This window comes from Burkholderia sp. Tr-20390 (assembly GCF_017104595.1).
Taxonomy (GTDB): Bacteria; Pseudomonadota; Gammaproteobacteria; order Burkholderiales; family Burkholderiaceae; genus Burkholderia.
In genome coordinates this window covers 1-57,064 of the sequence record NZ_JAAGPC010000042.1, presented here as the reverse complement: position 1 = coordinate 57,064, position 57,064 = coordinate 1, and the positions used below count along the sequence as shown (strand labels likewise).

Below are 57,064 nucleotides of genomic sequence, written 5' to 3'. Positions count from 1 at the left end.
CCGCCGGTCGCGTCGTTCGCGAGGCAATGCAGGAACTGCACACCCGGCTGCAACTCGCGAGTCGGCAAGTCGGTATGCGGCGGCAGGTTCAGCGACGTATACGCATTGCTGTCCGGACGCGGCTTCGGTTCGACGTCGAACAGCACGCCGAAATTGCTTTCGCGGATCAGGCCGATACGGCGCGCGATCTCGTCGACACGGCCACGCTCGGCCGGCACGCCTTCGACGAGCGTCAGCCCCGTGCGTTGCAACGCGGCGAGCCACGCGAGCAATGCGCCGTCGTCCTCCATCACGTCGCGCCACGCGAACACGCCGATGGCCGTCGCATCGTCACCGGCCCATACGTGCCGCCCGTGCGCGGCCTGGCGCTCCGCGCGCGACGTGTCATCGTAGGCATGCGCACGCAACCAGCCCGGCGACCACGCGCTGCGATGTCCATCATTCCACTCGACATGCAGCGCGCCGTCGGTTTCGACGTGCACCGTGAGCGCGGAGAGATCCTCGCGCGCATCGGCGATCTCGAACACCTGTTCACGCGTGACGGCATGCACGCACGCGGAACACGCGCAGTTGTCGCGCAGCCAGTCGAAATGAAACGGCGATCGTCGCGTGTCGCTCCATTCGACGTCCACCGCGCCGTCGCCAATCGTCGCCGCCGCAATGGCCGCGTCGGCCGAAAACGTCCGCCAGTCCTCGATACGGTGTTGCGCTGCCTGCATCGTTGCCTCCCGGAAACGCCCGCTACGCGTGTGGTGCGAGCAGAAACCCGCCGACCGTCCGGTGCAGCCGCGCCGCCTGCGGGCTCGTTCCGAGCGCGCGCCAGCAGCCGTGCACCAGCCCCTCTCCCATCCAGTAATGCGCGGCCCCGCCGGCCGCGCGAATCCGTTCGACGTACACGCGCGCGTCGTCGCGCAGCGGATCGTGTTCCGCGCCGATCGCGAGCACGGGCGGCAGGCCGTCGAAACGCGAAGCCGCGAGCGGTACCGACGCGCGCAGCAGCGGGTCACCGTCTCCCAGCGCATCGACCAAGGCGCCTTCCCAGTACAGCGCGCGATAGCGATGGACGTCGTCGAGCGTCAGCATCGGCGCGTGCGCTTCCGTTTCGCGCGCGGGCGATTGCGGTTCGAATCCAAGCATCGGGTAGACGAGCGCGATGCCGTCGACACCGCCTTCGCCCGCATCGCGCAGCGCGGTCGCCACCGCCGCCGCGAGCATGCCGCCCGCGCTGTCGCCCGCGAGCGTCAGCGGATGCGCGCACGGCCCGAACGGCCAGCGTGCGTCGCGCGCGGCGCGCGTGACCTCCAGGCAATCTTCAAGTGCAGCCGGCGCGCGATGCTCGGGCGCGAGCCGGTAGTCGACCGCGATCACGTCGAGCCCCGTATCGGCCGCCAGTTGCGCGGTGATCAGCGCATGACTGTCGAGCGAGCCGACGACGAAACCGCCGCCATGAAAGAACAGCACCGTGCCGCGTGGCGTGCGGTGCGCGGACGTGTAACGCCGCAGCGCGATCGCACGGCCGTCGGATGCGTGCCAGACGGCGTCCTGCTGCACGATGCCGGCCGGCAGCGCGGCCGGCGTCCATTCGGCCGCGAAGCGGTCGTACAGGCGGCGCTGTTCGGCGGGCGAGCGCGCCGCCGCGTCGGCCGGATACCACGCGTCCACGGCGGCAACGAACGTCGCGATTTCCGGTTCGAGCATCGTGTGCGCTCCGAGGTCGAAGGTTCGCGCAGGTTATCGGCGCGGCGGCAGCCCGATCACGCGGCCCGCATACGCGGGCGCCGCGCACTCGCGCTGCAACGCATGCAGCTCGGCCACGCGTGCGGCCACGTCGTCGTCGAACGGCGCCGATTTCGCGCCGTCGCGTGTATCGACGTGCAGCAGCATCTGCTCGCTCGCCGACACCGCATCGTCGTGCCCGTCAGCAAACAGCTCGAGATACAGGTGCAGCCGCTTCGCGTCGTGTGCGAGCGCGCGCGCGTCGACGCGCACCGGCGTGCCCTCCTTGATCTCGTGCAGGTAGTTCACATGTGCTTCGAGCGTGTAGACCGAGCGCCCCCGCTCGCGACGCGCGGCGTCATCGAGGCCGATGCGATCCAGCAGCGCATCGGTCGCGAAGCTGAAGATCAGCAGGTAGAACGCATCGCGCAGGTGGCCGTTGTAGTCGACCCATTCGGGCCGCACCACGTCGCGGTAAATCGTCAGCGGGGTATCGCCGGTCATCGTCTGTCGTCCTCAGTCTTCGAATCGCATCCCGTGCCGCGCCTTCACCGCGGCGATCGACTTCAGCACCTCGGTGATGCACTCGTCGCGATAGCGCTCGAGTTCCTTGATGCTGCGCGTGCCCTGCTGTTCGGTCGTGCCTTCGACGACGCTGTCGATCAGCGCGTCGGTCAGCGTGGGCGCGACCAGCTTCGTCCACGGCAATTCGAGCGCGGGGCCGAACTGCTGCATGAAGTGTCGCATGCCCGCATCGCCGCCCGCGAGCGTGTAGGTCAGGAACGTGCCCATGAACGACCAGCGGATGCCCGCGCCAAAGCGAATCGCGTCGTCGATCTCGCCGGTCGTCGCGACGCCTTCGTTGACGAGGTGCAGCGCCTCGCGCCACAACGCTTCGAGCAGCCGGTCGGCGATGAAGCCCGGCACTTCCTTGCGCACGTGCAGCGGCCGCATGCCGAGCTTGCGATAGACCTCCATCGCGCCTTCGACCGCTTCCGGCGACGTGCGCGCGCCGCCGAGCACCTCGACGAGCGGCAGCAGGTAGACGGGATTGAACGGATGGCCGACCACGCAGCGCTCCGGATGCGTCGCCCGCGCGTAGAAATCCGTCGGCAGCAGCCCCGACGTCGACGACGCGATGATCGCGTCAGGCTTCGCCGCGCGGCTGATCTGCTCGTGCAGTTCGAGCTTCAGCGCCTCGCGCTCGGGCGCGCTTTCCTGGATGAAATCCGCGTCGGCGACGCAGGCCTCGATCGTCGAGACGAAACGCAGCCGCGCGGGGTCGGCGCCCGGCGCAAGGCCGACGCGTTCGAGCGCGGGCCACGCGTTCGCGACGTTCGCGCGCAGCCGCTCCTCCGCGCCCGGTGCCGGGTCCCATACGACCACGTCGAGACCGTGCGCGAGCGCGCGGGAAATCCATCCGCTGCCGATCACGCCGGTGCCGATGGCGGCGAACGTCTTGATGTCGGTCTTCACAGCCATGTCAACGCATCCTTCAAATCAGGGGAAATCGGTGGGCGGCCGCGCCTGTGCGTGCCGCCGCGTCATGTCAATCAGTCTGGCAAAAACTCACGCGAACTCGGCGATCGCACGGCGTTCGAGCGGACGCTCGCCGCGTGCGGGCAAGCCGAGCTTGCGGCGCCCTTCCGCCGGCGTCAGCACGCGGGCACCGAGCCGTTCGATGATCTCGCGCGCGCGCTCGACGAGCGTGCCGTTGGTCGCATGCACGCCGCGATCGAGCCAGATGTTGTCTTCGAGGCCGACCCGCACGTGGCCGCCGAGCAGCATCGCCTGCGCGACCATCGGCATCTGCATGCGGCCGATCCCGAAGCCGGCCCAGTGCGCGCCCGGCGGCAGGTTGTCGACCATCGCCTTCATCGTGCCCGTGTCGGCCGGCGCGCCCCACGGAATGCCGAGGCACAGCTGGAACAGCGGCGGATCGTCGAGCAGCCCTTCCTTCAGCAACTGCTTCGCGAACCACAGGTGGCCCGTGTCGAAAATTTCCAGTTCCGGCTTCACGCCGAGTTCCTGGATGCGCTTCGCGCCGGCGCGCAGCTGCGCGGGTGTCGACACGTAGATGTAGTCGCCGTCACCGAAATTCAGCGTGCCGCAGTCGAGCGTGCAGATCTCGGGCAACAAGTCCTCGACGTGCGCGAGCCGCGTGAGGCCGCCGACCAGGTCGGTGCCCTTGCCGAAACGCATCGGGTCCTCGCCGGGGCCGATCTCGAGATCGCCGCCCATGCCGGCCGTCAGGTTGATGATCACGTCGACGTCGGCCGAGCGGATGCGGTCGACCACTTCGCGGTACAGGTTCGGGTCGCGGCTGCCGCGCCCCGTCTGCGGATCGCGCACGTGGCAGTGCGCCACCGTTGCGCCGGCCTTCGCGGCCTCGATCGCGGCAGCCGCGATTTCCTTCGGCGTGACCGGAATCGCCGGATGCTTGCCGACCGTATCGCCCGCGCCGGTGACAGCGCAGGTGATGATGACTTCGTGGTTCATGCTGGTTGCCTCGCTTGAATCGGGTTGTGTCGCAATGCGAATGTTTCGTCGGCGCGCGCCGGGTGCGGCGCGCGGGTCATCCATCACAGGCCGAGATACGCCTTCACGGCCGGCAGGCCATCCTTGCCGTCGAACGTCTTGACGCCCGCGAGCCACGGATCGAGCACCTGCGGGTTCTTCTTCAGGTACGCCTTCGCGGCCTCGGCCGGCTTCGTCTTGTTCATCACCGACTGCATCAGCTGGTTCTCGAGCTGCGTCGAGAAGCGCAGGTTCGTGACGAGCTTGCCGGCGTTCGGGCAGCGGGAAATGAAGTCGGGGGCCGTGAGCGTGTACACGCGCGCCTCGCCGTAGTTCGGCCCGAACGACGCATCGCCGCCGGACAGATAGTTCATGCTGATCTGGATGTTCATCGGATGCGGTTCCCAGCCGAGGAAGACGACCCACTTCTTCTCGCGGATCGCGCGCTCGACCGTCACCAGCATCCCGGCCTCGCTCGATTCGACGAGCTTGAAGCCGCCGAGCCCGTACTGGTTCGTGTCGATCATCTTCTGGATCGTCGCGTTCGCGCTGCTGCCCGGCTCGATCCCGTAGATCTTGCCGTCGAGTTCCGCGCGGTGCTTCGCGATGTCCTCGAAGGTCTTCAGGCCCGCCTGGTATTCGTAGCTCGGCACCGCGAGCGTCGCCTTCGCGCCCGACAGGTTCGGCGGTTCGACGACGTTGATCGACTTGCTGTCGAGGAACGGCTGGAGCTGCTTCTGCTGCACGGGCCACCAGTAGCCGAGCGATATGTCGAGCTGCTTGCTCTTCAGGCCGGCGAACGAGATCGGCACCGACGCGATCGTCGTGGTCGGCTTGTAGCCGAGCGCCTCGAACACGGTCGACGCGAGCGCCGTGGTCGACGTGATGTCGGTCCAGCCGATATCCGCGAAACGCACGGTGCGGCAAGTCGCGGCATCCGTTTCGGCCTGCGCCGCGTGCGTGAACGCGCCGGTCGCCAGCACGGCCGCGACAAGCGCGGCGATCTTCGTCGACTTCATGGTTCGTTACCTCCCGGTTTGACTCGCGGCAGCCGGTGCGCGGGGTGTGCCCGGCCTGCATCGTGGGAGTAAAAGTAACGAGCCATATTGGCCGCGAGAAGACCGGCGGCGACCTGTTCTTGACTATTTGCGACTATGAGTGGAAACCACTAGGTTTCCTGGAAGGCTTGACAGGCGGGGTTTTCACGCGAATTTTCGATGGATCCGGTTTGTCCACATGCGGCGCGATGCTTTCGGTTCGGCCCGGACGAAACGGCAAGCCGGCGGGGCTGCGGTTCAGCGCCGCTCGCACCGCCCCGACGAACGGGTGTCACGGGCAAGTGTGAAGCTGGCCCGATCTCCAGCAGCCGAAAGAGCGTTTCGTATTGCGGAATCCACGCCGAATTCCCGCGCCGACGCCTTTTCGTCGCTTGAAAACTTGTTTTGCATTGCAAAAACTGAAACGTAACCCATTGAAAAACAAGTAAAAATAATGTCTTATGTCTTATATAAGACATCGCCAAAAGCTCGATGGGCGGCGTTACTATTTATCCCATGCAGTCCGCTTCGACAGACGTAGCGGGCACGCTCAACCCGTTACTCAAACGCGCTTTGCTCCCAGGAGATTGACATGGCCCAGTATCAAGACGACATCAAGGCAGTTGCCGGTTTGAAGGAAAACCACGGCAGCGCGTGGAATGCGATCAGCCCCGAGTACGCCGCCCGCATGCGTGCCCAGAACAAGTTCAAGACGGGCCTGGACATCGCCAAGTACACCGCGAAGATCATGCGCGCCGACATGGCCGCGTACGACGCCGACCCGGCCAAGTACACGCAGTCGCTGGGTTGCTGGCACGGCTTCATCGGCCAGCAGAAGATGATCTCCATCAAGAAGCACTTCAACAGCACCGAACGCCGCTACCTGTACCTGTCCGGCTGGATGGTCGCCGCGCTGCGCTCCGAGTTCGGCCCGCTGCCGGACCAGTCGATGCACGAGAAGACCTCGGTCAGCGCGCTGATCCGCGAGCTGTACACGTTCCTGCGCCAGGCCGACGCTCGTGAACTGGGCGGCCTGTTCCGCGAACTCGACGCCGCCAAGGACGCCACGGCGAAGGCCGCGATCCAGGAGAAGATCGACAACCACGTCACGCACGTCGTGCCGATCATCGCCGACATCGACGCCGGTTTCGGCAACGCGGAAGCCACGTACCTGCTGGCCAAGCAGTTCATCGAAGCAGGCGCATGCTGCATCCAGATCGAAAACCAGGTGTCCGACGAGAAGCAGTGCGGCCACCAGGACGGCAAGGTCACGGTGCCGCACGAGGACTTCCTCGCGAAGATCCGCGCGATCCGCTACGCGTTCCTGGAGCTGGGCGTGGACGACGGCATCATCGTCGCCCGCACCGACTCGCTGGGCGCCGGCCTGACCAAGCAGATCGCCGTGACCAACACGCCGGGCGACCTGGGCGACCAGTACAACGCTTTCCTCGACTGCGAAGAACTGTCGGCCGACCAGCTGGGCAACGGTGACGTCGTCATCAAGCGCGACGGCAAGCTGCTGCGTCCGAAGCGCCTGCCGAGCAACCTGTTCCAGTTCCGCGCCGGCACGGGCGAAGCGCGCTGCGTGCTCGACTGCATCACGTCGCTGCAGAACGGCGCCGACCTGCTGTGGATCGAAACCGAAAAACCGCACATCGCCCAGATCGGCGGCATGGTCAGCGAGATCCGCAAGGTCATCCCGAACGCGAAGCTGGTGTACAACAACAGCCCGTCGTTCAACTGGACGCTGAACTTCCGCCAGCAGGCGTACGACGCGCTGAAGGCCGAGGGCAAGGACGTGTCGGCCTACGACCGTGCACAGCTGATGAGCGTGGAATACGACGAGACGGAACTGGCCAAGCTGGCCGACGAAAAGATCCGCACGTTCCAGGCCGATGCATCGCGTGAAGCCGGCATCTTCCATCACCTGATCACGCTGCCGACGTACCACACCGCCGCGCTGTCGACCGACAACCTGGCCAAGGAATACTTCGGCGACCAGGGCATGCTCGGCTACGTGGCCGGCGTGCAGCGCAAGGAAATCCGCCAGGGTATCGCCTGCGTGAAGCACCAGAACATGTCCGGCTCGGACATCGGTGACGATCACAAGGAATACTTCAGCGGCGAAGCAGCGCTGAAGGCGGCCGGCAAGGACAACACGATGAACCAGTTCTGATACCGGTCATCGCCACGCGAAACGCCAACCCGTTACGTTACGGGTTGGCGTTTTTTTATTCGCCGATCACCCGCACGAACGCGTCCGCCAGCACCGTCGGCGCGACCGGCAACACCAGCGCGCACACCGACCTGGCGTCTTCATCCGAAATCGACACGAAGACGACGCCGTCGATCCCGAGACTCGCCATCCGTTCCGGCACGATCGCGACGCCGTGCCCGGCCGCGACGAGATTCAGCATCGACGTCTTCGGCGACACGATCCGGGCGATCGCCGGCACGAAGCCGCGCTTCAGGCAAAGATCGATCACGACGCGCGCGAGCCCGCCCCGCTCCCGATACACGGCCGATACGAACGGCTCGTGCCGCAGCCGCGCGATCGCCATGCGCTTGCGGCCCGCCAGTGGATGATCGGCCGGCACCGCCGCGCACAGACGTTCGGCCGCGAGCTCGACGAAGCGCACGCGCGGATCGCGGCGCAGCACCGGCAAACGGACGATCCCGATATCGGCGTTGCCGCTCGCGATCTCCAGCACCTGATCCTCGGACGACGCGCGGTCGAGATCGATCCGTGCGCCCGGACACGCGCGCATGAAGCGCTCGAGCACCGGCATCAGGCTGCCGACGGGAACGGTGCTCGAATGCAGGAGCCGCAAGACGCCCGCTTCGCCGCGCGACAATTGCGCGCCCTCGTCGGCCGCGGCGGTCAGGGTCGCCGGAATCGACGCCACGCGATCGCGATAGAGCGCGCCGGCCGGCGTCAGCCGTACCCCTCTCGGCTCCCGGTCGAACAGCGGAAACCCCAGCTCGTCTTCCAGTTGACCGATCTGCCGGCTGAGCGCCGACTGCGCGACGTGGAGCGCGCTCGCGGCCGGCGTGAAGCCGCCGAGATCGGCCACGGTCAGGAAATACTGGATTTGCCTCAGGGATGGCATGCCGAAAAGAGATGGATAAGCGCCCGATTTGATATTTGCGTTATACCGTCGCGCTTTCCAGAATGGAAGCCTGCCGTGCCGGAGCCGCCGTCACGGCCACTTCGCCGGAGCCTGCCTCGTCGTGACTACTCTCCTGTCCTATCTGCTGGTCGTTGCCGCCGGCGTCAGCGTGGCGTTGCAACAGGTGCTCAACGCCAATCTCCGTGCGCAGCTCGGCTCGCCGTGGTGGGCCGGGTCGGTCAGCTACCTCGTCGGCCTGGCCGCGATGCTCGCCGTTGCGCTGCTGACCCCGCATCCGCGCTTGAGCGGGGGCGCCACCGGCGCCGCGTCATGGTTCAGCTGGACCGGCGGGTTCTTCGGCGCGGTATTCGTCGGCATCGCGATCCTGATGGTGCCGCGCCTGGGCGCCGCGACGACGCTCGCGCTGATCGTCGTCGGGCAGATGACCGGTGCGCTCGCGTTCGACCACTTCGGCGTGCTCGGCATCCAGCAGCATGCGGCCAGCCCGATCCGCCTGGCCGGCGCGGCGTGCCTCATTCTCGGGGTGGTGCTGGTTCGCGCGTGACGACGTCTCGCGTCGCTGCCCCATGCGTGTGCGTTGCCGAACCGCCGGCAACGCATGCACCCGCCGCGACGCTCACGCGTAGTTCATCATCACCGACTTGCTTTCCGTGTACTGGTCGATCACCGCACGGCCGAGTTCGCGACCGAAACCCGACTGCTTCATCCCGCCGAACGGCATCGCGTTGTCGAGCAGCGAGTGGCAGTTGACCCACACCGTGCCGGCCGCGATGCGCGGGACCAGCTTGTGGATCGCGGAAAGATCGTTCGACCAGATGCTCGCGCCGAGGCCGTACGGTGTGTCGTTGGCGAGCTGCACGGCCGTGTCGACGTCGTCGAACGGCATCGCGACGAGCACCGGCCCGAAGATCTCCTCGCGCACGACGCGCATCGCCTGCGTCGTGTCGACCAGCACGGTGGGCTCGACGAAGAAGCCCGGGCCGTCAATCGCGCTGCCGCCCGCGGCGGCGCGCGCCCCCTCGCTGAAGCCCGAGTCGATATAGCCGCACACGCGCTGGCGCTGCTTCGCCGAGACGAGCGGGCCGATCTGCGTCGACGGGTCCATCCCCGGGCCGATCTTCAGGCTCGCGGCGATCTTCGCGACGCGCTCGATCACGTCGTCGAACACCGACGCATGGATGTACGCGCGCGACCCGGCCGTGCACACCTGCCCCTGGTTGAAGAAGATCGCGTTCGCCACGCCCACTGCGGCCTTGTCGGGATCGACGTCGGGCAGCACGATCACCGGCGACTTGCCGCCGAGTTCGAGCGACATCCGCGTCATGTTGTCGAGCGCCGCGTGGCCGATCGTCTTGCCCGTCTGCGTCGAGCCCGTGAACGCGATCTTGTCGATGCGCGGATCGCGCGACAGCGCGGCGCCGGCCGTGTGCCCGTAACCGGTGACGATATTGACGACGCCGTCGGGAAAGCCGGCCGCCTGAATCAGCTCGCCGAGTCGCAATGCGCCGAGCGGCGTATCTTCCGCGGGTTTCAACACCACGGTGCAGCCCGTGGCCAGTGCGGGCGCAAGCTTCCACGCGGCCATCAGCAGCGGGAAATTCCACGGAATGATCGCACCGACCACGCCGACGGGCTCCTTGCGCGTATAGGTGAAGATCTCGCTGTCCGGCATGTAAGGCATGCCCGCGTCGATCACGCTGCCTTCGATCTTCGTCGCCCAGCCGGCCATGTAGCGGAAGCACTGCGCGGCCATCGCGACGTCGAGCCCCTGCGCCACCATCACGGGCTTGCCGTTGTCGAGCGACTCGATCTCCGCCAGCTCGCGCGCGTTCGCTTCGACCAGGTCGGCGAGCGCGAGCAGCAGGCGTTCGCGATCGGTGGTCTTCGCGGTGCGCCACGGCCCCGCGTCGAATGCGCGCCGCGCGGCGGCGACGGCCTGCTGCACGTCGTGCTCGTCCGCTTCGGGCACGTGCGCGAGCACGGTGCCGTCGGCCGGGTTCACGACGTCGAGCTGGCGGCCCGACGCTGCGTCGCGCCACTCGGCGCCGATCAGCATCTTCTTCGGCTTCGCGAGAAACGCGCGCGTGGCGTCGAGCAGCGGGAAATGTTCGTTCGTCTCCATCTTCTTGATTCCTCGTTTTCCTGAAGGAGTCGGTCAGTAGCGATCCGTGACGCCATCGATCCCGCGCGCCTGCAACGCGCGCACGAGGCCGGCGCGCACGGTCGCGACGTCGGACAAGGCGGGACGGCGGTGCGCGGCGACTTCGGCGGCCGTATAAGGCTTGAAGTCGCGCGGCAGTGCGTCGCGGTTCATGGTGGTGAGTACCCAGTTGAGCACGTCGGCGAGATCCTGGTCCGACAGCGCCGAGTTCGACGCGCCGGGCACGCGCATCACGTACTCGCGCCCGGCCGGCAGATGCGTGAAATAGCCGAGCGAGTTGGCAAGCGGCGGCACCTTGCCGGGGATGCCGCCGCCCGTCGCCGTGTGGCAGCCCATGCAGTTGAGCACCCAGTGCTGCCGCGCGAGCGCCGCGTCGGCCGCGCCGTCGGCATGCGCGGGTGCCGTGGTCAAACCTGCGACCGCCCCGGCCAGCATCAGCAACGACGACAGGCGACGCGACACGCTGCCGAGCCACGACGACATCGCACACCGCGTGCGGGCCGCGGCGTCGCCAACACGGGGCGCGCACGCGAGCGTCACAGGCCCAGCCCCTTGATGACGACTTCGCGTTGCGCATGAACGGCCGTGCCATCCATCGCCTTCGCGCGCGCCGCACGGATATCGGCTGCCGTGAACGGCTTCGCGTCACCATGCTGCGCGTTGATATCGAACACGACGTAGTTGAGCACGTGCGCGATGTCGTCATCGCTCGCGCTCGCAAACGACGGCATCTTGAAGTTGTAGTGCTTGTCGCGCACCTTGATCTCGCCGAACATCCCGTGCAGCAACGTTGCGACCAGTTGCGCGCGCCCCGGCTCGGCCGTCGCGTACTTGCCCGGATACTCGGTCAGCGGCGGCGCGAGGCCGTCCTGCCCCTTGCCGCCCGCCTGGTGGCATACCGCGCACTGCGCGTCGAACAGACTCTTGCCGGCCGGGTAATGCACGGTTTCCTGTGCACCGGCGGCGGCCGGCAATGCGAGGGCCGTCACGGCCGTCATGCATGCGACGGCGAACTTCCCTGCTTGCTTCCCTTTCATTGTTTTGCCGCTCCCAGCAGAACCGAAACCGAACAGTGATAGTTCGAATTTCCGTTGGCCATGCACCAGTTGATGTCGTTGTTCAGCGACAGCTTGTACAGCGGCTTCTCGCGCTCGTTGCGGTTGCAGAAGCATTTTCCGCACGACGTCTTGCCGCAGCAGTCGTTGTACGACACGATGTAGTCCGAACCGTCGTGCGGATTGCGGCAGGTGCCGATCCACGTGATCGGCGAAGGCGTCGTGCCCGGTGGGCAACTGCTCGACGTGCCGCCGCAGCAACTGCACAGCCAGCCGTCGATCGCGCAGTATTTCCAGTAGTCGCAGCTCATCGGATCGTCGCTTGCCGCCGTCGCGGCGCCGCCGGACGCAGCCGACGCGCCCGATGCCGCATCGGCCGCATACGCGGTGCGATCGACGGGCAGCAGCGGCAGCATCGCCGACCCCACCAGCACCTTGCCGAGCTTCGCCATCGCGCTGCGTCGCGAACTGTGCTGCGCGACGCCGCGCGCCGACCGCTCGAACCATGAATCAAACAGGCCCATGTCGTTGTTCTCCCTTGACGTTGAAAGAGGGGCGGCCGGTCATGCGTGCTGCGCGTGCGCGTCGTGGTCGTGGCCATGATCGCCGTGCACGAACTGCTGCAGCGACGCGACGCCGCGTTCCTTCGCTTCGAACAGGCTCTCGAGATGCTCGCGCGTGTTGACGAGCCCCTTCGCGCGCACCGTGCCGGTTTCGTCGAGCAGCACCGCGTACGGCAGCTTGCCGATCTGGTACGCGAGGCCGAGCTCCTGCGACAGCACGTACGGGAAGCGCCCGAGGTCGTGCTTGCGTGCGAAGCGCGTGTGTTCGTCGGCATCGCCATCGCTCGCGAGCACGATGTTCACCGGCGTCGCCTCGCTCGCCTGCAGCGACGGCAGCAGCGGCAGCAACTTCTTGCAGACGGGGCACGTCGGCGACAGGAAGAACAGCAGCGTCGCCTTGCCTGACGCATCGAAGCCGCCGACCTTCACCTGCGCGCCGCGAATGTCGGTCAGTTCGAACGTCGGCGCGATCGCGCCGACCGCCGGCCCCTTGTCGATCATCAATGCGCCGGCCGGCATGATGCGTTCGTACAGGATGCCGATCTGGCGCACGAGCGCGAGACAGATCGCGCCGAGCGCGACGACGGCCACCCACAGCAGCGCGGTGGAAACGGTGAGAGCGGTTTGCATCATGAATTCCTCAGGTGGGAAAGGCGCGGTAGGTTGGCGAGCAGCACGTCGACGGTGAGCAGCGCGCAGACGATCAGCAGCACGGAGAAGAACAGCGTCAGGTAGTCGAACCACACGACCGCGCGTGCGCCCGGCTCGACGAGCGCGGTCGCGGCCAGCGCGGCGAGCAGCAGCGCACGCCCGACGTGCAGCCAGCCGATGCCGCGCGGCGCATCCGTGCGCGCCGCCGCGAAGCCGGAACAGCCGCAGTCGATGTCGGTGTGGCCGCGCAGGAGATTGATCGCAATCGCGGCGGCGAAGGCCACGAGCAACGCGACCAGGCCGATCGCGCCGGCCGTGCGCGTATCGGGAAACAGTAGCGCCGCGGCACCGATCGCTTCCGCGAGCGGAATCGCGAACGCGACGGGCGCGGTCAGCGCGTCGGGCAGCAGCCGGTAGCCGGCGAGCGCCTGGCTGAACGCGGCGGGCCGCCGCATCTTCGCGAACGCGCCGAGCAGCACGACGACGGCGGCGCCGGCCTGCGCGCTGGTGGCAAGTACGGGATCGATCGTCATCGCGGCCTCACGGGTTGACGAGCAGCGACGACGTGTTGCCGATCTGCTTCTCGACGTGCTGCAGCTTGCCGGTGCGTGCATCCATCACGACGAGGTCGGACGTCGCCGTCAGCCCATAGAACAGCGGCTTGTCGTCCTCGCTGACCTGGATCGACACGAGCGGATCGACCTTCTGCTGCGCGAGATCCCAGCGCGCGACACGCTGCTTCGACTTCAGGTCGACCACCCACACCTGCGTGCCGGGATCCTTGTGCGAGCCGTCGCCGCCCTTGTGCATCAGCACGTAGTAGCGGTTCTGCCGGGCCTGCACGGCCGTCTGCTGCATGCCGCCCGGGCGCCAGCCTTCGGCGCGCTCGGCATCCGTCAAGAGCGGCCACGGCTTGCCGAACGCGGGCTTGTCGCCGCTGAAATCCGCGCTGCGCACGTTGCCGCCGTACGTCGTGAACAGATAGTCGCCCTGGTAGCGCGACGCGTTTACGAACGCCGGATCCTTGTCGACGTCGATGAACGCCTCCGACATCGTGCGCTTCACTTCCTTGCCGTTCGCATCGAGCGTGACGGTCAACGCCTTGCCGCTTTCGCACAACGCGGTGAAGCGGTCGTTGCCCGACGGATACGCGAGCACGCAGGCCGCCGTGTCGATCTCCGACAGCACCTGTTTCGACACCGCGTCGATCACCGTCACCGAGGCGGCCGGCGTGATGTTCGCGACGTACAGCCGCTTGCCGTCCGCGCTGAACGCGGTGTTGTACGGCGACGGCACATGCTGCGCATGCTTCGCCGGAATCACGATCTCGCCCGCATGATCGAGCGTCGTGTTGTCGGTCATCTCGACGACGTCGGTGCGCGTGCCGTGCGAGCCGCGCGAGAAGTAGGTCGTCGCGACGAAGCTCGTCTTGTGGTCGGGCGAAATCGCGAAGCCGGGGCCGAAGCCGCCGTCGATCTGGCCGAGCAGTTTCCTCGCATCGGCGTCGTATACGTAGATGCGTCCGTCGGTCATCGACGGCATCGAGATGTCGACGATATAGACCTCGTGCGGATGCCATGGCGGCATCTTCTGCACGACCAGTTCCTCCGGCTTTTCCGTCGCGTTCGCGCTGCCGGCCCATGCCGCCGCGAACGCCAGCGTCGCCGCGAGCACCGCGGTTCGTCGCCTTGTCCTCATGTCGCCTCCAGTTGGGGAATCACGTGATGTGGGGCGACTGTAGTTCGACAATAAATCCGGTCAGCACCCGGACCGGCACCGCGTGCTTGCCGATTCGGGATATTGGAAAACCGCCTGAAAGCCGCGCCGGCCGGAGGCTTCCGACCCTCTGACAAATGCACGCGGAATAGCGCTCCCCCTTATTGCGCCGACCAGGCGGTCGGTTTAATCTTGCGCGGTCCTGATCGACGCACCCGGAGGCGCAGTGTTCGTGTTTCACGAGAGGTTCGACAACGCGGACCGGCATGCCGAGGCGCTGCGCGGCTGGCACCAGCGCTACGACCAGATCGGCTCCGGCGCGTATCGGAGCGCGGTCAAGCATGCGGTGCTGGACGGCATGCAGCTGTTCCAGGAAACCGCCAACGTGCGCATCATCCAGCGCGGAAGACTGCCGCACGACCATACGGTGTTCGGCATGCCGCTCACCGGCTCCGGCGCGTTCGCATTCGGCGGTGCGCGCATCGAGCGCGGCACGATGGTGATGGCGCGTGGCGGTGCGCCGTTCGAGCTGCATTCACCGGACGACATGTCGCTGATCGGTGTCGTCGCCGATCGCGCGCTGATGCAGCAGGTCGAGGATGCGGCCGATGTGCGCGTCGACGAAGCCACGTTGCGGCGCGGCGTCGCCGACATGCCCACCGCCGTGCTGATGCGCGCGAGCGTGCAGGTCGCCACGCAACTCGAGCGCGTGCTGGCGGCACCCGATGCCTACCGCGACGCACGCGCGCAGCGCGAACTGCGCGGCGAGATCGGCAACGTGCTCGTCGATCTCCTCACGTACCGGATTCCCGAGCCGTCGAACCGCCTCACGCACGCCTGTCGCGCCGACATCGTGCGCCGCGTGCACGACTACGTGATCGGCCATCCTGAAGCACCGGTCGACGTGCTGAGCCTGTGCACGCAATTGCGCGTGAGCCGGCGCACGATGCAGAACAGCTTCCAGTCGGTCGTGCAGACCAGCCCGTTGAACTACGTGCGCTCGCTGCGCCTGTCGCAAGTGCGGCGGATGCTGCTCGATACGCGGCAGGCCGACCTGCCGATCAGCGACGCGGCCGCACGCTGGGGCTTCATGCATCTCGGGCATTTCGCGAGCGCGTACAAGGCGCAGTTCGGCGAGTTGCCGTCGACCACCGCGCGCCGGGCCGTGCGCGACGCGAAAACGCGCTGAGCCCGCGCAAAACCCGCGATAATCTCCCGCTGACCGTTCGGCGCGCGCGAGCCGGCCGCGGCGCCTGCCCGTCCGCTCGCCGCCCCGCACGATGCGCGACGACGACTACCCGATTCCATCTCCTGCCCCGATGCCCGAGGATTTCCATTTCCTGCTGCTGCCCGGCTTCTCCGCACTCGGCTTCATGTCCGCGGTCGAGCCGCTGCGCGTCGCGAACCGCTTTCGCACCGAGCTCTATCGCTGGCACGTGATCAGCGCCGACGGCGCGCCCGTCGCCGCGAGCAACGGCATTCCGGTCGCCGCCGAGGCCGCGTGCGCGGAGGTCGACAAGGTCGATACGGTGTTCGTCGTCGCGGGTTTCGATCCGCTCGTGTGCTACACCCGCGCGATCGGCGACTGGCTGCGCCGCCAGCACCGTCATGGTGCAACGCTCGGCGGCATCGACACGGGCAGCTTCGTGCTCGCGGAAGCCGGGCTGTTCGACGCATCGCAGCCGCTCACGCTGCACTGGGAAGCACTGGCCGCGTTCCGCGAACGCTACCCCGGGCTGAACGCGACGCAGGAGCTGTTCGAGATCGACGACCGGCGCATCACGTGCGCGGGCGGCACCGCGTCGATCGACATGATGCTCGACCTGATCGGGCGGCGGCACGGCGCCGATCTCGCGGCGGCGATCTCCGAGCAGTTCGTCGTCAGCCGGATCCGGCAGCGCTCGGACAGCCAGCGGCTCGAGATCGCCGCGCGCTACGGCGTGCACAACCGCAAGCTGATCCAGGTGATCGGCACGATGCAGCGGCACATGGAAACCCCGCTCGGCTCCGATGCGCTCGCGCAGGAGGTGTCTATCACGCGCCGCCAGCTCGAACGGCTGTTCAGCGCGACGCTGAACGACACGCCAACGCACTTCTACCTGAACCTGCGCCTCGATCGCGCGCGTGAACTGCTGCAGCAGACGGACATGAGCATCACGTCGGTTTGCGTCGCGTGCGGGTTCGAATCGCCGTCGCATTTCTCGCGCACGTATCGCACGCGATTCGGGCTGAGCCCGCGCAACGACCGGCGCTCGACGCGCTGATCGTCGCCGGTTTCACACACAATCCGGCGCTGAATTGCGCGTTCGGGCAGCGATTCCCGCCGCTTGCTGAACAATGCCGGCGATTGATCGACGGACCGAAGCGGTCGTCGAAAATAAATTGGAATGTCGTTGAAAATATTCTGTAACATACCAAAAAAAGTTAGATAGGCAGCCTAACGACATGCATGCCGCATCGCCACGTGCGTCGCGCCACGCGGGCTGCCACCGATATCGATCCGATCCGAGGGGTATGACATGACGATGCTCGCTTCGCCGTCGCCGCACCTGCCTGCCGTTCGCTTCTTCTCCCGCTTCTCCCCCTCTTCGCCTGCCTGTTTCTTTTCGACCTGACATTTAGGGTTCCTTAGTCAGTCGACGTTCCCAACACCGCTTCGCCGCACCGGCGCCATCGCGCCGGCGCGCGGGCCGTGTCGTGCCTGCGCGCCACGAACGCGCGGGCGTATCCAACCGTTGAGATGAGGATCACGTATGCAGACATCACGCAAAGCACTGCCGCTCGCCCTGGGTCTCGCGCTCGGTTTCGGCATCGTCGGCGGCACCGCGGCCGATACGAAAGTGTCGAACCCGCAAGCAACGAGCCTGCGCGAAAGCCTGACGCGCGGCGTCGCGCCGCCGGCCGCCAAGGCCGATACGGCCGCCGGGCAGTTCCGCGCGGACGGCGTCGCCGTCACGCTGTACAACCCCGCGTATCGCGCGAAGAAAACCGCCACGACGCCCGCCGCCACCGCGCGCGACTTCGTCGCGTCGCAGGCCGCGCAGCTCGGGCTCGACGCGACCGCGCTCGCGAGCCTCGTCGTCACGTCGGAGCGCAACGACGCCGATTTCACCGTCGTGCGCCTGCAGCAGCAGGCGGCCGGCTTGCCCGTCTACGGCAGCGATATCGCGGTGACGGTCGCGAAGGACGGCCGCATCCTGTACGTCGCGAGCAACACGATCAACGGCGTGGTCGCGACGTCGCGCAAGTCGCAGGCCGTCGACCAGCAGCAGGCGCTCGACCGCGCCCGCGCGTATCTCGGCGTGAGCGGCTTCACGAACCTGGATGCGCAGCTCGTCGCGTTCGTCGACAAGACCGGCACGCATACCGTATGGAAAGTGCGCGGCCGCCCGAACGACGGCCCGAAAGGCGACTGGGAGCTGCTGATCGACTCGGGCAGCGGCGACGTGCTGCGCGCCGAGGACAAGGCGTTCTACGCGACCGACGGCACGGGCTTCGTGTTCCGGCCCGACCCGCTGTCGCCGACCAGGAGCAGCTACGGCAGCACGGGATTCAAGGACAGCAACGACGCTGACTCTTCGCAGCTCACCGCCGCACGCGTGCGCGTGACCTTGAAGGATCTCGCGCAGTCGGGCGGGCGCTACACGCTGACGGGGCCGTACGCGTCGTGCATCGATTTCGACGCGCCGCTCGACAAGGCGTGCCCCGTGCAGTCGACGCCCGCGTTCGAGTTCACGCGCGGCAACCTGTATTTCGAGGCCGTGAACGTGTACTACCACATCGACACGTTCCTGCGTTACGTGAACCAGACGCTCGGTATCAAGGCGCTGCCGTACCAGTACACCGGCGGCGTGCAGTACGACCCGCACGGCGAATCGGGCGACGACAACTCGTCGTACTCGTCGAGCAGCGGCCGGCTGACCTTCGGGCAAGGCGGCGTCGACGATGCCGAGGATGCGGACGTCGTGATCCACGAGCTCGGCCACGGCATCCACGACTGGGTGACGAACGGCGGCCTGTCGCAGCAGGAAGGACTGTCGGAAGGCACCGGCGACTATCTCGCCGCCGCGTACAGCCGCGACTTCAACCAGTGGAGCCCGTCGGATGCCCAATACCACTGGGTCTACAACTGGGACGGCCACAACGAGTTCTGGGGCGGCCGCGTGACCAACTGGAACGTCGGGCGCACCTACGCGCAGGCACGCGGCGCGGAGATCCATACGGCCGGCCAGTACTGGGCGTCGTGCAACCTCGTCGCACGCGACGCGATCGGTGCGCAGGCAATGGACAAGGCATTCCTGAAAGGGTTGTCGATGACCAACAGCTCGACCAACCAGAAGGCCGCCGCGCAGGCCGTGCTGACGGCTGCGTCCGCGCTCGGCTACAGCAGCGCGCAGCTGACCGCGATCGGCAATGCGTACAACCAGAGTTGCACGTACGGCGTGACCGTACCGAAGAAGTCGTAGTTCCGCAGCAGGCGGGGGCGCCTCGCACGACCTGCGGCGCGCCCTCTTCCTCGACATCGCCATCCTCACGAGATCGAACATGCCTACTCTGAAACTGACCCGCCTGAGCGCCGCGCTGGGCGGCATGCTGCTGACCGCCGCCGCGCATGCGACGCCGGTGTGGATCACACTCGGCGACGCGGCGTTCCGCCAGTTGCAACGCATCGACGCCGGCGCCACCGCGCAATACAGCACGACCCTCGACGCCGGCAAGACGGCCGACGGCACCGCGCGCCGCGAAACTGTTCACGTCGTCGAAATCGACGATTCACGGCTCGGCGAGCTGGCCCACGCCGTCCACCATACGCGCGGCCACGGGCCCGGCTATGTCGTGCACGACTCGTTCGACGACGCGCGCCAGGCACTGCAGCCGTTGCCGCCGACGCTCGCGAAACAGGCCGCCGCCTCCGTGTACAAGGTATCGAACGCGCCGCAGATCGGCACGTGGATCCAGCAGCTGCAGGCCAGCAACATCGTCGGCACGATCACGTCGCTGTCCGGCTTCACGAACCGCTACTACACGACGTCACACGGCGTCGCCGCATCGGACTGGCTCGCACTGCAGTGGAAGCAGCTGGCGGGCTCACGCGCCGACATCACCGTCGAACAGTTCGCGCACACCGGCTTTCCGCAGAAATCCGTGATCCTGACGATTCGCGGCAGCGATCCGGCCGCGGGCACCGTCGTGCTGGGCGGCCACCTCGATTCGACGGTCGGCCGCACGACGGAGAACACGCGCTCGCCCGGCGCGGATGACGATGCGTCGGGCATCGCCAGCCTCACCGAAGCGCTGCGCGTGCTGCTGGCGAACAACTACAAGCCGAAGCGCACGATCAAGTTCGTCGGGTACGCAGCCGAGGAAGCCGGGCTGCTCGGCTCGAAAGCGATCGCGAAGCAGTTCCGCGCGCAGAACGCGAACGTGGTCGGCGTGCTGCAGCTCGACATGACGAACTACAAGGGCGATCCGAAGGATATCTACCTGATCACCGACTACACGAACGCGTCGCAGAACACCTACCTGACGAATCTGGCGAAGACCTACCTGCCGGAACTCGCGATCGGCACGTCGCAGTGCGGGTATGCGTGCTCGGATCACGCGTCGTGGAATGCGCAAGGGTATCCGGCGTCGTTCCCGTTCGAGGCCGACCAGAACGACAGCCCGTATATCCACACCGTGAACGACACGCTGGAGAATTCGGATCGGCAGGCGAATCACGCGCTGAAGTTCGGCAAGCTGGCGCTGGCCTACGCGGTCGATCTCGGCGGAAACGGCAGCGCGACCGTCAAGCGTTGACCCGGCGACGGCCGGGGGCGGTGGAACGGGCGCGTGGTGCGGGCGCGCCCGTTCGAACCCGGCCGAACCCGTTAGCCGTTCCGGATAGAATCGTCATTCGCCCACTTCAGCAACACGGTGCAATGCCATGACCGATATCTCCCGCTCGTTCGACGATCTCACGCCCGAACGCGTCACGACCGCATTCGACCTGCCCGGCCACACGACCGTCCGCTCGCTCGGCGTCGCACAGGGGATCATCGTGCGCTCGCGCTCGATCGTCGGCTCGTTCGGCGCGTCGCTGCAAACCCTCTTCGGCGGCAACATCACGCTGTATACGTCGCTGTGCGAGAAGGCGCGCCAGCAAGCGTTCGACAAGATGCTCGGCGACGCGCGCAAGCTCGGCGCGAATGCGATCGTCGCGATGCGCTACGACTCGACCGAGATCGGGGCGGGCGTCACGGAAGTCATCTGCTACGGCACGGCCGTGCGGGTCGCGCGCGACGCCGGCGCCTGACCGTCAACCGTTACGCGCCGGCCGCCCACACGATCGCAGAAACGGCGTCGGTATCGCTTCAGTGCTCTCGTTCCAGCGAAGTCATGTTTCGCAGTTGCGGGAACAACCGCATCCACGTGAGCGCGACCGCAATCGTCGCGGCGCCACCCACGACGATCGCCGCCGGCGCGCCCCACCATGCGGCCGTCACGCCCGACTCGAATTCGCCGAGCTGGTTCGACGTACCGATGAACAGCGAATTGACCGCGCTCACGCGCCCGAGCATGTCGTCGGGCGTACGCAGTTGCACGAGCGACAGCCGCACCACGACGCTGACGACGTCCGACGCGCCGAGCGCGGCCAGCGCCACGAGCGACAGCGCGAAGTGCCGCGACAACCCGAACACGATCGTCGCGATGCCGAATGCGATCACGCCGCCGAACATCGCGCGACCCGGCCGCCCCTTCAGCGGGAACCGCGTGAGCCACAGCGTCCCCGCGAGCGCGCCGACCGCAGGCGCCGCACGCAGCGCACCGAGCCCCCACGGGCCGACCTGCAGGATGTCGCGCGCGTAGATCGGCAGCAGCGCGGTCGCGCCGCCGAACAGCACCGCGAACAGGTCGAGCGACAGCGCGCCGAGAATGGCCGGCTCACGCCGGATGAACGCGATGCCCGAAAACACCGAGCGCAGCGTGACCGGCTCGCGGGCGGGCGGCGCACTGCGCAGCGGAATCGTGCCGCTCAGCACCGCCGCGATCGCGAATGCAACGACGCTCGTGCCGAACGCGGCGGGCGCGCCCACGCCATACAGCAGCCCGCCGAACGCGGGCCCGAGGATCTGCGCGGCCTGGTTCGCGGACGTCGACAGCGCGGTTGCGCGCGGCAGGTCGGTGCGCGGCACGACGGCCGGCAGCAGCGACGACACCGACGGCGACTCGAACGCGCGGGCCGTGCCGACGATCGCCGCGAGCGCATACACGGCCGGTGCGGCCAGCCACCCTTGCGTGGCGCCGAGCAGGAACACGCCGGCGGCCAGCGCCTCGACGCCCTGGCAGATCGTCGCGATGCGTCGACGATCGTAGCGGTCGGCCACCTGCCCGACGACGAGCGTCAACGCGAACATCGGCACGAACTGCGCGAGGCCGACGAGACCGAGCGCGAACGCGCTGTGCGTGAGCGCGTAGACGTACCAGCCGATGGCAACCGACAGGATCTGGAACGCCAGGGAGGACATGACGCGCGTGCCCCAGAAACGCTGGAACGGGACATGGCGGAACAGGTTGGCGGGTAACGGGGATAAAGGGCTGGGGTCGGGCACGGAGTCGGTCATCGAGGTCTCGGCAGGCGGCGCTGCGCGCCGGTACCGTTCGAGAAACGACGGCGCACGCCGACGCGTGCGCGCGACAACGGTGCCGACGCGGCCAAAGCGCGATGATATGCCAACCGCGAAAAACGGGCCGCAGGTGTGGGTGCCGACGATTCCGGCGGCCACGCTGATCGCGGCCGCCGGGTCGATGCCGGGCTACAGGATCTTCCGATACAGGCGGCCCGCGCGCTTTACCGCGGCGGGCCGCCTGTATCGCTCGAACCCATCGCGATGCCGAACAGACGTTGCCCTTCCGGCGTGTCCTCGACTCTCCAGCCCTCGGCGCTCAACGCTTCCCGGATCCGGTCGGCTTGCGCCCAGTCCTTGTCCGCCCTCGCGCGCTCACGCTCACCGAGCAACCCGCGGACATGTTCCGGAACGTCGAACGCAACCGGCCGCCATTCGCGCAACCCGAGGCCCAGCACCGCGTCGAAGCTGTCGACGGTCGCTTTCAGGGTGGCAGGCGGCAGGTTGCTCCTGACGAGATCCCACAGCACCGCGAGCGCCCTCGGCAGGTTCAGGTCCTCGTTCACTTCGGCATCGAAGCGCGCCGCGAAATCCGCATCGACCTGCCCGCCGTCCGGCCAGCCGGCATGGAGGTGCCGCAGTCGATTCAGCGCGGTGTGCGCCGCGTCGAGCGACGCCCACGTGAAATGCAGCTTGCTTCGATAATGGGCCGTCAGGCACAGGTAGCGGTACGCGAGCGGATCGACACCGCGGCGCTGCAAGGTCTGCAGACGAACGAAATCGCCGCTCGACTTCGACATCTTCGTATCGGCGTCGAGCGTCAGGAAGTGCCCGTGCATCCAGTAGTTCGCGAGCTGCGTGCCGTGGGCCGCCCGCGTCTGCGCGATCTCGTTGCTGTGATGCACGGCGATATGATCCTCGCCGCCGCAATGGATATCGAACAACGTCCCGAGATACTTCGCCGACATCGCCGAGCATTCGATATGCCAGCCCGGAAAGCCGCGCCCCCACGGGCTGTCCCATTCCATTTGCCGCTTGACGCCGGCCGGGCTGAACTTCCACAACGCAAAATCCGTGATGCTCCGCTTCCCGCCCAGCGCTACCCGCTTGCCCGCCTGCAACCCCGCGCGGTCCAGCCGCGCGAGATACCCGTAGTCGTCCTGCCGACTGGTGTCGAAGTAGAGGCCGTCGTCCGTCCGATAGACGTAGCCGGCCCGGTCGAGCGTATCGATGAACGCGATCTGTTCGGCGATGTGATCGGTGGCGCGGCACCACACCGTCGGCTCGAGCAGGTTGAGCGCGCGCCAGTCCCGGACGAACGCCTCGGTGTAGCGCCGCGCGATGGCCCACGCCGATTCGCCGGTCCGACGGCTGCCCTTCTCCATCTTGTCTTCGCCTTCGTCCGCATCCGACGTCAGGTGGCCGACGTCGGTGATGTTGACGACGTGCCGGACCGCGTAGCCGTTGCGTTCCAGTACGCGGCGCAGGAGATCCTCGAACACGTAGGTTCTCAGGTTGCCGATGTGGGCATCGTCGTAGACCGTCGGGCCGCAGCAATACATGCCGACCTGCCCGGCCCGTATAGGCGTGAAGGGGCGCACGGTACGCGACCAGGTGTCATACAGCGCAAGCGGCATCGAGTTTCTCCGTCTGGAAAGTGTCGGCCCAAAAACAAAAAGGCCGCCTGTCTTGCATCACAGGCGGCCGGAAGGCGATTGCTTGAATGTTCAGCGAATTCGCTAGACGCAACGTCCCCCTGGCATGTCCTGACAACATGCACGGATGAACGAGGAGGGGGAAAGGGCGAGATCAAGCATGCGGACGATGCTAGCGCCTATAGACGGCAATGGTCAATACCATCCGAGCGCTGTTTCCCGGGGGTTGGCCAGGCTGACGGCCGGGCCGGACGGCTTTCGTGCCCGCTCACGCCCGGCAAAAAAAAGCGCGAACCGAGGTTCGCGCCAAAGAGAGACCGCTCGCTGAAGACGTCGCTGCCCCACCCCATCCCGCTCAGAACGAATGCCGCATCCCGATCCGCACGTCGGCCTGCGTCTGCGTCGTCGACGGCGTGAAGCTGTAGCCGATCACCGCATCGACGCCCTGCGACGCGCGCAGGTAATCGCCGGAGATGTAGATGTCGGTGCGCTTCGACAGCAGGTAATGCAGGCCGGCCGTGCCCTGGTTCCAGTGGTGGCCTTCGAAGCGCGTGTGCTGGTAGCCCGCGATGAGGCTCAGCGCCGGCGTGAACTGGTACAGGCCGCCACCTTCGTACACCTGCATGTGCGACGACTGGCCGAAGCCCTTGATCGTCGTGTACGAGTAGTTGGCGTCGAGCGTCAGCTTGCCGATCGTGTAGCTGGTGCCGATGCCGAACGTGCCCTGGCTGTCGACGTCCATCGCGGTGTTCGAGAACAGGTCGGTGCGGGCGCCGGTCGCCGGATCGACGGTGACGGTCTGCTGGCCGAGGAACGTATGCGTGCCGATCATCGCGTACGGGTCGAACGCATAGATGCCGTTCGGGTTGTTCAGGCGCGTGTACGCGGCGCCGATCGAGAAGTCGCCCTTCGTGAAGCTCGCGCCCGCGCTCCATGCGCTGTTGCGGTGGAAGTTGCCCGCGACGTTGCCGAACGAGTACATCGCGCCGAACTTGAAGCCGCTGAGATCGTTCGACAGGAACTTCACCGAGTTCGGCAGGCGGTCGCCGTTGAAGCGGTCGAAGTCGCCCTGGTGGATCGCATAGCCGCTGCCCCACGCGGAGATGTTGTAGATCGATACGAGCTCGTTCGTGATGTCGAGCTGGTTGCCGAACGACAGCGTGCCCCAGTCGTTCTGCAGGCCGACATACGCCTGGCGGCCGAACTCCGCGCCGCCGAAGCCGAGTTGCCCGTTGCCGAGGTGGAAGCCGCTCTCGAGCGTGAACACGGCTTTCAGGCCGCCGCCGAGATCTTCCGTGCCCTTGAGGCCGAAGCGGTTTCCGTACGCGACGCCGTCGTCGAACTTGACCACGTGCGAGCCGCCCGTGTTGTTCACGTACGTGATGCCGGCGTCGAGAATCCCGTACAGCGTCACGCTGCTTTGCGCATGGCCAATGGCGGGAATACAGGCCGCGCATGCAAGCGCGGCGGCTACGGCAACTTTCGTATGCTTCATTATCGACCACCCTCCCTGAACCGTTCGATGGATAGAATCTCGTCCCGGCGCGTGCCGCGATGCGCCGGTGGATTCGAATTCGGTACGCCCGCTGGCTTTGGTATTTCGTTTTCCGCAATAACGCAGCCATTGGCGAAAAATACAAACCCATATTTCGGGTCACCCGTCTGAAGGCGACACTAAATGGTCACGATGCGACGGATCGGGAAAACACGTAGACAGGCGGCACGGTAAAAACCGGCCGCCGGAAGGGAGGGAATCAGCGGCCGTCGAGGGCCGCGCGCACGGCCGGCAGGCCCGGTGCGCCGGCCGCCGTCGTCACGCCGTCGAGCCAGCCGGCGACCAGCGCCGGGTCGGCCTTCAGCGCATGCTGCGCCGCGAGCACGGGCGACGTCTTGTGGTCGAGCATGTCGGCGATCATCCGGTTCTCGACGTCGACGGAGAACGTCATCTGCCGGAACAGCCTGGCGAGGTTCGCGCACTGGCCGGCGAACCCGGCGCGCGTGACCGTATTGACCGTCGCGCCGCCGTAGTTCGGGCCGAAATACGCGTCGCCGCCCGACAGGTAGGTCAGGTGGAACTTCGTGTTCATCAGGTGCGGCTCCCATGCGAGAAACACGATCCAGCGCTTGTCGCGCACCGCGCGCTCGACCTGCGTGAGCATGCCCGTCTCGCTCGATTCGACCAGCGACCAGTTCGCCGCGCCGAGCGCATGGTCGGACAGCATCCGCTTGATGTTCTGGTTCGCGGGTGCGCCGGGCTCGATCCCGTAGATCTTGCCGCCGAAGCGGTCCGCATAGCGCGCGAGATCGGCGAACGTATGCACGCCGGCGGCCGCCACGTAATCGGGCACCGCGAGCGTGAATTTCGCGCCGCTCAGGTTCGCGTGCAGCACGTCGATCGATTTCTCGTCGACGAACGGCTTCACGAGCGGCGCCTGCGCGGGCATCCAGTTGCCGAGGAACACGTCGACCTGCCCTTTCTTGAGCCCCTGGTACGTGATCGGCACCGACAGGTTCGCCACGTCCTGCCGATAGCCGAGCGCCTTCAGCACGACGCCCGCCATCGCGTTCGTCGCGTCGATGTCGGTCCAGCCGGGCGCCGCCATCTTCACGTCGCCGCACGTCTGCGGGTCGGCCGCGTACGCGGCCTGCGTCGTCATCAGGCACGCGGCCGCGGCGAGCGCCGCGCCGATCCTTCGGATTGCTGCATTGCGTTGCCGTTTCATGGTTCGCTTCCTCCGTCGTTCTTCAATGATCACGATGCGGTACGCTCAGCGCCCGACTCGCGGAAACCGCGCCATCGCCTCGAGCGTGTCGAGTTCGATGTGATTGCGCATGTAGCGCTGGCTCGCGTCGGTGAACGGCTGCCAGTCCCACGCCTGAATTCGGCCTTGCGTCGTGGCCGCGTAATGGAAGCGCCGGCGCCGCTGGCTGGCTCGCACCTGCCGGTCCAGCTCGGGCAGGTTCCAGCGCTGCGCGGCCTGCGCGCGGAACGCGGCAAGCACGTCGGCCGCTTCCGGCGAGTCGGCGAGGTTCGTCAGCTCGCGCGGGTCGTCCGACAGGTTGTACAGCTGGTCGGGATCGAGCGGGCAATGCACGTACTTCCAGTCGCCGCTGCGGATCATCACGACCGGCGCGACCGCGCCTTCCGCCAGGTATTCGCCGAGCGCGACGTCGTGCGCCGGCGTGCCGTGCAGGTGCGGCACCAGGCTCGCGCCATCGATCGGGTCGGGCCAGCCGCCGGCCGGCGCGGCGCCGGCGAGGTCGACAAGCGTCGGCAGCAGGTCGACGTGCGACACGGGCCCGCGCACGCGCGCGGCGTCGAAGCGGCGCGGCGCATGGACGATCAGCGGCACGCGGCAGCCGCCTTCGAAGAACGTCATCTTGTACCAGAGCCCGCGTTCGCCAAGCATGTCGCCGTGGTCGGACGTGACGATCACGATCGTATCGTCGGCGAATCCGCACTGTTCGAGCGCGGCCAGCACGCTGCCGAACTGAGCGTCGACGTAGGACGTCGCGCCGTAGTAAGCACGGCGCGCGGCGCGGATCTGCGCATCGGTGGGCGGCGTGCGGTCGTTCTCGCAGACGAAGCGCAGCCGCTGCGAATGCGGATCGCTTTCCGCTGCATCGAGCCGCACGGCCGGCATGTCGATGTCGTCGTCGCTGTACAGATCCCAGTAGTCGCGCGTGATCGCATACGGGTCGTGCGGATGGGTCAGCGACACGACCATGCAGAACGGCCGCGCATCGTGCCCGGCCGCGCGCTCGCGCGCGACGTCGTACAGCTTCTGCTTCGCCGCGAACGTGACCTCGTCGTCGAAATCGAGCTGGTTCGTGCGCACGCACGGGCCGGCCTCCAGCACCGAACTCATGTTGTGATACCAGCTCGGCCGCTCGGTCGGGCTGTCCCAGTCGGGCACCCAGCCGAAATCGGCCGGATAGATGTCGGTCGTGAGGCGCTCCTCGAAGCCGTGCAGCTGGTCGGGCCCGCAGAAATGCATCTTGCCGGACAGCATCGTCCGGTAGCCGCCCGCGCGCAGGTAGTGCGCGAAGGTCAGCGTTTGCGCCGGCAATTCGGCGGCGTTATCGTAGGCGCCGATCCCCGACGGCAGCTTGCCCGTCAGCAGCGAGAAGCGCGACGGCGCGCACAGCGGGCTCGCGCAGTACGCGGCGTCGAACACCACGCCTTGCGCGGCGAGACGGTCCAGCGTCGGCGTGCGCGCGACGCGATTGCCATAGGCCGGCAGCGCGAACGGCGTGAGCTGGTCGGCCATCAGGATCAGGATGTTGGGTGTCGGGTTCGTCATCGGCTGTCGTGGGGAAAACGGTGTTCGAATGGACCGGCGCGCCGCTCGCGCAGCGGGACGTCCGGCATGACGGAAGCGGCTCGACGAAAGTGCCGCACGGGCGGGCCGCGCTGGCTAGAATCGCGGAATGCGTGGCGCGGCGCCCGTGAAGCAGGCTTTGAAGCAGGTTTTGAAGCAGGCCGCGAAGCGCAGGTACCGCACCGTCCGAAGCACTATCACCCGCCCGAATTCGCGCGGGTAGGCGTCCGGCCCTTATGGGGCCATTAGAGAGACTTATGTCGAAATCCGAACCGTTACCGTCGATGCAGGCGCTGCGCGCGTTCGAATCGGCCGCCCGGCTCGCGAGCTTCACGGCCGCCGCGCGCGAGCTCGGCTCCACCCAGCCGGCCGTGAGCCAGCAGGTGTTCCAGCTCGAAGCCGAACTGGGCGTGCCGCTGTTCGAGCGCAGCCCGCGCGGCGTCACGCTGACGGCCGACGGCGAGTGCCTGTACGAAGCCGTGCGGCTGAGCCTCGACACGCTGCGCGGCGCGACCGCGACCCTGCGCGCGCGCCGCGAGCACGGCGCGCTCACGATCGTCACCGACTTCGGCTTCGCGACCTACTGGCTGATGCCGCGCCTGGCCGGGCTGAAGCGCGTGATGCCGGATGTCGACGTGCGCGTCGTCACGTCACAGGATTACGACGCGCAGCGCGACCACGGCGACATCGCGATCCTGTTCGGCGACGGCCACTGGCCATCGTGCACCGCCGCACGCCTCTTTCCGGAATCGGTCACGCCTGTCTGCTCGCCCGCGTTCCGCGACGCGCACCCGCACGTCGCGCGGGCCGAGCACCTGCCGGCCCTGCCGTTGCTGCACGTGCAGCCGACGCGCCCCGAGCGCTGGCTGTCGTGGTCAGGCTGGTTCGACGCGCACGGCCTCGATACGGCCGCCGCCGCGCGCGGCGTGACCTTCAACAGCTACGCGCTCGTGATCCATGCGGCGCTGCTCGGCGAGGGCGTCGCGCTCGGCTGGTCGCCGCTCGTCGACGAACTCGTCGCGTCCGGTCAGCTCGTGAAGCTCGTCGACGCGCCGGTCGTCACGTCGCGCGGCTACTTCCTGGTGCGGCCGCCGCAGCGGCCCGAGCCCGACGCGACCCACGTGTTCCGGCGCTGGCTGCTCGACGCGTGCGCGAGCGCGTGACGGGCGCACCGCGCCCCCGCGTGCTGGCGCGCCGATACCAGCCACACGGCGCGTTGGTTCTATCCGCCCCGAAATCGTCCTGATTTACTTGAGCCTCCCGCTACCCGCGCGACGCGGCGCTTTCGTGCGCCGCCGCACGGCCGTGCGCCCATGCCATCCGAGGAATCTCATGACCGCCGAGCACCGCCCCGATCAATTCGTCCTGACACTGTCGTGCGCGAGCGCGGCCGGCCAGGTCGCCGCCGTCGTCGGCTTTCTCGATCGCCATCGCTGCTATGTCGATGCGCTGAACGTGTTCGACGACGATCTCAGCAACCGCTTCTTCGTGCGCTGCGTCTTTCATCCGACGGATGAAACGCTGCAGATCGATGCGCTTCGCCACGAATTCGCACCGATCGCAGCCGGGCTCGGTGGCCAGCAGGGCGACATGCAGTGGGCGATCCACGACGTGAACGCGCGGCCCAAGGTGCTGATCATGGTGTCGAAGCTCGAGCACTGCCTCGCGGACCTGCTGTTCCGCTGGCGGATGGGCGAGCTGAAGATGGACATCGTCGGCATCGTGTCGAACCATCCCGACTTCGAGCCGCTCGCCGCGCAGCACGGGCTGCCGTTCCGCCACTTCCCGATCACGGCCGAGACGAAGGCACAGCAGGAAGCGCAGTGGCTCGACTTCTTCGAGACGAGCGGCGCCGAACTCGTGATCCTCGCGCGCTACATGCAGGTGCTGTCGCAGGAGACGAGCGCGAAGCTCGCGAACCGCGCGATCAACATCCATCATTCGTTCCTGCCCGGCTTCAAGGGCGCGAAGCCGTATCACCAGGCCCATGCGCGCGGCGTGAAGCTGATCGGCGCGACCGCGCACTTCGTCACCGACGATCTCGACGAAGGCCCGATCATCGAACAGGTCGTCGAGCGGGTCGATCATGCGCTGCGGCCGGAGCAGCTGCTCGCGGTCGGGCGTGATGTCGAATCGCTCACGCTCGCACGCGCGGTGAAGGCGTTCATCGAGCGGCGGGTGTTCCTGAACGGGGACCGGACGGTGGTGTTTCCGTAAGCGGAAAGGCGTCGCGTTCGGCACGCGGCAGAAACGCGAAAGGCTCGACCGGTAGGTACCGGTCGAGCCTTTTTTTGTCGCCACGTTGCGCGCGATGCGCCGCGCAACGCTCCGGGTGCGGTTTCCGGAGCCGCCGCGCGCCGCAGCGCGTGCGCTACCGCGTCACTTTACCCACGCGAAGTAATACGACAGCCAGATCGTCAGCCCCGCGCCAACCAGCGCCACGTAAGGCATCAGACTCAGCCACATCGCGCGCTTCGGCACCTCGAGCTCCATGTCGCGCTGCATCTGCGCGGGGAACCGGCCGCGATCCTGCCAGTAGTGACGGAACAGGAACACCGGCACGATCAGCAGCATCGCGATCAGCCCGTTGCGCAGCGTGCCCTCGCCCTGCAGGTTGGCGCCCGCACCGACATACACCAGGTTCGCATACCCGCAGATCGCGCCGCCGACGAGCAGCCACGTCGGGCAGCGGAACGGCCGATCCCAGTTGCCGCGATCCATCCGGTGGATCCAGCCCGACTGAAGATTCAGGAATACGAACAGCATGTAGCAGACGTTCGAGATCGACAGCACCGTCATGTAGTCCGACATCATCAGCAACACGAGGTTGAAGCCGAGATCGGTCCACATCGCGCGCGTGGGCGAGCCGTGCTCGTTCACGTGCGACAGGTACTTCGGCAGCCAGCCGTCGACCGATGCCTGGTACAGCGTGCGCGACGAGCCCATCATCGACGTCATCACGATCAGCAGGATCGACAGCATCAGCATCACGACGACCGCATTCGCGACCCATGCGCCGCCGCCGACGATCTTCGCCATCGCGGCCGCGACGCCGGTGCCGTCGCCGATCGACGGATCGAGCATCGCCTGCGTGCCGAGTGCGCCCTGGAACGCCATCGGCACGAGCGTCATCACGACGAGACACAGTGCGCCCGACCAGAAGATCGCCTTGGCGGTATCGCGACGCGGGTCACGGAATTCACGCGTGTAGCAGACGGCCGTCTCGAAGCCGTACGACGCCCAGCCGGCCATGAACATCGCACCGAGCGCCATCGTGACGCCCTGCCCGTTCCACGAGCCGAACGTCGCGGCCGTGAGATTGCCGTGCGCGTCGTGACCGAGCGGCAGCAGCGGGAGCAGGTTCGACATCGGCACGTCGCCCGTGATGAACGGCACGATGCCGACGATCAACAGCGGCGTGAGCGACGCGATGCCGAGAATGCGCTGCGTACGCGCAGCCTTCGATGCACCGCTGTGTTGAAGCTTGAACGTAATGAGAAGCAGGATCGTCGCGATGATGAACGTCGCATTGATCCGCAGGGACAGACCGGGCTTGATGAACCCGAGATCCGCAACCTTGAGCTGCCAGTGCAGCACCGCCGCGTCGGCGGGAAAGAGACTCGTGAGCGCATAGCTCGCCGCGAGGCCGCAGCCGAGCGCGAGCATCGGCGACCACGCGAGCCAGTTGCACCACACGGAAACCGGGGCAATCAGCTTGCTGTAACGAACCCAGCCGATCGCGCCATACACGGACGCGCCGCCCGATTTATGGGGAAATAGCCCCGATATTTCCGCATAAGTCGCGCTTTGAACCAGCCCCATCGTGATCGCGGCGATCCAGATCGCCCAAGCGGGCTGGCCGATCGTCGCGCATACGCCGCCGATCGTGAACAGCACGCCTGCCGGCACGCCGCTCGTTACCCAAAAAGCGTCTTTCCAAGTCAGGCCACGATGCAGCGTGTGGCCCGGCGAATCATGTGAGATGGTTGCCTCAACATCACTGGTGCGATTCGCACGCAGTCCTGCTTGACTCATCCAATTCCTCCTGTGATGACTCCGCACAAGGGCCGTATTGTAACAATTTACGGGATTTTTTGCAGAATCAAAAAAATAATTCCGGGATAAGGTCGTGTCGCAGTGCAATTATTTCGCATTACTACCGACCTTTCCCGGACTGTCTCTTCATCTAGTTATCGAGGTGATTCACTGCCGGCTTACTGCACGCCTTCCGTCCATGCATTCACGCGATCCGCATGGGCTGCAATCCACGCATCGGCGGCCGCTTCCGGCTTCGAGCCGTTCTGGATCGCCAGCATCACGCTGTCGATTTCACCCGGCTTCCACTGGAATTTCTTCAGGAACGCGACCACCGGCTTCGCCTTCGTTTCGAGCCCCGGATTCACGACGCTGTCGACGTGCTCCGCGCCGCCGAACACTTTCTTCGGATCCTCGAGGAAGCGCAGCTTCCACTTCGCGAACATCCAGTGCGGCGCCCAGCCCGTCACGATCACCGGCTTGTTCGCACCGACCGAACGCGACAGCTCGGCCGTCATCGCGCTGCCCGAGCTCGGCATCAGCGTGTAGTTCAGCCCGTAGCTCTTGATCGCGTCGTCGGTCTTGCGCATCACGCCGGCACCGGCATCGATGCCGACGATCCGGCCGCCGAAGCTGCCCTTCTCCGCGTTCAGGTCGTCGATGCTCTTCGCCTTCACGTAGGCAGGCACGATCAGGCCGATCTTTGCATCCGGGAAATTCGCGCCGAGGTCGACGACCTTGGCCTTGTATTCATCCCAGTACGAGCCGTGCGTGACCGGCAGCCACGCGGACAGCGTCGCATCGAGATCGCCGCGCGCGACGCCCTGCCACATGATCCCGGCAGCGACCGGCACGAGCTTCACTTCGTAGCCGAGCTTCTTCTCGATCACGCGCGCCGCGACGTTCGACGTCGCCACGCTGTCATCCCAGCCTTCGACGTAACCGATCTTCAGCGTGGGCTTCGTATCGGCAAGTGCGGACGCGCTCAGCGCCACCATGGCCGACAGTGCGCCGGTCCACAACAGTTTTCCGAACAGCTTCATGGTCGATCTCCTTGATATGCGCACCGTGCGCGTTGCCTCTCTAGGTTCTTCAACCACAAATCCGCGGTATCGTTGTTTTCCGACGGATGCTTGTCCGGACGCGACGCGCCCGGGCAGCCGATGGCGTGTTGCGACTACTTGTCGATCACGAGATCCGACAGCGGCTTGCTGCAGCACAGCAGCACCATCCCCTGGTCGATCTCGCGCTGGCGGATGCCGCCGTTGTGCTTCATTTCAACCTGCCCCGACACGAGCTTCACCTTGCAGGTGCCGCACATGCCCTGCGTGCACGAGGCCGGCAGCCGCACGCCCGACTGGCGCGCCGCATCCAGCACGTGCTGCTCCGAGCCGCACGAAATCTCGCGATTGCTCTTCGCGAAGCTGACCGTGTACTGCTTCGTTTCGGTGTCGGTGTCGGCGCCGTCGGCCAACGGGGCGAGATCGGCGAGCAGTTCGTCGCTTGCGGTTTCGGCAAGCGTTTCGAACGAGAAGCTTTCCTCGTGATACTGCTTGCGATCGAAGCCGGCTTCGTCGAGCAGGTCGCGCACGGCCTTCATGTACGGCGCGGGGCCGCACGTGAAGATTTCGCGCTCCATGAAATCCGGTGCGATCAGCTTCAGCAGCGGCAGCGTCAGGAAGCCCGTGACGCCCGGCCAGTTGGTGCGGGCGCCGACGCGCTCGACGACGAACGACGTGCGGAAGTTCGTGTGGTTCGACGCGATCAGGTCGAGCTCGCGCGCGAAGATGATGTCGTCCGGCGTGCGCGCGCTGTGCACGAACAGGATGTCGCGATCCTCGGCGAGATCATGGTGCGCGCGGCTCATCGACATCAGCGGCGTGACGCCCGAGCCGGCCGACAGGAACAGGTACTTGCGCGCCGGATGCCGTGCGCACGTGAATTCGCCGGCCGGGCCGAGCACGCGCACCGCGGCGCCCGGCTGCAGGTTGTCGTGCAGCCAGTTCGACACCTTGCCGCCCGGCACACGCTTCACCGTGATCGACACCGTGTGCGGCCGCGCGGGCGACGACGAGATCGTGTAGCAGCGGTTGATCGTTTCGCCGTCGATGTCGAGCTCGAGCGTGAGGAACTGCCCGGGCTCGAACGAGAACGAGCGGCCCTGCGGCGAACGGAAGAAGAAACTCTTCACGTCGTGCGTTTCCTGCCGCACGTGGCAGCACACCAGCGTTTCCTCGACGTCGCTCGTCCAGCGCTCGGGAAGGGCGTTCCAGAACGCCGGGCGCGTCACCCGGCTGTCCGTCGGCTCGAAGTTGGCCGCATCTCGCATCATGTCTGACTCCGCTTGTACGCTGCTGGGTACTATTCGCCGGTTTTTTCGGCGAGCCGGCCGATATACCAGGCCGAGAATTTTTCGACGAGACCTTCCGTGAACGGCGAATACGGGCCCGGCTCGTACGCGCTGCTGGTCGCGCCGCGCTGCGAGAATTCGACGAGCGCGCGATCCTGGTCGTTGGTCGCGTTCCACACGGCCGTGAGGTTCTTCACGTCGTAGTCGATGCCTTCCTTCGCGTCCTTGTGCACGAGCCACTTCGTGCGCACGAGCGTCTTGCCGGCCGACAGCGGGATCACCGAGAACGTCACGATGTGATCGCTCATGAAGTGGTGCCACGAGTTCGGCTGCGTCCAGAACGACAGCCCGCCGAGGTCGGCCTTGTCGAAGCCGCCGAGCAGCTTCTTCGACGCGACCTTCGCATCGAGCGTCTGCGATTCGCCGTGGCGATCGAGCGGCAGGCGCTGCGTGCGGAAGCCCGTCACGTCGAGCAGCTTCTCGATCTCTTCGGACGGCAGGCCCATCTCGGCCCACTCCTTGCCGCGCCGCACGCAGGTTTCCGCGAACGCGTCCATGCCTTCGGCGTTGGCGTCGGAGCGCTGGTAGCCGAAGCCGTATTCGTACAGCGAGATGGTGAGCTCCGGATGGTTCGCGACGCAGTGATAGCACTCGCGGTTGTTCTCCATCGTGAGCTTCCAGTTGCCTTCCTCGATGATGTCGATCTGCGCGGCGATCTTCGTGTTCGGCAGATCGTGCGGCAGCAGGTACGGCTCCATCTCGGCGCGCAGCTGCGCGAAGTCGGCGGGCGGCTCGTCGGCGAGGCAGATGAAGATCAGGCCCGCGAGGTTCTCGACGTGCACCGACTTCAGGCTGTGCTTGCAGCGATCGAACTTCTCGCCCATGTGCTCGGCGAACATCAGCTGGCCCGTCAGGTTGTAGGTCCAGCTGTGGTACGGGCACACGATGTTGCCGACCGAGCCTTTGTCTTCATTGCACAGGCGCGCGCCGCGGTGACGGCACACGTTGTGGAACGCGCGGATCGCCATGTCGTCGTCACGCACGATCAGGATCGAATCGCTCCCCAGTTCCACGGTCACGTAGTCGCCCGGCTCCGGAATGTCCGGCTCGACCGCCACCTGGATCCAGTGCTGGCGGAAAATCGCCTCCATGTCGAGCGCGAAGATGTCCTCGCTCGTGTAGAACGGCGCTTCGAGGCTGTGCCCTTCCTTGCGCCGCTCGATCAATGCACGAATGTCTGCCGATACTTTCATCGTTTGCTCCGGATTCCTTGCATCCCTGGGTTCTTGCCGACAGGCATCAAAATCAGTAGTCGATGAGCTGATGCTCGCGCAAATACGCGAGGATCACTTGTGCTTTTTCGACCGAACTCCCTTCATTTACGACGTTGCCGCCACGGCTTTCGGTCGTCGTCGCGGACAGCATCCGGGCATGCCCGGAGCGCTTCTCGGCGGCGACCAGCTTTACGGGTTTACGCTCGATCGGGCCGACCTTCCACGCGGCCGCGTCGGCGTCCGCGCCGGGCGCCGCGAGCGCCGGCCGGATCGCGCCGGCGCGCAGCCGCGCATACGCATAGCGCGGCTCGGCATTGGCGAGCGGATGAACGGCGACGACGGCCGGCAGCGCCGCGTCGACGCGCCGCCGCAGCCCCTTCGGCAAAAATTGCCGGACGGCCACGCGGCCGCCTTCGACCGTCAGGTCGACGGCCGAACCCACCAGCGGATAGCCGAGTGCCGCGGCGACGCGATACGGCAGCATGCCGGTGTCGTACGCGCCTTCGGCGCGCGTGCCGGTCAGCACGAGGTCGTAGCCCTCGACGCGCGCGGCGAGCGCATGCACGGCGTCGTCGCCGTCGCGGCAGGCCAGCACCTCGACCTCCCGGGCGCCGAGCGCGAGATATTCGGCAAGCGCCGCATTCGCGGGGTCGCCGGCATGGATCACGTCGAGCTTCGCGCGATGCCGCTCCGCGAGCTGGCGGCCGGTTTCGAGCGCGGCCGCGTCGTTGCGGCTATAGCGCGCGACGCCGCTGACCGGATGGCGGCCGACGGACACGAGCACCGCGATGCGTTGCAGCTGGCGGGGGGCGTTCATGCAGCGACTCCTTCCGGTTCACGGGTGCCGACCGCGGCCGGCGATTCGCCACGCGCGGCGCGCGCGGCCTGCACCTGTTCGATCAGTGCGGCGATCGTGCCCTGCGCGTCGCCGACCACCGTCAGGTTCGCGCGCTTCGCGATCGGCGCGCTGCCGTCGAGGTTCACCGCGATCACGTGGCGGCAATCCTTGATCCCCTGCAGGTGCTGCACCGCGCCCGAGATGCCGAACGCGATGTAGACGCTCGCCTCGACCGTCTTGCCGGTCGCACCGACCTGCTTGTCGCGCGTGAAGTGGCCGTTGTCGACCGCGACACGGCTTGCGCCGATCGCCGCGCCGAATGCACCAGCCAGCCGCTCGAACGCGCCGATGTCGGACACGCCGTTGCCGGCCGATACGATGAAATCGGCTTCCTCGAGCGCGACCTGGGCCGCGTCGATTTCGTCGAGACCGAGATCGCGGTACGGTTGCGCGGCGTCGTGCGCCGGGCGGATGAAGTCGGCGGCCAGCCGTTCGCCCGCACCGACGAACGGCAGCTTCGCGTCGACCGCGTTCTGCGCGAGCAGGATCACGTCGGGCAGCGCTCGGGTGGCAAACGCGCGCCCGGCCTGCGCATACGCGCCGACGTGCTTCGCATCGATCTCGACGACGTGCGTCGCGACGCTCGCGCCGGCGGCCGCCGCGTAGCGCCGGCCGAGATCGCCGTCGCCCGTCGCGTTGTCGGGCACGAACACGTGCCTCGGCGCGAGTGCCGCCACGCAGGCCTGCAGCGCTTGCAATTCGCTTTCAGGGTCGAACGTACGCCGATCGAAGCCGGCGAGTTCCAGCAGCTTGTCGACGCCCAGTTCGGCCACGTCGTCCTTCAGCTCGCCGAACGCGAGCAGCGCGACTTCGGTCTGCGCATCGGCGAGCAATGCGGCGGCGGCGATCGCCTGCCGCGAATGATCGTCGAGCGCGCCGCGTTCACTGTGCGCGACCACCAGCATCACGTGCTTCGGATCCTGCACCGCGCGGCGCGGCTTCGCGGCCGCTGCGCCATGACCATGCGCGAACCCGTGCACCGCGTTCGCATCGGCGCTGCCTTCCTCGCCGAGCGTGATGCGCTTCAGGCCGGCGGCCGTGATGATGAACGGCCGGCGCGGATCGATTCGTTTGATCGTGTTCATCGATTCACTCCAGCGAGGCGGCAACGAGTTCGGCCACGTCGAGCACGTCGGGGCGCGGGCCCACGACGCCTTCGAGCATCGCCGTGCAGTTCGGGCAGGCGACCGCGACCACGTCCGCGCCGATCGTGCGGGCGTCGGCGATGCGGATGTCGGGAATGCGCTGCTTGCCGGGAATGTCGGTCAGCGGCGCACCGCCGCCACCGCCGCAGCAGCGGCCGCGCATGCCGTTGCGCTCCATCTCGACGACCTGAATGCCGATCGTCTTCAGCAGCTTGCGCGGCGCGTCCGTCTCGCCGTTGTAGCGGCCGAGGTAGCACGGATCGTGATACGTGGTGCGCTTGTCCTGCAGCGCTTCGACGGCCTTCGGCGCGATCTTGCCGCTGTCGGCCAGTTCGGCGAGGAAGGTCGTGTGATGCTTGACCGTCACGCGCAGCCCGAGCGCACGGTATTCGTTGCGCAGGCTGTGCATCACGTGCGGGTCGGCCGTCACGATCTGCTGGTACGACAGCGTGCCGAGCGTGCCGATCAGGCGCTTCGCCATCTGCTGGAACGTCGCTTCGTCGCCGAGCCGGCGGGCGACGTCGCCCGTGTCGGTCTCGGTCGAACCGAGCACCGCATAGTCGACACCCGCCTTGTTCAGCACCTTGACGAATGCGCGCAGCGTGCGCTGGTAGCGCATGTCGAACGCGCCTTCGCCTGCAACGAACAGCACGTCGACCGGCTTGCCGGGTTGCGCGACGGGCGCGCTCAGGTCGACCGACCAGTCGTAGCGTGCGGCCGTGTCGTAGCCGCCCATCGTGCCCGTCTCGCGCAGGTTCGCGAGCACTTCCTGGCCCTTGCCCGGCACCGTGCCGTGCACGAGCGTGCGGTTGCGGCGCATGTCGACGATCGCGTCGACGTGCTCGATCAGCATCGGGCATTCCTGCACGCACGCGCGGCAGGTGGTGCACGACCACAGCGTCTGCTCTTCGATCAGGCCTGACACGATCGGGCCGTTCGGCTCGCCTCGATGCTGGCCGACCGGAATGCCCGGCGACGGGCTGCCCGCGTACGCCGCATCGGTGCCGCCCGCCATCCCGACGACGAGATCCTGGATCAGCTTCTTCGGGTTCAGCGGCTGGCCCGACGCGAACGCGGGGCACGCGGCTTCGCACTTGCCGCACTGCACACACGCGTCGAAGCTCAGCAACTGGTTCCAGCGGAATTCGACCGGCTTCGCGACGCCGTACTCCTGATGCTCGATGTCCGGCAGCTTCAGCGCGGTCGGCGGCGTGGCCGTGCCGTTGCCCGTGAACGAGTCGCGGGTGGCCGCGAAGCGTTCCTGGCGCGGGTGGAAGGCCAGGTGCAGCAGGCCTGCGATCGCATGCTTCATCGGGCCGCCCTTCGCGGCGCCGACGGTCATCGTGAACGCACCGACACCGATCAGCACGGCGCAGAGCACCGCGAACGCGCCCGACATCGCGCCGGTCGGCACCAGCATGAACAGCACGAGACCGAGCGCGAACGAGCCGAGCAACCAGGGCAGCGTATTCCACGGGCCGCGCGACAGGCGGGCCGGCACGTCCTTGGCCGCGCGCCGGCGCCACACGAACACCGCGCCGACCAGCATCGCGAGCGCCGCGAGGAAGATCAGCTTGTCGAGCCACGGCGAGTAGATCGCGAGGCCGTAGTTGATGAATACCAGCGCGAGCGCGCCGATCGCGCCGCCGGCCGTCGCGACGTGCGTCTTCGCGATGTACGGATCACGGGCGACCACGTGGTGCAGGTCGACGAAGTAGCGCTTCGGGATCGCGAACAGGTTCGCGACGCCGAACGAGCCGGGCGCGGTGGCCCGGCCCAGACGCCAGTAGGACGAGCGCTTCGCGACCGCGAACGCGAGCCCCGCCACCGACAGCCATAACAGGGCGGTAATGAGGAAGGACGGGTTCATCGTTTAGAAATCCTTCACGAGACGCAGCGAGTCGTAGATCGCCCCGTGGACGTTGTGCATCGAGATGCAATCGCCGACACGGAACAGCAGGAAACGGCCGTTGCCGAGTTCTTCCGACAGGCACGGCTGCGGCTCGGCCGCGAACAGCGTGTGCGGATCGATCTGGCCGCGGTTCACCGATTCCGGCTTGAGCTTCCAGTACAGCTCGTCGTTCGGTGACGAGCCGTTCTCGATCACCACCTGGTCGACCGCGCGCTCTTCCAGCTCTTCCGTGTACTCGTTGCGCAGCACGGCGATCAGCTTGCCGTCCTCTTCGTAGACGCGATCGAGCATCGTGTTCGGCGTCGGGATCACGCCGAATGCGTACAGGCGGCGATAGAAGATCGGGAACGTCGTGCCGCCGCAATCGTCGGCGACCTTCACGTCCGGCGTGACGACCTCGACCTTCGAGCCGCGGCTCGCCATGAAGTCGGCCACGCCGGCGCCCGCATGCGTGCTCACGCCGTCGAACAGCAGCACGTTCTGCTTCGGCTCGACCTTGCCGGTCAGGATGTCCCACGAGCTGACGGCCAGCCCCTCGGCCACGCCCCAGCCCGGCACCTGCCACGTGAAGCTCGACCCGCCCGTCGCGAGCACGACGATGTCCGGCTTCTCGGCCATGATCATCTTCTCGTCGGCGGCCACGCCGAGGCGGCGATCGACGCCCAGGCGCTTCGTTTCCATGTCGAACCAGCGGATGATCCCCGACATCTGTTCACGCTGCGGCGCCTTCGCGGCGATCATCACCTGCCCGCCCACTTCGGCATTCTTCTCGAACAGCACCACGTCGTGGCCGCGCAGCTTCGCGACGCGCGCGGCTTCGAGCCCCGCGGGGCCCGCGCCGACCACCACGACCTTGCGCTTCGGGCCGCGCGACTTCTCGATGATGTGCGGCATCGTCGCTTCGCGCGACGTCGCCGCGTTCTGGATGCACAGCACGTCGAGGCCGTTGTACTGGCGGTCGATGCAGTAGTTCGCGCCGACACACTGCTTGATTTCGTCTTCGCGGCCGTCGCGGATCTTGATCACCATGTGCGGATCGGCGATCTGCGCGCGCGTCATGCCGACCAGGTCGATCATGCCGGTCGCGAGCAGGCGCTCGGCCTGGCCCGCATCGCGGATGCTCTGCGCGTGCATCACCGGAATCTTCACGACCGACTTGATGCCGGCCGCGAGGTGCACGAACGGCTCCGGCGGCAGCGCCATCGGCGGCATGCAGTTGGCGATCGTGTTGTGCGTGTCGCCGCCCGAGCCGACCACGCTCAGGTAGTCGATCAGGCCCGTCTCCGACATCGCCTGCGCGATTTCCTTCAGCGCTTCGTGATCGAGGCCGTCCTCGTGGAATTCGTCGCCGCACATGCGCAGACCGACGCAGAAGTCCTTGCCCACCGCCTCGCGCACGGCCGTCAGCACTTCGATGCCGAAGCGCAGGCGGTTCTCCAGGCTGCCGCCCCATTCGTCGGTGCGGTGGTTCGAACGCTTGCTCCAGAACTGGTCGATCAGGTGCTGGTGGGCGGCCGAGATTTCGATGCCGTCCATGCCGGCCGCCTTCACGCGCTTCGCGGCGGCCGCGAAGTCGCCGATGATGCGGCGGATTTCCTCGATCTCGATGATCTTCGCGTTGCCGCGGTGCACGGGTTCGCGCACGCCCGACGGCGACATCAGGTGCGGCCAGTGCTCGCCGTGGAACGACGAGCGGCGGCCCATGTGCGTCGCCTGGATCATGATCTTCGCGCCGTGCTTGTGCATCGTGTCGGCGAGGCGCGTGAGCGGATCGATGATCTTGTCGGTCGACAGGTTCACCGATTTCCACCAGCCCTGCGGGCTGTCGATCGACACCGGGCTCGACCCGCCGCAGATCGCGAGACCCACGCCGCCCTTCGCCTTTTCTTCGTAGTAGCGGATATAGCGGTCGCCCGGCAGGCCGCCCGGCTCGGCATACACCTCCGCATGCGCGGTGCTGACGATCCGGTTGCGCAGCGTCAGCTGGTTCAGCTGCATGGGTTTGAACAGGTGGGGATAACGCATCGCTGGCGACCTCTGGCGTTCGAATGTCTCGTGTTGCGGGTGTTGTTGTGCTTCGGTGAATCCGTGCGTCAGGGCTTCAGTGCGCGATCGGCGACACTTCGAAGACGCAGTGGTCGTGATGCTCGGCCGCGCACTGCACCTCCAACGATCGCGCACGCGGCGCGCCCTTGCCTTCCGGCGTCGTGTCGTTGACCCAGTCCATCGCGCCGGCGAACCAGCCCGCGAACATGTAGCAGAGCTTGCCTTCCTTGCCCGGCTGCTGGAGCACGAACGACGAGTGGCGCAGCTCGATCTTCGCGCGCGCGCTCGCCGGGTCGGCCTCGATGATCGAGAACAGCCCCCAGCCGCGCTGCGACAGGCGCTTCAGGTAGTGCTCGAATACGGCCATGCCGGTCAGGCCGTGCAGCTTCGCTTCCTTGTCGCACCAGTGGTAGGCGGACTTGTAGCCGGCCTTGTACAGGATCTCGGCATACGCCTCGACGCCGAGCGCTTCCTCGACGGCGACGTGGTTGTTCGTGAAGAAGTGGCGCGGCACGTACAGCATCGGCAGCGCGTCGGTGGTCCAGACGCCGGTATCGGGATCGACGTTGATCGGCAGTTGCGGTTGCATTGTGGTGACTCCGTGAGGAAAGTGGCCGCGCGGCTCGGTGCACCGGCGCGACATCGTCCGCGCGCCCGTGCGGCTTGCACGGGCACGTCCCGATTTCTTTTAATGTTGAATCGCTGAAGGGGGTTCGGCGTTCGCGGCGCTTATGCGCCCCACACGTCCTTGAACACGCGCACCCAGTTCTCGCCCATGATCTTGCGGATACGCGACTCCTTCCAGCCGTGGCGTTCCATCGCCGCCGTCAGGTTCGGGAATTCGCCGATCGTGCGGATGCCGTCCGGGTTGATCACCTTGCCGAAGTTCGTCAGCTGGCGATAGCGGCCCTTGTCATGCGTCAGCATGTCGAAGAATTCCTTCGCGTAGTCCTGCGTGAAGTCCGTGCCGATACCGACCGCATCCTCGCCGATCAGGTTCACGACGTAGTCGATCGCCTCGATGTAGTCGTCGATGTTCGCTTCGATCCCGCGCTTGAGGAACGGCGCGAACATCGTCACGCCGACGAAGCCGCCCGCATCGGCGATCTCCTTCAGCTGTTCGTCGCTCTTGTTGCGCGGATGCTCCTTCAGGCCCGACGGCAGGCAATGCGAATAGCACACCGGCTTCTTCGAGAACGCGATCGCTTCCGACGACGTATTGCCGCCCACGTGCGACAGGTCGACCATGATGCCGACGCGGTTCATCTCGGTGATCACTTCGCGGCCGAAGTCCGACAGCCCGCCGTCACGCTCGTAGCAACCGGTGCCGACCAGGTTCTGCGTGTTGTAGCAGAGCTGCACGACGCGCACGCCCATGTCGGCGAACGCTTCGATGTAGCCGATGTTGTCCTCGAACGCGTGCGCGTTCTGGAAGCCGAGGATCACGCCGGTCTTGTCTTCCTTCTTCGCGCGGAAGATGTCTTCCGTCGTGCGCACCAGCGTCAGCAGCTCGCTGTTGTCGCGGATCTTCTTCTTCATCACGCCGATGTTGTCGACGGTCTTGGTGAAGTTTTCCCACACCGACACCGTGCAGTTGGCGGCCGTGATGCCACCCTTGCGCATGTCTTCGAACACCGGCTTCTCGAACTTCGAGATGTTCAGCCCGTCGATGATGATGCTGTCTTGATGCAGCGTGCTCATGTGTTGCTCCAGTATTGTCGGGTCGGTGGGATCAATAGATCGGGAAGCGTTCGCACAACGCGAAGATCTCGCGGCGCACGCGCTGTTCGGTCGCTTGGTCGCCTTCCGGGTTCGCGCGCAGCGCGTCGAACACTTCCAGGATCAGGCGGCCCACCTCGCGAAATTCCGCGACGCCGAAGCCGCGCGTCGTGCCGGCCGGCGTGCCGAGGCGGATGCCCGACGTGACGGTCGGCTTCTCGGTATCGAACGGAATGCCGTTCTTGTTGCAGGTGATGCCCGCGCGCTCCAGCGCCTGCTCGACCGGCGCGCCCTTCAGGCCCTTCGGACGCAGGTCGACCAGCAGCAGGTGGTTGTCGGTGCCGCCCGTGACCAGATCGACGCCGCCCGCCTTCAGCACTTCGCCGAGCGCCTGCGCGTTCGCGAGCACGTTGTCGATGTAGGTCTTGAAGTCCGCGTGCAGCACTTCGCCGAACGCGACGGCCTTGCCGGCGATCACGTGCATCAGCGGGCCGCCCTGCAGGCCGGGGAACACGGCCGAGTTGATCTTCTTCGCGATCTCCTCGTCGTTGGTCAGCACGAAGCCGCCGCGCGGGCCGCGCAGCGTCTTGTGGGTGGTCGACGTGACGACGTGCGCATGCTCGACCGGGTTCGCGTGGCGGCCCGCGGCGATCACGCCGGCGATGTGTGCCATGTCGACCATCAGCTTCGCGCCGACGCTGTCGGCGATCGCACGGAAGCGCGCGAAGTCGAGCGCACGCGGGTAGGCCGAGAAGCCGGCGATGATCAGGTTCGGCTTGTGCTCGTGCGCGAGCGCCTCGACCTGGTCGTAGTCGATCCGCATCGTGTCGCGGTTCACGCCGTACTGCACGGCGTTGAACCACTTGCCCGACAGCGCCGGCTTCGCGCCGTGCGTCAGGTGGCCGCCCGCGTCGAGCGACATGCCGAGCACCGTGTCGCCCGGCTTGGCCAGCGCGAGCATCACCGAGCCGTTCGCCTGCGCGCCCGAGTGCGGCTGCACGTTCGCACAGCCGGCATTGAAGATCTGCTTGACGCGCTCGATTGCCAGCGCCTCGACTTCATCCGCGAATTCGCAGCCGCCGTAATAGCGCTTGCCGGGATAGCCTTCCGCGTACTTGTTGGTCAGCACCGAGCCCTGCGCCTCGAGCACGGCGCGCGACACGATGTTTTCCGACGCGATCAGCTCGACCTGCGACTGCTGACGCTCGAGTTCCTTCAGGATGGCGCTGCGCACCGGCGCGTCGCGCTCGGCAAGGGGCTGCGAGAAGAAAGGCTGGGTGTTCGACATAGTGCGTCCGTGACGAAGAATAAGGGGCTGAAACCGAAGCTCAAGGCCCGCCCTGCCTGGGTTTCCCGCTCGTCCCGTACAAGGCTGCCGACGGCTCTATTCTTGTCGTTCGGATTTTCGGCGGATTGATGAATTTAGACGCGTTCTTTGCCTTTTCCGCCATCCGCGTCCGTTTTATACAAGTGACCGGTCGTGCTTTTTCGGATGGCCAACAAAAATGGTCGAGGCAGTTCACCTATGAACAGGCACGCCGGCGGTGCGATTGCCGCCCGGTCGGGGTGCAGCCCGTCACGAATACGGTGCAGTGCAGCATGCCGCTTTCAGCCAGACAACGTATGGATCTAGGGTTTAGCCGTATGGCACGCTTGTTGCGCTGGCTCACACAATATCGCAGCCCGATCGGTGCCCCCGGGCGTAAAGCTATTAGAGATTCTAGGAACGCTCCCCATGTCGCCCGACCGCACAGCGTCGCTGTCCCACTTCGCGTTCATGCCGTTACCGAACTTCACGATGATCGCGTTCACCAATGCGATCGAGGTGCTTCGGATGGCGAACTACCTGAGCGGCCAGCCGCTCTACCGCTGGTCGGTCATCAGCCCGGACGGCGGCCCGGTCACCGCGAGCAACGGCCTGACGGTCGACACCGGCCCGGCCGAATGCGTGGGCCAGCCCGACATCGTGTTCGTGTGCGGCGGCGTCGACGTGCAGCGCGCGACCACGCCCGCCCATCTGTCGACGCTGCGCCGCTTCGCGCGCGCGGGCATCCCGCTCGGCAGCCTGTGCACGGGCACCTATGCGCTCGCGAAGTCGGGGCTGCTCGCGGGCTACGCGTGCGCAATCCACTGGGAGAACATGTCGGCGCTGAAGGAAGAGTTTCCGGACACGCGCTTCCTGAAGGAACTGTTCGTGATCGACCGCGACCGCATCACGTGCACGGGCGGCGTCGCGCCGCTCGACATGATGCTGAACCTGATCGCCGCGCGCGTGGGCACCGCGCGCGTCACGCAGATCGCCGAGCAGTTCATCGTCGAACACGTGCGCGACACGAGCGCGCAGCAACGCATGCCACTGGTCGCACGCCTCGGCTCCGCGAACAAGTCGCTGTTCGAGGTGATCTCGCTGATGGAGAACAACATCGAGGAGCCGCTGTCACGCGAGGAGCTCGCGCGGCTCGCGAACATGTCGCAGCGGCAACTGCAGCGCCTGTTCCGCGAACACCTCGGCATGACGCCGACGCACTACTACCTGACGCTGCGGCTGCGCCGCGCACGCGAACTGCTGCTGCAGACCGACATGTCGATCATGCACATCACGATGGCGTGCGGCTTCCAGTCGGCGTGCCATTTCAGCAAGAGCTATCGCGACGCGTTCGGCGTCGCGCCGACCCGCGAGCGCCGCAAGCAGGTCGCGCCGCTTGCGCAGGGTGCGGCGAGCGCCAGCCCCGCGTTTCCGGTGCATGTGCTGCATGCGTGATCCCCGCCGCGCTTGACGAAAAAAAAGCGACCTCGAAGGTCGCTTTTTTCTTTCCGCTTACGATCCCCACACCTGCATTTCGTCGAGCGAATACCCCCACGGCGTCGCGCGCTTCGTGCCGAGCATCCGCACGTAGCGGCCATGCCCGTTCAGGTTCGGCAACGTCACGTGGCCGTACGACACGCCGTTGTTCGTCGAGTAGATCGTCGTCCAGTTCGCATTGTCGTTCGACGTCTGGATCTGGTACACGAGCGCGCCCGCATCCCAGTAGAGATCGATGCTGCTGATCGTCTTCGTCGCACCGAGATCCACGGAGATCCATTGCGGATCGACGCCCGCGCCTTCCGGCGAATCCCAGCGCGTGCTCGTGGTGTTGCCGTCGAACGCCTTGTCGGCCGTGAGCGACGCGTTGTAGCTCGCCGATGCGGCAGCCGGACGACCCTGCGACAGCAGCGTCGGCTGCGCGGCGGCCGGGCCGCCGTAGTAGCTGGACCCGAGCTTGGCCTTCGTCGTGTCGGCGTTCACGCCGAACTGCGACAGGCTCCAGCGCTGGCCGGTCGTCACGTCACCGACGTAGAGCTGGTAGCCGCCCGCCGTCGTCGACGAGAAGAACACGTAGTTGGTGCCGGTCACCGGCGCCGGATCCGAGTTGTTGCTCACGCAGTCGTTGATCGGCAACGCGTTCGGCGTCGACGCCGGGTCCGCCGTCTTCGCATAGATCTGGTCGGCCTGGCCGCTGTCTTTCCAGCGCGCGTAGAACACCATGCCGTCCCCACGCACGATCGGGTAGTACGTCTGCAGCCCGGCCGGAGCATCGAACACCGCAGTCGCGCCGGTCGCGAGCGTGCGCTTCATCAGCCCCATGTTCGCGCCCGTGCCGGTCGCGTAGTACACGGCGCTCGCATCGGGCGCGAGGAACGGCATCGAATATTCGGCGCCGGAGGGTGCGTTCGTCAGGCTCACGACCGACGTGAACACCGGGCCCGCGCTCGTATACGACAGCGTCGCCTGCTTGACGTCGCCGTTCTGCTTGAACACGAGCGTCTTGCCGTCCGTGCTGAATTTCGGGTCTTCGTTGCGGGTGGCGCCCGTGCTGTTGGTCATGTTGACGGGCGGCGTGCCGGCGCCGAGCTGCAGCATGAACACGTTCCATGCGCCGTTGCTGATGCCCATGAACGCGAGCCACTTGCCGTCGGGGCTGAACACGCCGTTCATCGGATCGGTGATGCCCCACGCGCTCTTGCTCAGTTGCGTCAGCGTACGGGCCGAGAAGTCGTACAGGAACAGCTGGCTCGTGCCGTCGCCGTACTTGACGTAGCTGTGATAGACGAGCTTGCCGGTCAGTGCGGCGGGGAACGTCGCGTTGGATTGCGTGGGCGGATTGCTGATGCAGGCGGCCTGCGCGACGCCGCCGAGGAGGTTGAGGGCAACGCCGGCCACGAGGCCCGCGACGAGAGTATTCAATTTCACGCTGAAGTTTTCCGGTTAGGGTCATGACACCGCTGACTACACCTCGCACGCACGGGCGCACGGGGCACGGATCAGCCGGCGGACAGCGTGAATTCCGTATCGGTCAATGTCGGGAACAAAGATTGCTCGAGGGGCGAAAGCATGCCAGCGCGTCGCGCCGAAAAACAGGATCAGAGCCCGTGAAAAACGAGCGGATCACGGGATAACGACCCTGTGGCGCAGCGCGCGCCGTGCTACTCTTTTTTCGGCACAAAGCTGCTCGACTTGAGGCAGGCATGAAGCGTTATGCGAAGCTCGCCCGGACGATTTCCGAGTCGATCCGGCGGGGAGATCTGGCCCCCGGTACGCGCATCCCCACCGTGCGCGCCGCATGCCGCGCCTATGGCGTGAGCCCGTCCACCGTGTTTCGCGCGTACTACGCGCTCGAAGGCGAGGGTCTGATCGTCGCGCGTGCACGGTCCGGTTATTTCGTTGCGAACCTCGACGACAAGCGCGTGCGGTTCGGCCATGAACCGCCGCGCAAGCCGGCCGCCCCGCCCGCGGGCAACGGCGATACGTTGTTCCGGCTGCTCGACTCGCTCAGATGCGAAAACATCGTCCCGCTCGGCTCGGCCTTCGCCAGCTATTCGCTTTTCCCGATGAGCAGCCTGTGGCGCGCGATGGCGTCGGCGGCCCGCAACATGGATCGCACGGCCCTGCTGTCCGGCGCGCCGCCCGGCCACGACGGGCTGCGCCGCCAGATCGCGCTGCGCTACCTGAATGCGGGTGCGGCGTTGCCGATGGACGAGATCGTCATCACGACCGGCGCGCTCGAAGCGCTGACGCTCAGCCTGCAGGCGCTGACACGCCCCGGCGATATCGTCGCGATCGAGCGACCGGCGTTTCATGCGGCCCTGGAGGCCGTGCAGCGCCTGCACCTGAAGGCCGTCGAGATTCCGGTCGACCCGCGCACCGGCCTCGATCTCGACGCGCTCGAGAAAGCGCTCGACACGCATCCGGTGCGGGCGTGCTGGTTCATGACGTCGTTCCACAACCCGACCGGCGCGACGCTGACCGACGAGCGCAAGCGCGCACTGATCGACCTGCTCGCGGCACGCAACGTGCCGCTGATCGAGGACGACGTCTACGGCGAGCTGCATTTCGGCACGTCACCCACGCGCCCCGCCAAGCTGTACGACGACAGCGGTCTCGTCCTGCATTGCGGCTCGTTCTCGAAGTGCCTCGCGCCCGGGTTCCGGATCGGCTGGGTCGCGGCCGGACGCTACGTGCGGCAAATTCGTCAGGCAAAGGGCGCAAGCGCGCCGGCGGCCGACGTGCCTGCGCAGATGGCGATTTCGAGCTACCTGCGCGACGGCGCGTACGACCGCTTCCTGCGTAAGCTGCGCCGCAATCTCGCCGCGCACCAGGCACAGATGCTCGCGGCCGTGCGCGCGTATTTTCCGGCCGGCACTGAAGTGTTCGCGCCGCGCGGCGGGTATTTCCTGTGGATCGAACTGCCGCCGCGCGTGGATGCGATGCACCTGTTCGGCGATGCGATGGAAAGCGGCGTCAGCATCGCGCCGGGGCCGATCTTTTCCGCGACCGGCGGATTTCGCCGCTACCTTCGGCTCAATTACGGCCGGCCGTGGACGCCGGCGGTCGAGCACGCGATGGAGACCATCGGGACGCTCGCGGCCCGGCAGCGGCGGGACGGTTAGCGTGGAACCGACGACTCACGACAGCCTGTTTGTGCCTTGCGTTTCACGCGCCGGCGACCAAGAATGAAGCGGTAGGCCATCACGGACGAACGTGTTCCGCGCACCCGATGTCACGGAGAATCCCATGAACACCGCATGCGAACGACAGTCGACGAGGTACGCTCCCCTGCATTCCGGCACGGGCCGATCGGCTGCCGTGGAGGAACGGATCATGACGACCGGCGAACGTTCGCCTCGTTGACGGCGCCCGCCCGCTTCCAGCGATGCGAGTCCTCCCCAATCGCACCATTCGCGCACGCGATGACTGGCGCGCGATCCTGACCGCGCGAGCCGAAGCGCGGCGCACCGCCAGCTTCCGCTGCAGGGAATGCGGCTTCGTGGCCTTCCGTGCGCTCGAACATTGCCCCGTCTGCGGACGGCGGAACTGGCCGTTCGATTCGATCCCCCGCGCACCGGATGCCACGCATGCGCCGCGCGCCTTTCACACGTGGTCGTCGCGCATCGCGCGCGCGCTTCGCAACGCGGCGTTCCAGCAGCCTCGCGCATCGACCGCGCCGATCCTGAGCATCCTGACACTCGTGCTGCTGGTTGGCGGCTATGTGGTGGTCGACCGGACATGCAAGGCCGATCCCGCCTGTCGCGGTTCGAATGATTCGCGCGCGATGGCGAGCGATGCCGCCCCGTACGCATCGAACGACCCCGTGCTGCCGGTCTTGCCCGCACCCGTCTATCCGTTTCATTCGACTGACGGAACACAGGCGACGGTCGCCCGACCGGGCAGCCCGGGCCCGGAGGCCGCCCGCGCACCCGCGGGACGGACGGCAGTCGCGCGAGCGGCGCCGGCCATGCGCGCACCCGACCGGCCACACCCCGGCGCCACGGTTCGCCTGGCGGGCTGGAAAGGCAATCACGGTGCCGCGCATCGCCCACATACCCTCCACCGCGTGAGCACGCACACCGCACGTGCCCGACGCCCCGCCAGCAATACGCAGCAAATCGCACAGCTCTATCGCGGCCACTGAGCGCGCAGGCGTGGTCCGCGCAGGCGCGTTCGTCGATTCATTTTTCTAAACCACCCGTCACAAAACCTCGTTTGCGTCGCGACTCACGCGTGACGTTCAATGGGTCATTCGCCCGCGCCGGCGCATCTCGCATCTCGCATCTCGCGTATTGCGTATTGCGTTCCCGGCCGGCCGCCTGATCCACCGAACGGAGTCGTTGATGAATGCACTGCAACTCGTGGCCCTTGCCGCCATCTGGGGCGCCTCCTTCCTGTTCATGCGCATGGGCGCGCCGGAATTCGGCGTCGTCCCGCTGATCGCGCTGCGCGTCGCGATCGCGGCCGTGCTGTTGTCGCCGGTGCTGCGCAACGCGCAGGCGCGACAGGAATTCCGCTCGCATGCGTTGCCGCTGTTCGTCGTCGGCATCACGAACTCGGCGCTGCCGTTCTGCCTGCTGACCTACGCGGCGCTGTTCGTGTCGGCCGGCACCGATTCGATCCTGAATGCGACGACGCCGTTGTGGACCGCGATCGTCGCGTACGTGTGGCTGCGTGCGCCGCTGACGAAACCGCAGGCGATCGGCCTCGCGCTGGGTTTTGCGGGTGTCGTCGTGCTCGCCGGCTCGGCAGTCGGCGCCGGCACGCCCGGCGCATCGCGCGCGATCGCCGCCGCGATGCTCGCGACGCTGTCGTACGGGTTCGCCGCGCATTACTCGAAGCGCAGGCTGGCGAACGTCCGGCCGTTCGTGTCGGCGTTCGGCAGCCAGTTGTTCGCAGCGGTCGCGCTCGTACCGCTCGCGCTGCCGATGTGGCCGCACGGCCCCGTTCAACCATCCGCGTGGATCGCGGTGGTGCTGCTCGGCGCGATCTGTACGGCCGTCGCCTATCTGCTGTATTTCGGGCTGATCCGCAACGCGGGCGCGCAATATGCGGCGTCGGTCACGTTCCTGATTCCGATCTTCGGTGTCGTATGGGGCGCGATCTTCCTGCACGAGACCGTCACCGTGCAGACCGTCGCCGGGTGCGCGATCATCCTGCTCGGCACCGCGCTCGCGACCGGCAAGCTCAAGGGCTTCGCGACCGCCACCGTGCGCGGGTCACGCCAGTAGGTCGCGCGAGCCGTCGTCGTCGCCACCGCCGCCGATCTCGGTCGCGAGCCAGTCGCGGAACGCGGCGATCTTCCACTCGTGCTGGCGCGCTTCGCTGCACACGACGTAATAGGACAGCTCGGTCGGCCAGGGCCGTGCGAGCACGCGCACCAGCCGGCCGGCCGCGACTTCGTCCCGCGCATAGATGTCGCGCACCAGCGCCACGCCCTGCCCGGCAGCCGCCGCCTTGATCAGCAACGCATCCTCGCTGAAGCTCGCGCCGCGCGGCGCACGAGGATCCTCGATGCCCTGCGCGCGCAACCACAGTGCCCAGTCGGCGCGATCCGCGTCCTGCAGCAGCGGATACGACAGGCAGTCGGCCGGCGCGGCGATCGGGCGGGCGGGATCGAGCAGTCGCGGGCTGCAGACGGGCCACAGCTCGGGGGTCCAAATACGGAACGATGCGTGCCCGGGATAGTGGCCCAACCCGTGCCGGATCGCGACGTCGACATAGTCGCGCCGCAGGTCGACCAGCTGCGCGCGCGTTTCGACGGTGATTTCGATGTCGGGGTACGCGGCATTGAATGCGCCGAGGCGTTGCACGAGCCACGTGTTCGCGAAGGATGCGGTGGTCGTCACCGCGAGGCGGACGACGCGCCGGTTCGCCCCGTGCACGTTCGCCCATGCGGCCTCGATTTCGTTGAAGCCACCGGCGAGCTGGTCGAACAGCGCGCGGCCCGTGCCGGTCAGCTCGAGTTCGCGGCCGGTGCGCTCGAACAGCCGCACGGCGAGGCGATCCTCGAGATTGCGGACATGCTGGCTGACGGCGCCCGGCGAAATGCAGAGCTGGTCGGCCGCCTGTTTCATGCTGCCGCAGCGCGCCACTTCGACGAACGTGTGCAACGCTGCGAGGGGAAGTGACTTGGCCATCCGTGGATACGCCGCCGAACGGCGGCGATGGGGTCGGGAACGGGCGATGATTATCGCAGCAATTGCGTATGCCCGGGATCGCGAGGCGCCCGTGTTCCGGGCCGCGCCGAACGTATGCGGGGCCGGCTCTCCCCTGCACCTCCCCGACAAAATACGGCGGCCCGTTTCGCGCGACGCGTCACGCACGTCGAACGCCGGCGCATCACGTACCCGCCCCGGCACGGACGATGCCGGCGGCGCACGCGCCTTGCGTTCTGGCCGGTGCGCGACAAAGAATGAAATCGGAAGGCGGCGTGACGACCGTGACGAAGTGAACGGCGCGCGGTCGGCACGGCCGCGCGGCGGTTTCAGCGGAGGAATTCCATGAGCACCGAGAGCACACTCCAGGCGACGATCCAGGCACTCGTTCAGGATGGCAAAGGCTTGCTGGCAGCCGACGAAAGCGGGCCGACCATCGCGAAGCGCTTCAAGACGATCGCGGTCGAATCGACCGAAGAGAACCGCCGCGCATGGCGCACCCTGTTGCTGTCGACGCCGGGCCTCGGCGAATTCGTCAGCGGCGTGATCCTGTATGAAGAGACGCTCGGGCAATGTGCGGACGATGGCACGCCGTTGCCCGAACTCGCCGCCCGCCAGCAGATCGTGCCCGGCATCAAGGTCGACGCGGGCAAGATTCCGCTCGCGCTCGCGCCCGGCGACGAAATCACGCAAGGGCTCGACGGGCTTGCGGCACGCCTCGACGGCTACCAGCGGCAAGGCGCGCGGTTCGCGAAATGGCGCGCGGTGTACAACGTGTCCGACACGCTGCCGGGCCACGCAGCGATCGAAGCCAACGCCGAAGCGCTGGCGCGCTATGCGGCGATCTGCCAGGAGGCCGGCGTCGTGCCGATCGTCGAGCCGGAGGTGCTGATGGACGGCGATCATTCGATCGGCCGCTGCGCGCAAGTGACCGACGCCGTGCTGCACGCCGTGTTCGACGCGCTGCACCGGCACCGGGTCGCGCTGGCGCACCTGTTGCTCAAGCCGAGCATGGTCGTCGCGGGCAGCACGCACGCCGTGCAGGCGGCCCCTGCCGAAGTCGCCGAAGCCACGGTGCGCCTGTTGCGCAGCACCGTGCCGGCCGAAGTGCCCGGCATCTTCTTCCTGTCCGGGGGACAGACGCCCGAGGAAGCGACGGCGCATCTCGATGCGATGAATCGCGTTGACGGGCGGCCGTGGGTGCTGAGCTTTTCCTATGGACGCGCGCTGCAGGAGCCGCCGCTGGCCGCGTGGAAGGGACAGGCGGCCAACGTACGCGCCGCGCAGGAGGCGCTGCTGCTGCGCGCACGCCTGAACAGTGCGGCCTGCTGCGGTCAGTACGACGCCGCGATGGAACGCACCGCGTGAACGGAGCCGGGCGAATGTCGCTCGGTCGATCGTTCACGCGTGAGCTTCCCGCCCGGTTCCATCGCCGGCATTGAGCGCGCTTCCGGAACGACAAAGGGCCGAGGCGCTTGCGCGCCCCGGCCCCTTCGATTGCCGCGCGGTGGTCGGTCGCGTTACGCCGCCAGCAACCCGTGCGGGTCGATGACGAATTTGCGCGGCGCGCCGCCGTCGAACTTCTTGTAGCCTTCCGGCGCCTGGTCGAGCGAGATCACTTCGACGTTGACGATCTTCGCGATCGGCAGCCGGTCGAACAGGATCGCCTGCATCAGGTTGCGGTTGTACTTCAGCACCGGCGTCTGGCCCGTGAAGAACGAGTGCGACTTCGCCCAGCCGAGGCCGAAGCGGATGCTCAGGCTGCCGTGCTGCGCGGCCTTGTCCTTCGCGCCCGGATCGTCCGTCACGTACAGGCCCGGGATGCCGATCGCGCCGGCCGGGCGCGTGATTTCCATCAGCGAGTTCAGCACCGTCGCGGGCGCTTCCTCCGCATGGCCCGACGAACCGTGGCCGTGCGCCTCGAAGCCGACGCAGTCGACCGCGCAGTCGATCTCGGGCACGCCGAGGATCTGCTCGATCTGCTCGCCGAGCGATGCGTCCTTCGACAGGTCGACCGTCTCGAAGCCCATCGCCCGTGCGTGTGCGAGGCGTTCCGCGTTCATGTCGCCGACGATCGTCACGGCCGCGCCGAGCAGGCGCGCCGAGGCGGCCGCCGCCATCCCGACCGGGCCCGCACCCGCGATGTAGACCGTCGAGCCCGGCTTCACACCCGCGCTCACCGCACCGTGATAACCAGTGGGCAGAATGTCGGACAGGCAGGTCAGATCGCGGATCTTCGCCATGGCCTGATCGCGATCGGGGAATTTCAGCAGGTTGAAATCGGCATACGGCACGAGCACGTACTCGGCCTGGCCGCCGATCCAGCCGCCCATGTCGACGTAGCCGTACGCGCCGCCGGCACGCGACGGGTTCACGTTCAGGCACACGCCCGTATGCGTGTCCTTGCACATCGCACAGCGGCCGCAGGCCACGTTGAACGGCACCGACACGAGATCGCCGAGCTTCAGCGTCTCGACGTCGCGGCCGATCTCGACCACCTCGCCCGTGATCTCGTGACCGAGCACGAGGCCGACCGGCGCGGTCGTGCGGCCGCGCACCATGTGCTGGTCGGAGCCGCAGATGTTCGTGCTCACCACTTTCAGGATCACGCCGTGGCCGATCGCGCGGCCGCTCGGGTCGACCATCTTCGGATAATCGATTTTCTGGACTTCGACCTGGCCCGGCCCAAGATAGACGACACCTCGATTGCTGCTCATCGTATTGTCTCCATGTCTCGTTGGATGGCGCCGCGGCGCGCCGGCGCCATGCGGCGCACGCGCAACGTGCTGTTCGAGAGTAGTCCCGGAGGCAGGGGCGCCGATGTCTCAAACGCGACACGCGTTTGAACGGCGCCGACATCGATGGCGGAAATGCGAAAGTCGGGGCGGGAAACGACGGGAAGGTTTGGTGCGTGGGGTGACGCGCTGGATGGTGTTGGTGCTGGAGGTGCTGGAGGTGCTGGAGGTGCTGGAGGTGCTGGAGGTGCTGGAGGCGCTGGAGGCGCTGGAGGCGCTAGCGAACGCCGCAACGCGCCGGGCGGCGGGCCGGTCGTGACAACCGGCCGCCCCCACTCTCGGGCCGGCGTTACCCGCCCTGATTGTCGCGGATGATCGCGGCCGCGGCGCTTTCCGCGTCGCTCGCGACACCGTCGTGCACGCGCGTGCTGACGGCCGGCGTCGGCGGCTCGCTGTCGAGCGCGTGGCCGTTGCGATCGTGCGTGTCGACCGTCGCGCGCATCGACAGCCCGACGCGCAGCGGATGCGCGGCGAGATCGCGCGCATCGAGCGCGATCACGACCGGCACGCGCTGCACGACCTTGATCCAGTTGCCGGCCGCATTCTGCGACGGCAGCATCGAGAACGCGCTGCCCGTGCCCGCCGAGAAGCCCTGCACGCGGCCGCGATAGGTTACGCGCGAGCCGTACAGATCCGACACGACCTCGACCGGCTGTCCGATGCGCATGTGGCGAATCTGCCCTTCCTTGAAATTCGCCTCGATCCACAGCTGGTTGAGCTGCACGATCGACATCAGCGGCACGCCGGGCCCGACCTGCTGGCCGACCTGCACCGAACGCTGCCCGATCGTGCCGTCGACCGGCGCGACGATCGTCGTGCGCTTCAGGTTCCGGTACGCGAGCTTGAACTGCGCGGCCGCCTGCACGACCGCCGGGCTTTCGTCGACGGGCAACCGGGTGCCGAGCGCGCGTGCCGCATCGAGCTGCGCCTGCGCGGCCGCGAGATTCGCCTGCGCACCGGCGACCGCCGCCCGCGCGCGTGCGAGTTCCTCGGGCGCGACGATCTCGACCGACGCGCCCGAGCGTGCGGCGAACGCGCGCTGCGCGAGCGCCAGGTCGGCGCGCCGCGCATTCACGGCCTCGACGTACATCGTGTTCGAGATCTTCGCGTTCGCGACCTGCCGCACCGCCTGCGCGAGTTGCGCCTTCGCCTGCGCGAACGCGACGGACGCCTCGGTGTCGTCGAGCTTCACGAGGGTCTGGCCGGCGCGCACGGCCTGCGTATCGGCCACCACGACGTCGGTCACCGATCCGGGGATCTGCGCGGCGACCTGGACGATGCTGCCGGCGACGTACGCGTCGTCGGTGTCTTCGTAATAGCGATCGCTCAGCAGCCAGTACGCGATCCATGCAAGCGCGGCCACCAGCACGACCGCGAAGAACGCGATGAAGCGCTTGCGGCGCGTCGCGCGGCGCGCGTCGAGTGCCGGGTCGTTCAGTGCGGCCGGCGGCGCGGCGGTATGGAGGTTGTCGTGGTGCATCAGTCGCTTTGCGTAACGATCAGACGATCGTGCTGGAACAAGGGGATCGGCGGCATGACCGACGGGCTCGGCGCCGGATTCGCCGCTGCCGTGTGCGCGAGAACGGCGGTGCTGCGCGGTGTCGCGGCGACGGCCGGCGTACGTGCCGCGTCGTCGCGTCGCGTGGGCCCCGCATTCGATGCAGCGACGACCGGCGGTACGGCCACGCTCGCCGAACGCACATCGGCCGACGGCGCCGCCGCCGGTCGGGTCGCGGTCGGTGTGGTCGGCGTGGTCGGTGCGGCCGCAGCGGCCACGGCAGGCGCCGCGGGCGCG

General features: G+C 67.1%; 50 protein-coding genes (1 of these 50 cut by a window edge). 16 read left to right on the top strand and 34 right to left on the bottom strand.

Annotated features, from left to right (window positions below; genetic code table 11):
- The 6 genes from G3N98_RS14280 to G3N98_RS14255 form a co-directional block, all read right to left on the bottom strand.
- A protein-coding gene (locus tag G3N98_RS14280) for a TauD/TfdA family dioxygenase (RefSeq protein WP_206148515.1) crosses the window boundary here: on the bottom strand, positions 1-719 show its 5' portion. It extends 478 nt beyond the left edge of the window; the window shows 719 of its 1,197 coding nt (coding positions 1-719); its start codon is at positions 717-719; the stop codon falls past the left edge of the window.
- A gap of 22 nt (positions 720-741) precedes the next feature.
- Positions 742-1,698, bottom strand: a complete 957-nt coding sequence (locus G3N98_RS14275; RefSeq protein WP_206148514.1) for an alpha/beta hydrolase — start codon at positions 1,696-1,698, stop codon at positions 742-744.
- Positions 1,699-1,731: 33 nt separating this feature from the next.
- Positions 1,732-2,220, bottom strand: a complete 489-nt coding sequence (locus G3N98_RS14270) for a thioesterase family protein (protein WP_206148513.1) — start codon at positions 2,218-2,220, stop codon at positions 1,732-1,734.
- Between the two features lie 12 nt (positions 2,221-2,232).
- The gene (locus G3N98_RS14265) at positions 2,233-3,198 is read right to left on the bottom strand and encodes an L-carnitine dehydrogenase (protein ID WP_039366226.1); all 966 of its coding nucleotides are present in this window, start codon (positions 3,196-3,198) and stop codon (positions 2,233-2,235) included.
- Positions 3,199-3,285: 87 nt separating this feature from the next.
- Positions 3,286-4,215 (bottom strand): 3-keto-5-aminohexanoate cleavage protein, encoded by a 930-nt coding sequence (locus tag G3N98_RS14260; RefSeq protein WP_039366557.1) that lies wholly within the window; start codon positions 4,213-4,215, stop codon positions 3,286-3,288.
- Between the two features lie 83 nt (positions 4,216-4,298).
- Positions 4,299-5,252 (bottom strand): choline ABC transporter substrate-binding protein, encoded by a 954-nt coding sequence (locus G3N98_RS14255; RefSeq protein ID WP_089475421.1) that lies wholly within the window; start codon positions 5,250-5,252, stop codon positions 4,299-4,301.
- 610 nt (positions 5,253-5,862) lie between these two features.
- Here G3N98_RS14255 and G3N98_RS14250 point away from each other — a divergent pair.
- The gene (locus G3N98_RS14250) at positions 5,863-7,446 is read left to right on the top strand and encodes an isocitrate lyase (RefSeq protein WP_206148512.1); all 1,584 of its coding nucleotides are present in this window, start codon (positions 5,863-5,865) and stop codon (positions 7,444-7,446) included.
- A gap of 55 nt (positions 7,447-7,501) precedes the next feature.
- Here the strand turns inward: G3N98_RS14250 and G3N98_RS14245 are convergent, their stop codons facing one another.
- Positions 7,502-8,380, bottom strand: a complete 879-nt coding sequence (locus G3N98_RS14245) for a LysR substrate-binding domain-containing protein (protein WP_206148511.1) — start codon at positions 8,378-8,380, stop codon at positions 7,502-7,504.
- Positions 8,381-8,501: 121 nt separating this feature from the next.
- Between G3N98_RS14245 and G3N98_RS14240 the strand changes: the two genes are divergently transcribed.
- Positions 8,502-8,945 carry a DMT family transporter gene (locus tag G3N98_RS14240; protein ID WP_089426861.1) on the top strand — a complete coding sequence of 148 codons (444 nt, stop codon included), beginning with the start codon at positions 8,502-8,504 and terminating at the stop codon, positions 8,943-8,945.
- A 72-nt stretch (positions 8,946-9,017) separates the two neighbouring features.
- On the opposite strand, the gene G3N98_RS14235 is transcribed toward G3N98_RS14240, so the two are convergent.
- From G3N98_RS14235 to G3N98_RS14205, 7 genes are read right to left on the bottom strand one after another with little or no spacing between them, the layout of a single operon-like run.
- Entirely contained in the window at positions 9,018-10,523 is a 1,506-nt protein-coding gene (locus G3N98_RS14235) for an aldehyde dehydrogenase family protein (protein WP_206148510.1), read from the bottom strand.
- A gap of 33 nt (positions 10,524-10,556) precedes the next feature.
- Positions 10,557-11,045, bottom strand: a complete 489-nt coding sequence (locus tag G3N98_RS14230) for a cytochrome c (protein WP_206148509.1) — start codon at positions 11,043-11,045, stop codon at positions 10,557-10,559.
- A gap of 53 nt (positions 11,046-11,098) precedes the next feature.
- Complete coding sequence (locus G3N98_RS14225; protein ID WP_206148508.1) at positions 11,099-11,599, bottom strand: cytochrome c; 501 nt, start codon at positions 11,597-11,599, stop codon at positions 11,099-11,101.
- Positions 11,596-12,141, bottom strand: coding sequence for a methylamine dehydrogenase light chain (locus tag G3N98_RS14220; protein WP_089475427.1), 546 nt, complete (start codon positions 12,139-12,141; stop codon positions 11,596-11,598). The genes G3N98_RS14225 and G3N98_RS14220 overlap by 4 nt, the downstream gene beginning before the upstream one ends.
- A 39-nt stretch (positions 12,142-12,180) precedes the next feature.
- On the bottom strand, positions 12,181-12,813 hold the full coding sequence (mauD, locus tag G3N98_RS14215; protein WP_206148507.1) for a methylamine dehydrogenase accessory protein MauD: 633 nt from the start codon (positions 12,811-12,813) through the stop codon (positions 12,181-12,183).
- Entirely contained in the window at positions 12,810-13,364 is a 555-nt protein-coding gene (locus G3N98_RS14210; RefSeq protein ID WP_206148506.1) for a MauE/DoxX family redox-associated membrane protein, read from the bottom strand. The genes mauD and G3N98_RS14210 overlap by 4 nt, the downstream gene beginning before the upstream one ends.
- A 7-nt stretch (positions 13,365-13,371) precedes the next feature.
- Positions 13,372-14,529, bottom strand: coding sequence for an amine dehydrogenase large subunit (locus G3N98_RS14205; RefSeq protein ID WP_206148505.1), 1,158 nt, complete (start codon positions 14,527-14,529; stop codon positions 13,372-13,374).
- A gap of 244 nt (positions 14,530-14,773) precedes the next feature.
- On the opposite strand from G3N98_RS14205, the gene G3N98_RS14200 reads away from it, so the two are divergent.
- From G3N98_RS14200 to G3N98_RS14180, 5 genes are all read left to right on the top strand, one after another.
- Positions 14,774-15,736, top strand: a complete 963-nt coding sequence (locus G3N98_RS14200) for a helix-turn-helix domain-containing protein (RefSeq protein WP_206148504.1) — start codon at positions 14,774-14,776, stop codon at positions 15,734-15,736.
- Between the two features lie 130 nt (positions 15,737-15,866).
- Entirely contained in the window at positions 15,867-16,811 is a 945-nt protein-coding gene (locus G3N98_RS14195; protein WP_206148516.1) for a GlxA family transcriptional regulator, read from the top strand.
- 489 nt (positions 16,812-17,300) lie between these two features.
- A complete protein-coding gene (locus G3N98_RS14190) occupies positions 17,301-19,013 on the top strand; it encodes a M36 family metallopeptidase (RefSeq protein ID WP_175239177.1) in 1,713 nt (570 codons plus the stop codon).
- A 79-nt stretch (positions 19,014-19,092) separates the two neighbouring features.
- Positions 19,093-20,346, top strand: a complete 1,254-nt coding sequence (locus tag G3N98_RS14185; protein ID WP_206148503.1) for a M20/M25/M40 family metallo-hydrolase — start codon at positions 19,093-19,095, stop codon at positions 20,344-20,346.
- A gap of 127 nt (positions 20,347-20,473) precedes the next feature.
- Positions 20,474-20,842 (top strand): YbjQ family protein, encoded by a 369-nt coding sequence (locus G3N98_RS14180; protein ID WP_069252350.1) that lies wholly within the window; start codon positions 20,474-20,476, stop codon positions 20,840-20,842.
- 58 nt (positions 20,843-20,900) lie between these two features.
- Here G3N98_RS14180 and G3N98_RS14175 read toward each other — a convergent pair whose 3' ends face one another.
- The 5 genes from G3N98_RS14175 to betC all read right to left on the bottom strand — a co-directional run bounded on the left by G3N98_RS14175 (position 20,901) and on the right by betC (position 28,113).
- Positions 20,901-22,151, bottom strand: coding sequence for an MFS transporter (locus tag G3N98_RS14175; RefSeq protein ID WP_206148502.1), 1,251 nt, complete (start codon positions 22,149-22,151; stop codon positions 20,901-20,903).
- A gap of 227 nt (positions 22,152-22,378) precedes the next feature.
- Positions 22,379-23,791: a cysteine--tRNA ligase gene (gene cysS / locus G3N98_RS14170; RefSeq protein WP_206148501.1), complete on the bottom strand. Its 1,413-nt coding sequence runs from the start codon at positions 23,789-23,791 to the stop codon at positions 22,379-22,381.
- A 373-nt stretch (positions 23,792-24,164) separates the two neighbouring features.
- Positions 24,165-25,304 (bottom strand): porin, encoded by a 1,140-nt coding sequence (locus tag G3N98_RS14165; protein ID WP_089426849.1) that lies wholly within the window; start codon positions 25,302-25,304, stop codon positions 24,165-24,167.
- Between the two features lie 259 nt (positions 25,305-25,563).
- Positions 25,564-26,532, bottom strand: a complete 969-nt coding sequence (choX, locus tag G3N98_RS14160) for a choline ABC transporter substrate-binding protein (protein WP_206148500.1) — start codon at positions 26,530-26,532, stop codon at positions 25,564-25,566.
- Between the two features lie 45 nt (positions 26,533-26,577).
- Entirely contained in the window at positions 26,578-28,113 is a 1,536-nt protein-coding gene (gene betC / locus G3N98_RS14155; RefSeq protein WP_206148499.1) for a choline-sulfatase, read from the bottom strand.
- 275 nt (positions 28,114-28,388) lie between these two features.
- Between betC and G3N98_RS14150 the strand changes: the two genes are divergently transcribed.
- Positions 28,389-29,294 carry a LysR family transcriptional regulator gene (locus G3N98_RS14150; RefSeq protein WP_174950624.1) on the top strand — a complete coding sequence of 302 codons (906 nt, stop codon included), beginning with the start codon at positions 28,389-28,391 and terminating at the stop codon, positions 29,292-29,294.
- Between the two features lie 169 nt (positions 29,295-29,463).
- Positions 29,464-30,348: a formyltetrahydrofolate deformylase gene (gene purU / locus G3N98_RS14145; protein WP_089475439.1), complete on the top strand. Its 885-nt coding sequence runs from the start codon at positions 29,464-29,466 to the stop codon at positions 30,346-30,348.
- Positions 30,349-30,510: 162 nt separating this feature from the next.
- On the opposite strand, the gene G3N98_RS14140 is transcribed toward purU, so the two are convergent.
- The 11 genes from G3N98_RS14140 to G3N98_RS14090 form a co-directional block, all read right to left on the bottom strand.
- Entirely contained in the window at positions 30,511-32,166 is a 1,656-nt protein-coding gene (locus G3N98_RS14140) for an APC family permease (protein WP_206148498.1), read from the bottom strand.
- Positions 32,167-32,345: 179 nt separating this feature from the next.
- The gene (locus G3N98_RS14135; RefSeq protein WP_089475441.1) at positions 32,346-33,209 is read right to left on the bottom strand and encodes a glycine betaine ABC transporter substrate-binding protein; all 864 of its coding nucleotides are present in this window, start codon (positions 33,207-33,209) and stop codon (positions 32,346-32,348) included.
- A 134-nt stretch (positions 33,210-33,343) separates the two neighbouring features.
- The gene (locus tag G3N98_RS14130) at positions 33,344-34,498 is read right to left on the bottom strand and encodes a hybrid-cluster NAD(P)-dependent oxidoreductase (protein WP_174973785.1); all 1,155 of its coding nucleotides are present in this window, start codon (positions 34,496-34,498) and stop codon (positions 33,344-33,346) included.
- Positions 34,499-34,527: 29 nt separating this feature from the next.
- Positions 34,528-35,769: an aromatic ring-hydroxylating dioxygenase subunit alpha gene (locus G3N98_RS14125; RefSeq protein WP_206148497.1), complete on the bottom strand. Its 1,242-nt coding sequence runs from the start codon at positions 35,767-35,769 to the stop codon at positions 34,528-34,530.
- Between the two features lie 52 nt (positions 35,770-35,821).
- Entirely contained in the window at positions 35,822-36,607 is a 786-nt protein-coding gene (locus tag G3N98_RS14120; protein ID WP_206148496.1) for an electron transfer flavoprotein subunit beta/FixA family protein, read from the bottom strand.
- Entirely contained in the window at positions 36,604-37,773 is a 1,170-nt protein-coding gene (locus G3N98_RS14115) for an electron transfer flavoprotein subunit alpha/FixB family protein (RefSeq protein ID WP_089475445.1), read from the bottom strand. Before G3N98_RS14115 ends, G3N98_RS14120 begins: the two co-directional genes overlap by 4 nt.
- A 4-nt stretch (positions 37,774-37,777) precedes the next feature.
- Positions 37,778-39,703, bottom strand: coding sequence for a (Fe-S)-binding protein (locus G3N98_RS14110; RefSeq protein ID WP_206148495.1), 1,926 nt, complete (start codon positions 39,701-39,703; stop codon positions 37,778-37,780).
- A gap of 3 nt (positions 39,704-39,706) precedes the next feature.
- On the bottom strand, positions 39,707-41,770 hold the full coding sequence (locus tag G3N98_RS14105; protein WP_021160633.1) for an NADH:flavin oxidoreductase: 2,064 nt from the start codon (positions 41,768-41,770) through the stop codon (positions 39,707-39,709).
- A gap of 76 nt (positions 41,771-41,846) precedes the next feature.
- Positions 41,847-42,380, bottom strand: coding sequence for a DUF5943 domain-containing protein (locus tag G3N98_RS14100; RefSeq protein WP_089475447.1), 534 nt, complete (start codon positions 42,378-42,380; stop codon positions 41,847-41,849).
- A gap of 140 nt (positions 42,381-42,520) precedes the next feature.
- Positions 42,521-43,492 carry a dipeptidase gene (locus G3N98_RS14095; RefSeq protein ID WP_042588480.1) on the bottom strand — a complete coding sequence of 324 codons (972 nt, stop codon included), beginning with the start codon at positions 43,490-43,492 and terminating at the stop codon, positions 42,521-42,523.
- Positions 43,493-43,523: 31 nt separating this feature from the next.
- Positions 43,524-44,798, bottom strand: coding sequence for a serine hydroxymethyltransferase (locus tag G3N98_RS14090; RefSeq protein ID WP_206148494.1), 1,275 nt, complete (start codon positions 44,796-44,798; stop codon positions 43,524-43,526).
- A gap of 447 nt (positions 44,799-45,245) precedes the next feature.
- Between G3N98_RS14090 and G3N98_RS14085 the strand changes: the two genes are divergently transcribed.
- Entirely contained in the window at positions 45,246-46,271 is a 1,026-nt protein-coding gene (locus G3N98_RS14085) for a GlxA family transcriptional regulator (RefSeq protein ID WP_089426837.1), read from the top strand.
- 57 nt (positions 46,272-46,328) lie between these two features.
- On the opposite strand, the gene G3N98_RS14080 is transcribed toward G3N98_RS14085, so the two are convergent.
- Positions 46,329-47,741 carry a discoidin domain-containing protein gene (locus tag G3N98_RS14080; protein ID WP_206148493.1) on the bottom strand — a complete coding sequence of 471 codons (1,413 nt, stop codon included), beginning with the start codon at positions 47,739-47,741 and terminating at the stop codon, positions 46,329-46,331.
- A gap of 275 nt (positions 47,742-48,016) precedes the next feature.
- Between G3N98_RS14080 and G3N98_RS14075 the strand changes: the two genes are divergently transcribed.
- The 3 genes from G3N98_RS14075 (at position 48,017) to G3N98_RS14065 (ending at position 51,547) form a co-directional block, all read left to right on the top strand.
- Positions 48,017-49,438 carry a PLP-dependent aminotransferase family protein gene (locus tag G3N98_RS14075; protein ID WP_089475451.1) on the top strand — a complete coding sequence of 474 codons (1,422 nt, stop codon included), beginning with the start codon at positions 48,017-48,019 and terminating at the stop codon, positions 49,436-49,438.
- Between the two features lie 263 nt (positions 49,439-49,701).
- The gene (locus tag G3N98_RS14070; RefSeq protein WP_206148492.1) at positions 49,702-50,460 is read left to right on the top strand and encodes a hypothetical protein; all 759 of its coding nucleotides are present in this window, start codon (positions 49,702-49,704) and stop codon (positions 50,458-50,460) included.
- Between the two features lie 199 nt (positions 50,461-50,659).
- On the top strand, positions 50,660-51,547 hold the full coding sequence (locus G3N98_RS14065) for a DMT family transporter (protein ID WP_206148491.1): 888 nt from the start codon (positions 50,660-50,662) through the stop codon (positions 51,545-51,547).
- Here G3N98_RS14065 and G3N98_RS14060 read toward each other — a convergent pair.
- Complete coding sequence (locus tag G3N98_RS14060) at positions 51,536-52,456, bottom strand: LysR substrate-binding domain-containing protein (RefSeq protein WP_206148490.1); 921 nt, start codon at positions 52,454-52,456, stop codon at positions 51,536-51,538. The two genes, G3N98_RS14065 and G3N98_RS14060, sit on opposite strands and share 12 nt — an antisense overlap.
- Before the next feature lie 363 nt (positions 52,457-52,819).
- On the opposite strand from G3N98_RS14060, the gene G3N98_RS14055 reads away from it, so the two are divergent.
- Positions 52,820-53,842: a class I fructose-bisphosphate aldolase gene (locus G3N98_RS14055; protein ID WP_206148489.1), complete on the top strand. Its 1,023-nt coding sequence runs from the start codon at positions 52,820-52,822 to the stop codon at positions 53,840-53,842.
- Positions 53,843-53,994: 152 nt separating this feature from the next.
- Here G3N98_RS14055 and fdhA read toward each other — a convergent pair whose 3' ends face one another.
- Positions 53,995-55,191, bottom strand: coding sequence for a formaldehyde dehydrogenase, glutathione-independent (fdhA, locus tag G3N98_RS14050; protein ID WP_059525191.1), 1,197 nt, complete (start codon positions 55,189-55,191; stop codon positions 53,995-53,997).
- 199 nt (positions 55,192-55,390) lie between these two features.
- Between fdhA and G3N98_RS14045 the strand changes: the two genes are divergently transcribed.
- A complete protein-coding gene (locus tag G3N98_RS14045) occupies positions 55,391-55,528 on the top strand; it encodes a hypothetical protein (RefSeq protein ID WP_206148488.1) in 138 nt (45 codons plus the stop codon).
- Positions 55,529-55,558: 30 nt separating this feature from the next.
- On the opposite strand, the gene G3N98_RS14040 is transcribed toward G3N98_RS14045, so the two are convergent.
- The gene (locus G3N98_RS14040; RefSeq protein ID WP_175240658.1) at positions 55,559-56,749 is read right to left on the bottom strand and encodes an efflux RND transporter periplasmic adaptor subunit; all 1,191 of its coding nucleotides are present in this window, start codon (positions 56,747-56,749) and stop codon (positions 55,559-55,561) included.
- Positions 56,750-56,803: 54 nt separating this feature from the next.
- Here G3N98_RS14040 and G3N98_RS14035 point away from each other — a divergent pair.
- A partial coding sequence (locus G3N98_RS14035) for a hypothetical protein (RefSeq protein ID WP_206148487.1) occupies positions 56,804-57,064 on the top strand: 261 nt, incomplete at its 3' end.

What these genes read in the sequence shown, in the direction of transcription:
- G3N98_RS14085 (WP_089426837.1), top strand. Translation starts at nt 45,246, where the DNA reads ATGTCGCCCGACCGCACAGCGTCGCTGTCCCACTTCGCGTTCATGCCG.
- G3N98_RS14245 (WP_206148511.1), bottom strand. Translation starts at nt 8,380, where the DNA reads ATGCCATCCCTGAGGCAAATCCAGTATTTCCTGACCGTGGCCGATCTC.
- G3N98_RS14095 (WP_042588480.1), bottom strand. Translation starts at nt 43,492, where the DNA reads ATGAGCACGCTGCATCAAGACAGCATCATCATCGACGGGCTGAACATC.
- G3N98_RS14140 (WP_206148498.1), bottom strand. Translation starts at nt 32,166, where the DNA reads ATGAGTCAAGCAGGACTGCGTGCGAATCGCACCAGTGATGTTGAGGCA.
- G3N98_RS14275 (WP_206148514.1), bottom strand. Translation starts at nt 1,698, where the DNA reads ATGCTCGAACCGGAAATCGCGACGTTCGTTGCCGCCGTGGACGCGTGG.
- G3N98_RS14250 (WP_206148512.1), top strand. Translation starts at nt 5,863, where the DNA reads ATGGCCCAGTATCAAGACGACATCAAGGCAGTTGCCGGTTTGAAGGAA.
- G3N98_RS14090 (WP_206148494.1), bottom strand. Translation starts at nt 44,798, where the DNA reads ATGTCGAACACCCAGCCTTTCTTCTCGCAGCCCCTTGCCGAGCGCGAC.
- G3N98_RS14185 (WP_206148503.1), top strand. Translation starts at nt 19,093, where the DNA reads ATGCCTACTCTGAAACTGACCCGCCTGAGCGCCGCGCTGGGCGGCATG.
- G3N98_RS14270 (WP_206148513.1), bottom strand. Translation starts at nt 2,220, where the DNA reads ATGACCGGCGATACCCCGCTGACGATTTACCGCGACGTGGTGCGGCCC.
- G3N98_RS14235 (WP_206148510.1), bottom strand. Translation starts at nt 10,523, where the DNA reads ATGGAGACGAACGAACATTTCCCGCTGCTCGACGCCACGCGCGCGTTT.
- G3N98_RS14055 (WP_206148489.1), top strand. Translation starts at nt 52,820, where the DNA reads ATGAGCACCGAGAGCACACTCCAGGCGACGATCCAGGCACTCGTTCAG.
- G3N98_RS14180 (WP_069252350.1), top strand. Translation starts at nt 20,474, where the DNA reads ATGACCGATATCTCCCGCTCGTTCGACGATCTCACGCCCGAACGCGTC.
- G3N98_RS14205 (WP_206148505.1), bottom strand. Translation starts at nt 14,529, where the DNA reads ATGAGGACAAGGCGACGAACCGCGGTGCTCGCGGCGACGCTGGCGTTC.
- G3N98_RS14120 (WP_206148496.1), bottom strand. Translation starts at nt 36,607, where the DNA reads ATGAACGCCCCCCGCCAGCTGCAACGCATCGCGGTGCTCGTGTCCGTC.
- G3N98_RS14115 (WP_089475445.1), bottom strand. Translation starts at nt 37,773, where the DNA reads ATGAACACGATCAAACGAATCGATCCGCGCCGGCCGTTCATCATCACG.
- G3N98_RS14130 (WP_174973785.1), bottom strand. Translation starts at nt 34,498, where the DNA reads ATGATGCGAGATGCGGCCAACTTCGAGCCGACGGACAGCCGGGTGACG.
- G3N98_RS14190 (WP_175239177.1), top strand. Translation starts at nt 17,301, where the DNA reads ATGCAGACATCACGCAAAGCACTGCCGCTCGCCCTGGGTCTCGCGCTC.
- G3N98_RS14105 (WP_021160633.1), bottom strand. Translation starts at nt 41,770, where the DNA reads ATGCGTTATCCCCACCTGTTCAAACCCATGCAGCTGAACCAGCTGACG.
- G3N98_RS14255 (WP_089475421.1), bottom strand. Translation starts at nt 5,252, where the DNA reads ATGAAGTCGACGAAGATCGCCGCGCTTGTCGCGGCCGTGCTGGCGACC.
- G3N98_RS14260 (WP_039366557.1), bottom strand. Translation starts at nt 4,215, where the DNA reads ATGAACCACGAAGTCATCATCACCTGCGCTGTCACCGGCGCGGGCGAT.
- G3N98_RS14265 (WP_039366226.1), bottom strand. Translation starts at nt 3,198, where the DNA reads ATGGCTGTGAAGACCGACATCAAGACGTTCGCCGCCATCGGCACCGGC.
- G3N98_RS14230 (WP_206148509.1), bottom strand. Translation starts at nt 11,045, where the DNA reads ATGTCGTCGTGGCTCGGCAGCGTGTCGCGTCGCCTGTCGTCGTTGCTG.
- fdhA (WP_059525191.1), bottom strand. Translation starts at nt 55,191, where the DNA reads ATGAGCAGCAATCGAGGTGTCGTCTATCTTGGGCCGGGCCAGGTCGAA.
- G3N98_RS14220 (WP_089475427.1), bottom strand. Translation starts at nt 12,141, where the DNA reads ATGGGCCTGTTTGATTCATGGTTCGAGCGGTCGGCGCGCGGCGTCGCG.
- G3N98_RS14225 (WP_206148508.1), bottom strand. Translation starts at nt 11,599, where the DNA reads ATGAAAGGGAAGCAAGCAGGGAAGTTCGCCGTCGCATGCATGACGGCC.
- G3N98_RS14040 (WP_175240658.1), bottom strand. Translation starts at nt 56,749, where the DNA reads ATGCACCACGACAACCTCCATACCGCCGCGCCGCCGGCCGCACTGAAC.
- G3N98_RS14110 (WP_206148495.1), bottom strand. Translation starts at nt 39,703, where the DNA reads ATGAACCCGTCCTTCCTCATTACCGCCCTGTTATGGCTGTCGGTGGCG.
- G3N98_RS14165 (WP_089426849.1), bottom strand. Translation starts at nt 25,304, where the DNA reads ATGAAGCATACGAAAGTTGCCGTAGCCGCCGCGCTTGCATGCGCGGCC.
- G3N98_RS14150 (WP_174950624.1), top strand. Translation starts at nt 28,389, where the DNA reads ATGTCGAAATCCGAACCGTTACCGTCGATGCAGGCGCTGCGCGCGTTC.
- G3N98_RS14135 (WP_089475441.1), bottom strand. Translation starts at nt 33,209, where the DNA reads ATGAAGCTGTTCGGAAAACTGTTGTGGACCGGCGCACTGTCGGCCATG.
- G3N98_RS14060 (WP_206148490.1), bottom strand. Translation starts at nt 52,456, where the DNA reads ATGGCCAAGTCACTTCCCCTCGCAGCGTTGCACACGTTCGTCGAAGTG.
- G3N98_RS14125 (WP_206148497.1), bottom strand. Translation starts at nt 35,769, where the DNA reads ATGAAAGTATCGGCAGACATTCGTGCATTGATCGAGCGGCGCAAGGAA.
- G3N98_RS14210 (WP_206148506.1), bottom strand. Translation starts at nt 13,364, where the DNA reads ATGACGATCGATCCCGTACTTGCCACCAGCGCGCAGGCCGGCGCCGCC.
- G3N98_RS14065 (WP_206148491.1), top strand. Translation starts at nt 50,660, where the DNA reads ATGAATGCACTGCAACTCGTGGCCCTTGCCGCCATCTGGGGCGCCTCC.
- cysS (WP_206148501.1), bottom strand. Translation starts at nt 23,791, where the DNA reads ATGCCGCTTGCGCTGTATGACACCTGGTCGCGTACCGTGCGCCCCTTC.
- betC (WP_206148499.1), bottom strand. Translation starts at nt 28,113, where the DNA reads ATGACGAACCCGACACCCAACATCCTGATCCTGATGGCCGACCAGCTC.
- G3N98_RS14175 (WP_206148502.1), bottom strand. Translation starts at nt 22,151, where the DNA reads ATGACCGACTCCGTGCCCGACCCCAGCCCTTTATCCCCGTTACCCGCC.
- choX (WP_206148500.1), bottom strand. Translation starts at nt 26,532, where the DNA reads ATGAAACGGCAACGCAATGCAGCAATCCGAAGGATCGGCGCGGCGCTC.
- G3N98_RS14070 (WP_206148492.1), top strand. Translation starts at nt 49,702, where the DNA reads ATGCGAGTCCTCCCCAATCGCACCATTCGCGCACGCGATGACTGGCGC.
- G3N98_RS14075 (WP_089475451.1), top strand. Translation starts at nt 48,017, where the DNA reads ATGAAGCGTTATGCGAAGCTCGCCCGGACGATTTCCGAGTCGATCCGG.
- mauD (WP_206148507.1), bottom strand. Translation starts at nt 12,813, where the DNA reads ATGATGCAAACCGCTCTCACCGTTTCCACCGCGCTGCTGTGGGTGGCC.
- G3N98_RS14100 (WP_089475447.1), bottom strand. Translation starts at nt 42,380, where the DNA reads ATGCAACCGCAACTGCCGATCAACGTCGATCCCGATACCGGCGTCTGG.
- G3N98_RS14195 (WP_206148516.1), top strand. Translation starts at nt 15,867, where the DNA reads ATGCCCGAGGATTTCCATTTCCTGCTGCTGCCCGGCTTCTCCGCACTC.
- purU (WP_089475439.1), top strand. Translation starts at nt 29,464, where the DNA reads ATGACCGCCGAGCACCGCCCCGATCAATTCGTCCTGACACTGTCGTGC.